The organism is Streptomyces sp. YGL11-2 (genome assembly GCF_050054615.1).
Lineage (GTDB): Bacteria > Actinomycetota > Actinomycetes > Streptomycetales > Streptomycetaceae > Streptomyces.
This window is the reverse complement of record NZ_JBNHIN010000026.1, coordinates 1-53636: the sequence shown is the minus strand read 5'-3', so window position 1 is coordinate 53636 and position 53636 is coordinate 1. Positions and strand designations below refer to the sequence as shown.

56 protein-coding genes and 4 pseudogenes are annotated in these 53636 nt (G+C 67.9%); 28 read left to right on the top strand and 32 right to left on the bottom strand.

Features of this window, described 5'->3' with window-relative positions; translation table 11 throughout:
* On the top strand, positions 1-1065 hold a 1065-nt coding region (locus ACO1BR_RS26645), incomplete at its 5' end, for a thioesterase domain-containing protein (protein ID WP_426797630.1).
* Between the two features lie 115 nt (positions 1066-1180).
* Here the strand turns inward: ACO1BR_RS26645 and ACO1BR_RS26640 are convergent.
* A complete protein-coding gene (locus tag ACO1BR_RS26640) occupies positions 1181-1714 on the bottom strand; it encodes a GNAT family N-acetyltransferase (RefSeq protein ID WP_426797629.1) in 534 nt (177 codons plus the stop codon).
* Between the two features lie 207 nt (positions 1715-1921).
* On the opposite strand from ACO1BR_RS26640, the gene bglX reads away from it, so the two are divergent.
* A complete protein-coding gene (gene bglX / locus ACO1BR_RS26635) occupies positions 1922-4228 on the top strand; it encodes a beta-glucosidase BglX (RefSeq protein ID WP_426797628.1) in 2307 nt (768 codons plus the stop codon).
* Between the two features lie 7 nt (positions 4229-4235).
* On the opposite strand, the gene ACO1BR_RS26630 is transcribed toward bglX, so the two are convergent.
* Positions 4236-4766 (bottom strand): DUF6624 domain-containing protein, encoded by a 531-nt coding sequence (locus ACO1BR_RS26630; protein WP_426797627.1) that lies wholly within the window; start codon positions 4764-4766, stop codon positions 4236-4238.
* 203 nt (positions 4767-4969) lie between these two features.
* Between ACO1BR_RS26630 and ACO1BR_RS26625 the strand changes: the two genes are divergently transcribed.
* On the top strand, positions 4970-5458 hold the full coding sequence (locus ACO1BR_RS26625) for an Lrp/AsnC family transcriptional regulator (RefSeq protein WP_426797626.1): 489 nt from the start codon (positions 4970-4972) through the stop codon (positions 5456-5458).
* Between the two features lie 111 nt (positions 5459-5569).
* Positions 5570-6262: an HAD family hydrolase gene (locus ACO1BR_RS26620; RefSeq protein ID WP_426797695.1), complete on the top strand. Its 693-nt coding sequence runs from the start codon at positions 5570-5572 to the stop codon at positions 6260-6262.
* An 11-nt stretch (positions 6263-6273) separates the two neighbouring features.
* Here the strand turns inward: ACO1BR_RS26620 and ACO1BR_RS26615 are convergent, their stop codons facing one another.
* Positions 6274-7347: a sugar ABC transporter substrate-binding protein gene (locus ACO1BR_RS26615; RefSeq protein ID WP_426797694.1), complete on the bottom strand. Its 1074-nt coding sequence runs from the start codon at positions 7345-7347 to the stop codon at positions 6274-6276.
* Positions 7348-7609: 262 nt separating this feature from the next.
* On the opposite strand from ACO1BR_RS26615, the gene ACO1BR_RS26610 reads away from it, so the two are divergent.
* Entirely contained in the window at positions 7610-8497 is an 888-nt protein-coding gene (locus ACO1BR_RS26610) for a phenylalanine 4-monooxygenase (protein WP_426797625.1), read from the top strand.
* 121 nt (positions 8498-8618) lie between these two features.
* On the opposite strand, the gene ACO1BR_RS26605 is transcribed toward ACO1BR_RS26610, so the two are convergent.
* Together ACO1BR_RS26605 and ACO1BR_RS26600 are read right to left on the bottom strand one after the other, a co-directional pair.
* Entirely contained in the window at positions 8619-9359 is a 741-nt protein-coding gene (locus tag ACO1BR_RS26605; protein WP_426797624.1) for a PP2C family protein-serine/threonine phosphatase, read from the bottom strand.
* 47 nt (positions 9360-9406) lie between these two features.
* Entirely contained in the window at positions 9407-10543 is a 1137-nt protein-coding gene (locus ACO1BR_RS26600; protein ID WP_426797623.1) for a site-2 protease family protein, read from the bottom strand.
* A 248-nt stretch (positions 10544-10791) separates the two neighbouring features.
* On the opposite strand from ACO1BR_RS26600, the gene ACO1BR_RS26595 reads away from it, so the two are divergent.
* Complete coding sequence (locus ACO1BR_RS26595) at positions 10792-11079, top strand: hypothetical protein (protein ID WP_426797622.1); 288 nt, start codon at positions 10792-10794, stop codon at positions 11077-11079.
* 94 nt (positions 11080-11173) lie between these two features.
* Here ACO1BR_RS26595 and ACO1BR_RS26590 read toward each other — a convergent pair whose 3' ends face one another.
* Positions 11174-11614 (bottom strand): SRPBCC family protein, encoded by a 441-nt coding sequence (locus ACO1BR_RS26590; protein ID WP_426797621.1) that lies wholly within the window; start codon positions 11612-11614, stop codon positions 11174-11176.
* A gap of 127 nt (positions 11615-11741) precedes the next feature.
* The gene (locus tag ACO1BR_RS26585; protein WP_426797620.1) at positions 11742-12911 is read right to left on the bottom strand and encodes a PP2C family protein-serine/threonine phosphatase; all 1170 of its coding nucleotides are present in this window, start codon (positions 12909-12911) and stop codon (positions 11742-11744) included.
* 413 nt (positions 12912-13324) lie between these two features.
* Between ACO1BR_RS26585 and ACO1BR_RS26580 the strand changes: the two genes are divergently transcribed.
* Positions 13325-14020 (top strand): TetR/AcrR family transcriptional regulator, encoded by a 696-nt coding sequence (locus ACO1BR_RS26580; protein ID WP_426797619.1) that lies wholly within the window; start codon positions 13325-13327, stop codon positions 14018-14020.
* Between the two features lie 32 nt (positions 14021-14052).
* Entirely contained in the window at positions 14053-15342 is a 1290-nt protein-coding gene (locus ACO1BR_RS26575) for a cytochrome P450 family protein (RefSeq protein WP_426797618.1), read from the top strand.
* 26 nt (positions 15343-15368) lie between these two features.
* Here ACO1BR_RS26575 and ACO1BR_RS26570 read toward each other — a convergent pair whose 3' ends face one another.
* Complete coding sequence (locus ACO1BR_RS26570; protein WP_426797617.1) at positions 15369-16424, bottom strand: Lrp/AsnC family transcriptional regulator; 1056 nt, start codon at positions 16422-16424, stop codon at positions 15369-15371.
* A gap of 144 nt (positions 16425-16568) precedes the next feature.
* Between ACO1BR_RS26570 and ACO1BR_RS26565 the strand changes: the two genes are divergently transcribed.
* The 3 genes from ACO1BR_RS26565 to ACO1BR_RS26555 all read left to right on the top strand — a co-directional run bounded on the left by ACO1BR_RS26565 (position 16569) and on the right by ACO1BR_RS26555 (position 19100).
* Positions 16569-17807, top strand: coding sequence for a M20 metallopeptidase family protein (locus ACO1BR_RS26565; RefSeq protein ID WP_426797616.1), 1239 nt, complete (start codon positions 16569-16571; stop codon positions 17805-17807).
* A 125-nt stretch (positions 17808-17932) separates the two neighbouring features.
* Complete coding sequence (locus ACO1BR_RS26560) at positions 17933-18499, top strand: GNAT family N-acetyltransferase (protein WP_426797615.1); 567 nt, start codon at positions 17933-17935, stop codon at positions 18497-18499.
* A gap of 160 nt (positions 18500-18659) precedes the next feature.
* On the top strand, positions 18660-19100 hold the full coding sequence (locus tag ACO1BR_RS26555; protein WP_426797614.1) for a thiol-disulfide oxidoreductase DCC family protein: 441 nt from the start codon (positions 18660-18662) through the stop codon (positions 19098-19100).
* A 47-nt stretch (positions 19101-19147) separates the two neighbouring features.
* Here ACO1BR_RS26555 and ACO1BR_RS26550 read toward each other — a convergent pair whose 3' ends face one another.
* On the bottom strand, positions 19148-19957 hold the full coding sequence (locus ACO1BR_RS26550; RefSeq protein ID WP_426797613.1) for a LysR family substrate-binding domain-containing protein: 810 nt from the start codon (positions 19955-19957) through the stop codon (positions 19148-19150).
* A 58-nt stretch (positions 19958-20015) separates the two neighbouring features.
* Here ACO1BR_RS26550 and ACO1BR_RS26545 point away from each other — a divergent pair, with 58 nt between their 5' ends.
* Positions 20016-20399 (top strand): DUF5997 family protein, encoded by a 384-nt coding sequence (locus ACO1BR_RS26545; RefSeq protein WP_426797612.1) that lies wholly within the window; start codon positions 20016-20018, stop codon positions 20397-20399.
* Positions 20400-20706: 307 nt separating this feature from the next.
* A complete protein-coding gene (locus tag ACO1BR_RS26540; protein WP_426797693.1) occupies positions 20707-21759 on the top strand; it encodes a chitinase in 1053 nt (350 codons plus the stop codon).
* Between the two features lie 405 nt (positions 21760-22164).
* On the opposite strand, the gene ACO1BR_RS26535 is transcribed toward ACO1BR_RS26540, so the two are convergent.
* The 21 genes and pseudogenes from ACO1BR_RS26535 to ACO1BR_RS26435 form a co-directional block, all read right to left on the bottom strand.
* Positions 22165-22455: a hypothetical protein gene (locus ACO1BR_RS26535; RefSeq protein WP_426797611.1), complete on the bottom strand. Its 291-nt coding sequence runs from the start codon at positions 22453-22455 to the stop codon at positions 22165-22167.
* Positions 22452-23297 (bottom strand): AAA family ATPase, encoded by an 846-nt coding sequence (locus ACO1BR_RS26530; RefSeq protein WP_426797610.1) that lies wholly within the window; start codon positions 23295-23297, stop codon positions 22452-22454. The genes ACO1BR_RS26535 and ACO1BR_RS26530 overlap by 4 nt, the downstream gene beginning before the upstream one ends.
* A gap of 337 nt (positions 23298-23634) precedes the next feature.
* On the bottom strand, positions 23635-23781 hold the full coding sequence (locus ACO1BR_RS26525) for a transposase (protein ID WP_426797692.1): 147 nt from the start codon (positions 23779-23781) through the stop codon (positions 23635-23637).
* Positions 23782-23919: 138 nt separating this feature from the next.
* Positions 23920-25344, bottom strand: coding sequence for an MFS transporter (locus ACO1BR_RS26520; RefSeq protein WP_426797609.1), 1425 nt, complete (start codon positions 25342-25344; stop codon positions 23920-23922).
* 23 nt (positions 25345-25367) lie between these two features.
* Complete coding sequence (locus ACO1BR_RS26515; protein WP_426797608.1) at positions 25368-25853, bottom strand: MerR family transcriptional regulator; 486 nt, start codon at positions 25851-25853, stop codon at positions 25368-25370.
* Between the two features lie 992 nt (positions 25854-26845).
* Entirely contained in the window at positions 26846-27061 is a 216-nt protein-coding gene (locus tag ACO1BR_RS26510) for a hypothetical protein (RefSeq protein WP_426797607.1), read from the bottom strand.
* 834 nt (positions 27062-27895) lie between these two features.
* Positions 27896-28100: pseudogene (locus ACO1BR_RS26505) on the bottom strand (IS5/IS1182 family transposase); the annotation flags it as partial.
* 249 nt (positions 28101-28349) lie between these two features.
* A complete protein-coding gene (locus ACO1BR_RS26500; RefSeq protein ID WP_426797606.1) occupies positions 28350-28838 on the bottom strand; it encodes a MaoC family dehydratase in 489 nt (162 codons plus the stop codon).
* Between the two features lie 29 nt (positions 28839-28867).
* Positions 28868-29879 (bottom strand): annotated as a pseudogene (locus ACO1BR_RS26495) (IS630 family transposase); the annotation flags it as partial.
* A gap of 68 nt (positions 29880-29947) precedes the next feature.
* Positions 29948-31135 (bottom strand): FAD-dependent oxidoreductase, encoded by a 1188-nt coding sequence (locus ACO1BR_RS26490; protein ID WP_426797605.1) that lies wholly within the window; start codon positions 31133-31135, stop codon positions 29948-29950.
* Positions 31135-31386, bottom strand: a complete 252-nt coding sequence (locus ACO1BR_RS26485; protein WP_426797604.1) for a hypothetical protein — start codon at positions 31384-31386, stop codon at positions 31135-31137. The genes ACO1BR_RS26490 and ACO1BR_RS26485 overlap by 1 nt, the downstream gene beginning before the upstream one ends.
* Positions 31364-32131 (bottom strand): methyltransferase domain-containing protein, encoded by a 768-nt coding sequence (locus ACO1BR_RS26480; protein ID WP_426797603.1) that lies wholly within the window; start codon positions 32129-32131, stop codon positions 31364-31366. Before ACO1BR_RS26480 ends, ACO1BR_RS26485 begins: the two co-directional genes overlap by 23 nt.
* A 278-nt stretch (positions 32132-32409) precedes the next feature.
* The gene (locus ACO1BR_RS26475; protein WP_426797602.1) at positions 32410-33849 is read right to left on the bottom strand and encodes an AMP-binding protein; all 1440 of its coding nucleotides are present in this window, start codon (positions 33847-33849) and stop codon (positions 32410-32412) included.
* A gap of 293 nt (positions 33850-34142) precedes the next feature.
* Positions 34143-34907 (bottom strand): arylamine N-acetyltransferase family protein, encoded by a 765-nt coding sequence (locus ACO1BR_RS26470; protein ID WP_426797601.1) that lies wholly within the window; start codon positions 34905-34907, stop codon positions 34143-34145.
* A 10-nt stretch (positions 34908-34917) separates the two neighbouring features.
* Entirely contained in the window at positions 34918-35436 is a 519-nt protein-coding gene (locus ACO1BR_RS26465) for a flavin reductase family protein (RefSeq protein ID WP_426797600.1), read from the bottom strand.
* Between the two features lie 400 nt (positions 35437-35836).
* On the bottom strand, positions 35837-36112 hold the full coding sequence (locus tag ACO1BR_RS26460) for a hypothetical protein (RefSeq protein WP_426797599.1): 276 nt from the start codon (positions 36110-36112) through the stop codon (positions 35837-35839).
* Between the two features lie 137 nt (positions 36113-36249).
* Complete coding sequence (locus ACO1BR_RS26455; protein ID WP_426797598.1) at positions 36250-37077, bottom strand: 2-amino-3,7-dideoxy-D-threo-hept-6-ulosonate synthase; 828 nt, start codon at positions 37075-37077, stop codon at positions 36250-36252.
* 709 nt (positions 37078-37786) lie between these two features.
* The gene (locus ACO1BR_RS26450; protein WP_426797597.1) at positions 37787-38143 is read right to left on the bottom strand and encodes a hypothetical protein; all 357 of its coding nucleotides are present in this window, start codon (positions 38141-38143) and stop codon (positions 37787-37789) included.
* Positions 38144-38172: 29 nt separating this feature from the next.
* A complete protein-coding gene (locus tag ACO1BR_RS26445; protein WP_426797596.1) occupies positions 38173-39279 on the bottom strand; it encodes a 3-dehydroquinate synthase II family protein in 1107 nt (368 codons plus the stop codon).
* A gap of 111 nt (positions 39280-39390) precedes the next feature.
* On the bottom strand, positions 39391-40638 hold the full coding sequence (locus ACO1BR_RS26440) for an aspartate kinase (RefSeq protein ID WP_426797595.1): 1248 nt from the start codon (positions 40636-40638) through the stop codon (positions 39391-39393).
* Between the two features lie 246 nt (positions 40639-40884).
* Positions 40885-41028 (bottom strand): annotated as a pseudogene (locus ACO1BR_RS26435) (IS256 family transposase); the annotation flags it as partial.
* Positions 41029-41545: 517 nt separating this feature from the next.
* Between ACO1BR_RS26435 and ACO1BR_RS26430 the strand changes: the two are divergent.
* The 9 genes and pseudogenes from ACO1BR_RS26430 (at position 41546) to ACO1BR_RS26390 (ending at position 45738) form a co-directional block, all read left to right on the top strand.
* Complete coding sequence (locus ACO1BR_RS26430; protein WP_426797594.1) at positions 41546-41746, top strand: hypothetical protein; 201 nt, start codon at positions 41546-41548, stop codon at positions 41744-41746.
* A gap of 409 nt (positions 41747-42155) precedes the next feature.
* Entirely contained in the window at positions 42156-42485 is a 330-nt protein-coding gene (locus tag ACO1BR_RS26425; protein ID WP_426797593.1) for a transposase, read from the top strand.
* 162 nt (positions 42486-42647) lie between these two features.
* A complete protein-coding gene (locus ACO1BR_RS26420; RefSeq protein ID WP_426797691.1) occupies positions 42648-42938 on the top strand; it encodes an IS3 family transposase in 291 nt (96 codons plus the stop codon).
* Positions 42896-43219 carry a hypothetical protein gene (locus ACO1BR_RS26415; protein WP_426797700.1) on the top strand — a complete coding sequence of 108 codons (324 nt, stop codon included), beginning with the start codon at positions 42896-42898 and terminating at the stop codon, positions 43217-43219. Before ACO1BR_RS26420 ends, ACO1BR_RS26415 begins: the two co-directional genes overlap by 43 nt.
* Before the next feature lie 157 nt (positions 43220-43376).
* Entirely contained in the window at positions 43377-43736 is a 360-nt protein-coding gene (locus ACO1BR_RS26410; protein WP_426797592.1) for a MerR family transcriptional regulator, read from the top strand.
* A gap of 197 nt (positions 43737-43933) precedes the next feature.
* Positions 43934-44335, top strand: a complete 402-nt coding sequence (locus ACO1BR_RS26405) for a hypothetical protein (protein WP_426797591.1) — start codon at positions 43934-43936, stop codon at positions 44333-44335.
* 58 nt (positions 44336-44393) lie between these two features.
* Positions 44394-44807: a PPOX class F420-dependent oxidoreductase gene (locus ACO1BR_RS26400; RefSeq protein ID WP_426797590.1), complete on the top strand. Its 414-nt coding sequence runs from the start codon at positions 44394-44396 to the stop codon at positions 44805-44807.
* A 253-nt stretch (positions 44808-45060) separates the two neighbouring features.
* A pseudogene (locus ACO1BR_RS26395) lies at positions 45061-45315 on the top strand (hypothetical protein); the annotation flags it as partial.
* Positions 45316-45435: 120 nt separating this feature from the next.
* Positions 45436-45738 (top strand): IS3 family transposase, encoded by a 303-nt coding sequence (locus ACO1BR_RS26390; RefSeq protein WP_426797589.1) that lies wholly within the window; start codon positions 45436-45438, stop codon positions 45736-45738.
* A gap of 646 nt (positions 45739-46384) precedes the next feature.
* Here ACO1BR_RS26390 and ACO1BR_RS26385 read toward each other — a convergent pair.
* Positions 46385-47476, bottom strand: coding sequence for a LuxR C-terminal-related transcriptional regulator (locus ACO1BR_RS26385; RefSeq protein ID WP_426797588.1), 1092 nt, complete (start codon positions 47474-47476; stop codon positions 46385-46387).
* A 135-nt stretch (positions 47477-47611) separates the two neighbouring features.
* Here ACO1BR_RS26385 and ACO1BR_RS26380 point away from each other — a divergent pair, with 135 nt between their 5' ends.
* The 6 genes from ACO1BR_RS26380 to ACO1BR_RS26355 all read left to right on the top strand — a co-directional run bounded on the left by ACO1BR_RS26380 (position 47612) and on the right by ACO1BR_RS26355 (position 53293).
* Entirely contained in the window at positions 47612-50389 is a 2778-nt protein-coding gene (locus ACO1BR_RS26380) for an IS1634 family transposase (RefSeq protein ID WP_426797690.1), read from the top strand.
* 73 nt (positions 50390-50462) lie between these two features.
* Positions 50463-50945, top strand: a complete 483-nt coding sequence (locus ACO1BR_RS26375; RefSeq protein WP_426797587.1) for a hypothetical protein — start codon at positions 50463-50465, stop codon at positions 50943-50945.
* 119 nt (positions 50946-51064) lie between these two features.
* On the top strand, positions 51065-51586 hold the full coding sequence (locus tag ACO1BR_RS26370) for a hypothetical protein (RefSeq protein ID WP_426797586.1): 522 nt from the start codon (positions 51065-51067) through the stop codon (positions 51584-51586).
* Positions 51576-52748, top strand: a complete 1173-nt coding sequence (locus ACO1BR_RS26365; RefSeq protein ID WP_426797585.1) for an MAB_1171c family putative transporter — start codon at positions 51576-51578, stop codon at positions 52746-52748. The genes ACO1BR_RS26370 and ACO1BR_RS26365 overlap by 11 nt, the downstream gene beginning before the upstream one ends.
* A gap of 6 nt (positions 52749-52754) precedes the next feature.
* Entirely contained in the window at positions 52755-52889 is a 135-nt protein-coding gene (locus tag ACO1BR_RS26360) for an SDR family NAD(P)-dependent oxidoreductase (RefSeq protein ID WP_426797584.1), read from the top strand.
* A gap of 206 nt (positions 52890-53095) precedes the next feature.
* Positions 53096-53293 carry an SDR family NAD(P)-dependent oxidoreductase gene (locus ACO1BR_RS26355; RefSeq protein ID WP_426797689.1) on the top strand — a complete coding sequence of 66 codons (198 nt, stop codon included), beginning with the start codon at positions 53096-53098 and terminating at the stop codon, positions 53291-53293.
* Positions 53294-53478: 185 nt separating this feature from the next.
* On the opposite strand, the gene ACO1BR_RS26350 is transcribed toward ACO1BR_RS26355, so the two are convergent.
* Positions 53479-53636: aldehyde dehydrogenase family protein (locus ACO1BR_RS26350; RefSeq protein WP_426797688.1), on the bottom strand; the 158-nt coding region annotated here is incomplete at its 5' end.

Sequence of the window (53636 nt, the reverse complement as noted above, 5' to 3'; positions counted from 1 at the left end):
CCCCCCACCACCCCGTACGTCGCCCCGGTCACACGGCAGGAGAAATGGCTCGCCGAGGCGTGGGGCAAGGCCCTGAAGTACGACAACGTCTCGGTCGAGGACGACTTCTTCGCCTGCGGCGGCGACTCGCTCACCGCCGTCGAGCTCATCCTGACGATCAACCGTGCGTTCGCCACGCGGCTGCCGCTGCAGGTCGTCTTCGAGCGCCCGAAACTGGCCGACCTCGCCGCCCGCATCGCCGACTGCGCCCCCTGCCCGTCCTCCCGGCTGGTGCCACTGCACGACGCGGGCTCCGGACGGCCCGTCTTCTGCTGGCCGGGGCTGGGCGGCTACCCGATGAACCTGCGCCTGCTCGCACGACGGGCAGCCATGGGCCGGCCCTTCCACGGCATCCAGGCACACGGCGTCAACCCCGGCGAAGAGCCCTACCGGACCCTCCAGGAGATGGCCGCCGCCGACCTCGCCGAGATCCGGCACGTGCAGAACGAGGGCCCCTACACCCTGTGGGGCTACTCCTTCGGCGCCCGGGTCGCCTTCGAGGCCGCATGGCAGCTTGAGCAGGCCGGTCAGGCGGTGGACCAGCTGATGCTGCTCTGCCCCGGCAACCCGAAGGTCCACCATGCCAACGCCGACCGCTACGGGCGTCAGGCGTCCTACGCCAACCCGGCGTACCTGACGATCCTGTTCTCCGTCTTCACCGGGTCCATCACCGGGCGCGACCTCGACCGGTGTTTGGCGACGGTCCGCGACGAGGACGGCTTCGTCGGCTTCATCCACCGTCTGCTCCCCGCACTGGACGAGCAGTTGATCCGCCGGATCACCCGGATCGTCGCGCGGACGTACGAGTTCCAGTACAACGGGCGCGAACTGTCCGAACGGCAGCTCCACGTACGCGTCGCGCTCTTCAAGTCCACTGGTGACGACGACTCGTTCATCGAAACCTGGTCCGGCCACTCCGCCGCACCCCCGGCCGTGGTCGAACTCGACGCCGATCACTACAGCGCGCTGAGGGCCACCGGCGTCGCCGAACTCGCCTCGGCCATCCACACCCGGCTGCGCGCGTGACGCCCGTGCGGGACACCGGGATGCCACATCACGGAGCGATTCCCGGCGCGTCTTCCCGAGGGCCCTCAACCGGTCCGGAGTCCGGTCTGAGCCGAAGGGCACCGTCCGTCCGGGGTCACATGGGCAGCGAGAGCAACCGGACCGGTCCCGCCGGCCAGTGGGCACCGTCGCAAAGGGGCGTCCACATGGTCCGCAGCGGCATGACCACGGGGCCGGCGGGCTGCTCCACCCGCACCTCCCCGGGCAGCGCCTGCCAGCCGAGCCGTTCGTAGAGGGCGACGAGGGGGGCGCGGCAGAAGAGGAGCCCGTAGCGCGGGCCCAGGGTGCGCGCGTGCTCCAGCGCGCCCGCCACCACCCGCCGGGCGAGCCCCTGCCCGCGTACCCCGGCCGCCACGGCCACACCGCCGACGCCCACCACCCGTGTCTCGGCCCCGCCGATCGCTGTCGGCAGCAGCCGCAGGCCGGCGTGCGCCACCAGCCGGCCGCCGAGCCGGATGCCGAAGTGCTCCTCCTTCGGCAGCCAGGTCAGGCCGTGCTCGGCGACGCCGAAGGCATCGTCTCCGTCGCCGAGGATCTCAGCCATGTCGACGGGTGTGTAGCGGGTGAGCCGCTCCACGGGTGGCAGCGCGGAAGGGGGGTTCTCGATCATCCCCGCATGATGCGACACCTGGCGGACGGCGGCCAACCGCGGCTTTCGGAAGGGCCCTGGCACACCCGGCCGCCCCTTCGCCTCTTGTACGCGTACGGCGCGGCCGGTTCGACGTCTTGACGCTCAACTTCCCTCCACCTACGTTCACTTCAGCTCTTGGCGCCCTGGGACGACCTTCACGCCGCGATGGAGGGAAAAGGTGCGGGTATGAGTGGGCTGCGACGTCGTTCCCTGCTGGCCGCGGGGGGTACTGCGGCTACCGCCGGGCTCCTGGGCACCGGAGCCGGCCCGGCGCGCGCGCTTCCCCGGACCGCGGGGTCCGCGGCCGGCGCGAGCGTCCCGGCGCACCGCCCGGGACCGTACGACGGCGAGGTCCGCGCGCTGCTGGCGCGTATGACTCTCGAAGAGAAGCTGGGCCAGCTCCAGCAGCTTCCCTGGACGTACGAGACCGGGCCGGGCGGGCCCGGCACGAAGGTGGCCGAACAGGCGGCGCGCCGGGGGCGGTTGGGCTCGGTGCTGAACATCTTCGGGGCGCGGGCGAGCAACGCGCTGCAGAAGATCGCCGTGGAGGAGTCCCGGCTCGGCATTCCGCTGCTGTTCGGGCTGGATGTCATCCACGGTTTCTGGACGACGTTTCCGATCCCGCTCGCCCAGGCCGCCAGTTTCGATCCGCGGGTCGCGGAGCGGGACGCCGAGGTCTCGGCGAAGGAGGCCCGCTCCAACGGCGTGCACTGGACGTTCGCGCCGATGATGGATGTGACGCACGAGCCGCGCTGGGGCCGGATCGCCGAGGGCAACGGCGAGGACCCGTATCTGACGGCCGCGTTCGCCGCGGCCAAGGTCCGTGCGTATCAGGGGGCGGACCTCTCCGCCACGGACCGGATCGCCGCCTGCGCCAAGCACTTCGTGGCGTACGGGGGTGCGGAGGGCGGGCGCGACTACAACACCGTGGATGTCTCCGAGGCCCGGCTGCGGAACCTGTACCTCCCGCCGTTCAAGGCCGCGGTCGACGCCGGGGTGGCCACGGTGATGGCCTCGTTCAACACCATCGGCGGCGTCCCCGCGCACGCCGATCCGCACACCCTCACCGACATCCTGAAACGGGAATGGTCCTTCGACGGCATGGTGGTCAGCGACTGGAACGGGGTCCAGGAGCTGATCCCGCACGGCGTCGCGGAGGACGGTGCGCAGGCCGCCCGACTCGCCCTGCATGCCGGTGTGGACATGGAGATGACCAGCACCACGATGGTCACGTACGGGAAGCGGTTGGTGCGGGAGGGGAAGATCAGCGAGCAGCGGGTGGACGACGCGGTCTCGCGGATCCTGCGGCTGAAGTTCGCACTCGGGCTCTTCGCGCGTCCGTATGCGGACGAGGGGGGCGAGATCGCGGCGCCGACACCGGACGCGCGGGCGGCGGCGCGCACGGCCGCCGCCCGCTCGATGGTGCTGCTGAAGAACGAGCAGGGGGTGCTCCCGGTCGGCCGGTCCGTGGGGTCGATCGCGGTGGTGGGGCCGTTCGGCGACTCCGGTGATCTGCTGGGGACCTGGGTGATGCCGCCCGCGGCGCAGAAGTTCCCCGCCGTGACGGTCCTCGACGCCGTCCGGAAGGCCGTGCCGGGCAGCACGGTGCGCTACGAGCGGGGTGTCGCGGCGCAGGGGGACGACACCAGCGGTATCGCGGCGGCCGTGGCGGCGGCCCGCTCCGCCGGGATGACCTTCGTGGTCGTCGGTGAGCCCGCGGCGCTCAGCGGTGAGGCCGCCGCGCGGAGCGACATCGGCCTGCCGGGCGCGCAGGAGAAGCTGATCGAGGCGATCGCGCGCACCGGGAAGCCGTTCGCGGTCGTCCTCGTCAACGGGCGTCCGCTGACCGTCGGCGGCTGGCTGGACGGCGCACCCGCGGTGCTGGAGGCGTGGCACCCCGGGATCGAGGCCGGCAACGCCATCGCCGATGTGCTGTTCGGCCGGGTCAACCCGGGTGGCAAGCTGCCCGTTTCGTTCCCGCGCACGGTCGGCCAGATCCCCATCCACTACAACCACGAGAACACCGGTCGCCCTTACGACCCCGACGACAAGTTCACCTCGAAATATCTCGACCTCCCCGACGGGCCCCGGTTCCCGTTCGGCCACGGCCTGAGCTATACGACGTTCCGTACGGGGCCGCCCGCGCTGAGCCGCGACCGGATCCCGGTGAGCGCCCTGCGTGCGGGGGACACCGTGGAGGTCGCGGCGACCGTCACCAACACCGGTTCCCGGCAGGGCGACGAGGTCGTCCAGCTCTTCGTCCACGACCGGGCCGCCGCCATCGCCCAGCCGGTCCGCCGGCTGCGCGGCTTCCGGCGGGTGACGCTGGCGCCGGGCGGCAGCCGGACGGTCCAGTTCCGGCTGGGTGCCGAGGACCTGGGGTTCTGGACCCACGACCCGCACGGCGAGTTCCTGCTGGAGCCCGGCGCCATCGACATCTACGTGGGGAACAGCTCGGCCGCCGAGGGCAGGTGCACGCTGTCCCTCACCTGAGGGCGCTTCAGGCGAACTGGGCCACGTACTCGGCGAAGGGCGGAACGCCCACCTCCGCCCGGCGCTCGTCCATCCGCTCCGGCTCCTCGCACGGCCACGGAACGGGCGCGCCGTCCCGTACGCCGGCGATCTGGGTGCCGTAGACCTGCCGTCGCCCCTCGTTCACCAGCGTGCGGTCGCGCAGGAACGCCAGCTCGCGGGCGCCGGCCGCGCCCTCCGCCACCGCACCCTCCATCAGCCGCAGGGCCCGGCGCTGCACTTCGAGCTGGCGGTCGGCGTGCTGGGCGAGCAGCCAGGCACTCCGCGCGGCCTCGGCGCCGACCAGCTCGGCCGTCGGCCAGCCGTACCGGTCCATGATCTCGCCGAGCCGGTCGCCGTGCCGGGCAGTCAGTCGGCGCCAGACCAACTGGTCGGCGAAGTCGTCGCTGTTGGCGCGGTGCGCGGTCCGGTTGTCCTCCGCGGCCATGCCGACCAGTTCCACGGCCAGTGCGGCGAGTTCGTCCTCGGTGGGGCGATGGGCGGGGTCGTCGTGTGTCATACGTCCTCCAGAGATTGCGGGATCGCATCGGGTGGTCGACACCACGCTAAGGGGGCAAATCCGGCCGAAGATCGTCCTTCCGGACGGTGCCCGGAGGGGTCTCGCGCAGGGATAATGGATCTATCCCCCGGAACGATCCGACCTCTGGCGGACCGCTCCGCCCGCTCACCGACCATCCGCCGACCCGAGGAGACCGTGGGGCCATGGCCGTGGACGCGCTGGACGCGAAGATCCTCCGGCTGCTGCTGGAGCAGCCGCGCACCAGCGTGCGGGAGTACGCCCGGGTGCTCGGGGTCGCCCGGGGGACGGTGCAGGCGCGGCTGGACCGGATGGAGCGGGAAGGTGTGATCACCGCGTACGGCCCCCGGCTCTCGCCCACCGCGCTCGGGCATCCGGTGCTGGCCTTCGTGCACATCGAGGTGACGCAGGGACGCCTTGAGGAGGTCGCCGATGCGCTGGCCGGCGTGCCGCAGATCATCGAGGCGTTCTCGACGACCGGCGGCGGGGATCTGCTGACCAGGGTGGTCGCCCGGGACGCGGCGCATCTGGAGGACGTGATCCAGCGGCTGATCAGCCTGCCGGGCGTGGTGCGTACGCGGACGGAGGTGGCGCTGCGCGAGCGGGTGCCGCACCGGATGCTGCCGCTGGTGGAGACGGTGGGCACGGCCGCCGGGAAGCCGGGGACGGCGTGACGCGGAGCGTCTGACCGGGGCGGGTGCGCGGGTCGTCCGGGCGGGCGGCTTGGCATGCTGGACGGTATGAGCGCCTCCAGCGACCCCCGGCCCCCCTCCGCCGCGTCCGCCATGTCGGCCCCGCCGACCCCGGTCATCTTCGATCTGGACGGCACGCTGGTGGACAGCGAGCCGAACTACTTCGAGGCGGGGCGCCGGCTGCTGGCCGGTTACGGCGTCACGGACTTCACCTGGGAGCGGCACGCCCGCTTCATCGGGATCGGCACCCGCGAGACGCTGGAGATCCTGGTGCGCGAGTACGGCATCGACGCACCGGTCGAGGAGTTGCTGGCCGGGAAGAACCGCGCCTATCTGGAGCTGGCCCGGGCGCATACCGAAGTGTTCCCGGAGATGCGGGAGTTGGTGGCGCTGCTGGCCGCGGGTGGGCATCCGATGGCGGTGGCGTCGGGTTCGTCACGGGCCGCGATCGAGGCGGTGCTGGCCGGAACGGGGCTGGATGCGCAGCTGACCACGCTGGTGTCGGCCGAGGAGGTGCCGCGCGGCAAGCCGGAGCCCGATGTGTTCCTCGAGGCCGCGCGCCGGATGGGTGTCGCGCCCGGCGCCTGTGTTGTGCTGGAGGACGCGGCGCCCGGTGCGCTGGCGGCGCACCGGGCAGGCATGCGGTGTATCGCGGTCCCGTATGTGGCCGCGACCGCCGGGGATCCGGCCTTCGCCGGTGCCGGCCTGCTCTTCGCGGGCGGCCAGGGGGAGTTCACGGCGCGGGCCGCGTACGCGTGGCTGGGGCGGACGGAACCGGCCGCCTAACCGGGGGCCGGTCACGCGATTCCGGCCGACTTGCACTCGGCGGCGAGGTCCGGGGTGCAGAGCAGGTCCGTACGGACGACGCCGTCGTTGACGACGGTGTCCTTGAGGTTCTGCTTGGTGACCAACTGGGCGTTGAAGAGCTTGGCGGGGATACCCGACGTGCTGCTGTTCTTGGCGGTGGTCGAGGTGAGCGAGGTGATGCGCTGGCCGCGCAGCAGGCGGAAGGCGATCTCGGCGGCGGTCTGCGCCTCCGGCCGGACCTGCTTGTAAACAGTGAACGACTGGGTTCCGTTCAACAGCCTCTGCAGCGCGGGGAGTTCGGCGTCCTGACCGCCCAGCGGAATGTTCTTGAGGCCGGCCGACCTGAGTGCTTCGGCGACGCTTGTGGCCATTCCGTCATTGGCCGAGTAGACCGCGTCGATGCCCTGCGCGCCGAGGGTGTTGATGGCGTTGGTCATCTCCTTCTTGGCTGTTTCCTCGGACCATTCGGGAATGTCCTTCTCGAAGGCGATTTTGCGGACCTTGCCGTCCAGGACGGCATGTGCACCCTTTTTGAAGGACGGGGCGTTCGGGTCGGTCGGCGAACCGTTCAGCATGACGACGTTCGCGCTGGAAGCCCGGGAACCGAGTGCGGTCAGAATTCCCTCGCCCTGGAGGCGGCCTATCTTCTCGTTGTCGTAGGAGACATACGCCTTGACGTTGCCCTCGGCGAGCCGGTCATAGGCAATGACCTGCACACCCTTCTGGGCTGCCGCGTCCACCCAACTCTTGGCGGCCTGCGCGTCGACCGGGTCCAGAAGGATGACCTTGACGCCCTTGTTCACCATCGCCTCGAACTGGGTTCTTTGGGTGTCCGGGCTGGATTCGGCGTTGTGGTAGTCCAACTTGCATTCGAGACACAGCGACGCGACTCTGCTCGAAATGATCCGGCGGTCAAAATTCTCGTAGCGCGTGGATTTGCTCTCCGGAAGCAGCAGACCGATCGTGTCCTTGCCCTGATCCGCGGCCGGATGATCACTTCCGCACGCCGCCAACGGTGCGGCGAGGGAAAGCGCCACCGCACTGATGGCGACCCGGCGGCGCATTGTTGCATTCGTCACATTCGCCGCACTCATCGCCTTCATCGCCTTCATGAAAGGTACCTCCGCAAGGGGCCGCCCTGACTCGGCCCAGAACGGCTGAGTGAACGTCACTCGGGCCCGGATCGTCAAGAATCGAAGTAATAACGATATGGAAGCGAGTTCTGCGTTGAGAGTCCGAAGACGTCAGGGGACGGGCGTCGACGGGCGGTTCCCGGCCCGCTACGCCAGGTGATCTTCGTGCTGCCGCGGGGCAGGTATGAGGGCCATGACCACGGTGTGGAAGCAGACCCCGATCTCCGCCGAGGGGCGGCTGGGCCTCCCCGACGAGCACCCCGGCCGCCACGACCAGGACTATCTGCGGCGCCGCGACGTGCTGGCCGCCCGCGCCAAGGGGCATCGGGTCGGCGCGCCGTACGAGGGCGTCGACTACACCGAGGCGGAGCACCGGACCTGGCGTACGGTGCACACCGCGCTCGGCCCGGCGCACCGCGCGCACGCCTGCCGGGAGGCTCAGGACGCCGCGGAGGAGGCGGACATCCCCGCCGAGCGGATCCCGCAGCACGCGGACATCTCGCCGGGCCTGCGGGCCCGGACCGGTTTCGGGTTCACGCTGGCCGGCGGTGTGGTGGCCAACGAGCGGTTCCTGGGCGCGATGGAGCACGGCTACTTCCACGCGGTGCAGTTCGTACGCCATCCGGCCGTGCCGCTCTACACCCCCGAACCCGATGTCATCCACGACGTGTTCGGGCACGGCATTCATCTGTCGGATCCGCGCGTCGCGGAGCTGTACCGGCTCTTCGGGCGGACCGCGAACCGGGTCCGTTCCAAGGAGGCGCTGGACATTCTCAGCCGGGTCTACTGGTTCACCCTGGAATACGGTCTGCTCACCGAATCCGGTGCTCCCAAGGCTTTCGGCGCTGCGCTGCTCTCCTCCTTCGGGGAGATCGGCGCGCATGCCGTCCGGGAAGTCCGGGCACTGGACATCCGCGCCGCGGCCTCACTCCCGTACCGCATTTCCGGCTATCAGCCGGTTTTGTTCGCCGCACGGTCTTTGGCGCACCTCGAAGACACCCTGGGTGCGTTCTGCGCGGAATTCGACGAGGACACCGGGCGCCGGCTGGGAATCCCGTCAATCCCCGGCAACCGGAGATGACACCGCCCGGCTCCACGGGGAAGTGCGGCCGCTTTCCGCGGGGTTCGGGCGGCCGGCACGGGCGCGGCGGAGCAGGCGCGAGCCGCCCGCGCGGGCTCTGCCCCTGAACGGCCCGCCCCGCTCACTCCAGCACGCCGATCAGCGCGAGCGTGATGTTGTCCGGCCCGCCCGCCTCGATGGCCGCCTTCCACAGCTCGAAGGCCGCCCGGCCGCCGTCGTACGCCCGCAGCAGGGCGCCGATCTCGTCGTCCAGGACGGGGTCGGTCAGCCCGTCCGTGCACACCACATACCGGCTGCCCGCGGCGAGCGGCGCGGTCGTCACATGCGGGGTGACGGCGCAGAACCGGGTCGCGCCGCCGATCGCCTGGGTCACGAGCGAGGTGGTGCGCTGCCCCTCCCGCAGCGGCGGGCTGTCGTCCACGCTCACCTGACGCACCCCGTCCCCGTCCGCCTCCAGCACCCTGCTGTCACCGACGTTGAAGACCAGCAGCGCGTCGGGCAGGACGACGGCGCCGGCGACCGTGGTGCCCATCGCGGTCAGCGCCGGATCCCGGTCGGCCGCCGCGTACACCGCGTGATTGCACCGGACCAGGGCGTCACGCACCGCGTCCTCGCTGTCCAGGGACGGCCCCAGGGACGCCAGGTGCCGGACGGTCAGCGCACTGGCCACCTCACCGGCCGGCTGCCCTCCGATTCCGTCCGCGACCGCCACCACCAGCGGCTTGCCGAGTGGGAACACCAGCGTCTGCGGATTCTCGGTCACCGTGCCGCACAGCGTCCACGGCCCCACCACCAGGCTGTCCTCGTTGTGTTCGCGGATCAGCCCGGTGTGACTGAGCGCCGTCACCGTGATGTACCGCATCGCCGTGTCCGCCTCTCCTCGGGGCGGGGCCCGGGGGTCGCCCGCGCTCACCCCGCCGTCTGCCGCCCGCTCAGCGTGTGCCGCTGCATCAGCCGGGAGATGTCCTTGCCGGTGACGATCCCCACCAGATGCCCCGTGTCGACGACCAGGATCCGCATCCCGGTCCGCAGATTGAGCTTGTCCAGCGCCTCGGTCAGCAGATCGTCCGGGGCGGCCACCGCGCACTGGGACAGCGGCGTCGCCACGTCCCGCACCCGCAGTTCCTCCCGCTGCGGCCCGGGGATCGCGGCAAGCCGGCGGAGTTCCACGATGCCGCTCGGCCGGCCCTCGAAGTCCAGCAGCGGCACGGCGGAGTGCCCGGCCGTCACCGCCACCTCGTCGATGAAGCGCCGCACGCTCAGCCAGTCCGCACCGGTCACCACCGGACTGGACATGGCATCCGCGGCCCGCACGCCCCGCAACGCCGTCTGGAGCGCGGCATTCCGCCGCTCCGCCCCGGCGACGACCATGATGAACAGCCCGATGAACGCCAGCCACAGCCCGCCCGTGACCCCGCGCAGCAGGGAAATCCAGCCGACCGCCACCATCAGCCCGCCCATGACCTGCCCGCCGCGGGACGCCGCCAGATCCGCCCGGTCCCGGTCGCCGGTACGCCACCACAGCAGCGCCTGGACCACCCGTCCCCCGTCGAGCGGCACGGCCGGCAGCAGGTTGAACACCCCCAGGAACAGATTCGCCCACCCCAGCCACACCAGCACCACCGCGGGTACCGCCCACAGCGGGGACAGCTCGTGCAGCCCGATTCCGGCCCCCAGCGCCACGCCCCCGATCATCAGGCTGGTCAGCGGCCCGCTCACCGCCACCGCGAAGGCCGCCGCCGCCGTCTTCGGCCGGCCCATCCGCGTCATCCCGCCCAGCGCCCAGAGGGTCACGTCCTCGACCGAGATCTGCTTGCGCCGCGCGATCGCGGCATGCGCCGTCTCGTGCAGCAGCAGACTGCCGGTGAGCAGCGCCGCCCCGACGACACCGGCGAGGGCGTAGACGACGGCGGACCGCCCCGGCGTCGTCGCCGGCAGCGTCTGCCGCCCCAGCCCATACGCGAAGAGCACCACCAGCAGCGGCACGCTCCAGTGCATGCGCAGCGGCACCCCGACCACACGTCCGATACGGACCGAGCCGTTCATCACCGTCTCCTGCCGGCCCGGCACCCGGTTCGCCCGGGCAGGGCCTCGACGCCCCGCACTCCGCGAACCGCCCGGCACGGCACTCACCACAATTGTCGCTCGCGACACCGCACACGTCGGGGCGGCGACCGCCGGTCCGGCGCACGCGGCCCGCGGGTGCGCTGCCCAGGGAGCCCGCGGGGTGCGGATCTAACCTGGAAGCACGGGCGCCGCCATGGGAGGCGCGCCATCACAGGAGGCGGATCGTCATGGGGCGAAGCCACCACTTCCATCTCGACCAGGGTCACCACTCGATCACCGTGAACGTCGGCCCCGGACGGGACGGCGAGATAGAACTCCTGGTCAACGGCAAGGTCATCGCCTACCAGAAGGAGCACGGCCCGGGCATGAACCTGCTCACCGGCGAACTGCCCGACGATCCCGCCCGCCTCTTCCGCGTCCGCATCCGTGAACCCCGCCTCGTACCCGCCGCCCCGCGCTGCACGCTCGAACTCGACGGCGTGGAACACCCCATGCCGGAGCGCCCCGACCTCTGAACCCCCCGGCCCCCTGAGGTCGCGCCCGCACATGCCGCCCCCGCCTCCGTCCTCCTCCCCGTTCTCCTCTCCCCTCCCCCGTCACCCGCGCCCGCTACCTGCGCGTGGCCTCGGTCTCCACCAGCTCCTTGAAATGCTCCAGGTCGCTGCGCACGCTCCGCTCGATGGCGACCGCCTGCGCGAACCCCTTCGGACCGCCGAAGGTCTCCTTGATCGTGCCCGGGTCGTACTCGAAACGGGCCTGGAGCCGGGTGTGCTCCCGGTCGATGGGCAGCAGCGAGAAGGAACCGGCGAGATCCGGCCCGCTCCTGGTCTGCCAGGTCATCACGTTCTCCATCTCGCGGTCGACGATCTCGACCTCCAGCTCCTGCGTCGGGCCGGCGGCGTCCAGGTCCAGGTGCGTCCGCCGCTCACCGGCCGAACGGGCCTCGCGCACACCGTTCACGAACCGCGGATAGACCTCCGCGCGATGGAGGCAGTCCCACGCCTTGTCGACCGGAACACTGATGTCGATGTGTTCTTCGAGAGTGCTCATCGCACACCTCACAGCTCGTTTCACGGCTCCCCCGCTACGTATCCAGAGTCCTCCGCGCGACGCCCGGAGGCGACCCGAGTGCGCTCCGGGGCGGGGCGCTGCCGAGCGGCGCGCCGATCCGCCGCCGCTATCCCCGCGGCGCGATCGCGAGGATCGCGACATCGTCGTGGAGCGCACGGGTATGGCGCGGCAGATCGGTGTCGAGGAAGTCGATGACATCGGCGGGACCGGGAGCGGGCCGCCCCGCGAACCGGTCACCGAGCCGTTCGAGCAGGGGATAGAAGTCCCCTGCCTGATCACGGGCCTCGACCAGCCCGTCGGTGCAGAGCAGCAGCACATCGCCCGGTGCGAAGCGGTGGGTGTACGCGGTCGGGAGCTCGGCGGCCAGCCGGCCCAGCCCCAGCGGAAGGGCGGGCGGCCCGGAGAGGACGGTCACCTCACCGCCGGAGATCAACACCGGCTCGACATGCCCGTGATTGATGATCGTCACCTGGTGGGCCCCGGCGTCGTACTCGATCAGCGCCGCGGTCACGAACAGCTCGTCGTCCGGGATCTCCGCCGCCTCGCGCACCAGCCGCCGCTCCATACGGGAGGCGACCTCCAGCAGATCCCCGGGGGCGTAGACCGCCTCGCGGAAGCAGCCGAGGACATCGGCGACGGTGCGTACCGCCTGGAGCCCCTTCCCCCGGACATCGCCGATGATGGCCCGCTCGCCCGCCGGAGTGTCGTGGATGTCGTACAGGTCTCCGCCGACCGTCGTACCGACCTCACCGGAGCGGTAGAGCCCGGCGGCCAGCACCGATCCGACCCGGTGCGGCACCGGCCGCAGCAGGGTCCGCATCAGCGCCTCGGCCACCGAGTTGGCCCGCACCAGCTGCCGCCGCTGGCGCTGCCGGTGCCCGGCCAGCGCCACGCCGAGCACCCCTACGACACCGGTGGAGATATAGGCGGCGACGTAGTTGTTCCCCCATAACTCGTGGATGTTGTGCCCCGTACAGCACGGGGTCCCCGCCAGTACGGCCTCCAACCCGACGGCGCATACCGTGACGACGGCGACGCCCACCGGTCCGAAGCCGAAGGCCGCCAGCACCGGCACCGCGATCAGCAGGAAGCTCACCGCCCACTGGGTGGGCGTGACGAATTCCAGCAGCAGCACGAAGACGAAATAGGCGGGCGGCAGCCAGCGCATCCACGTGGGCACCGTCGGAACCTCGAACCCGTTGCTGTCGACCAGCCCGGTGAGCCGGTTGGCCTCACGGCCGCGGCCCCGCCGACCCATCACAGCTCGAAGATCCACTCACGCGACCTGTTCACACGGACTCCTGTCACGGACTCCTGTCACGACCGTGCTCACGGCCCTCAAGCCTGACGCCCCTGAACAGCCAACCCGACGATTACGCCATCGGCGGCATGTCACACCCGCCGCCCCGCCGCCCTTCTCATCCCTGCCCTGCTCCTCCACCACCGCGCCCGCCCGCGGATGCTGCCGGAGGGCGTACGCCGGGTCGGCGGCGCGGCGGGCCGGGAAGTCGTCGAAGGCGGTCCGGCGGCGCGGGGGCGGCGAACGAAGGCCGTCAGCCCGGTGTCCTCCCTGGCTCGGCTGGCCGGAAACCGTCTTATCGCCGGGCACCGGCGGATCTAGCGTTGACCACATGACCGGATTCGAAATCCGGTCACGGACATCGGAACGGACGCGGAGGGAGACGGTCCGTGGAACGGTCGGAGCGCGGCGAGCGCATCCTGGAAGTGGCCGCGGAGCTGTTGCTCGCCTGGGGCTACGGGCGGGTGACGATCGACGAGATCGCCCGCCGGGCCAAGGTCGGCAAGGGGACGGTCTATCTGCACTGGAAGACCAAGGACGCACTGCTGCTGACCGTCGTGCTCAAGGCCAAGTCCCGTGCCCAGCAGCGGCATTTGGCGCGGATGCGCGCCGATCCGCTGGAGGTGCTGCCGAGCCGGATGATGGGCGCCTACTACGGCGACTTCCTGGCCGAACCGGTGTTGCGCGCCCTGTACACCGACGACGTCGACGTCCTCGGCCGGCTCAACGACTCGGCGAGGAAGGAGCTCGCCGACCTCGTGGCCCTGGGCGACCGCGTCCTGCGCCGCCATCTCGAAGTGCTGCGCGAGCACGGCCTGATGTACGCGGACACCGATGTGCGGCACCAGCAGTATGCGCTGATGGCCACGGCCACCGGCTTCTTCACGGCGGAGGCGCTGCTCTTCGACCGTGCGCCGGACACCCCGGAGATACGCGGCGGGATCTTCGCCGAGTCGGTCCGGAGAATGCTGGAGACGACACCCTCCCATGACGCGGCCGCGGCCGCCGCGCCCGAAGTCATCGCGCTCTACGAGGAGTTCGAGAGGCACAGCGCGGAGGAGATGCGCCGGCAGCTGCGCGACTGAGCGCCCCTTTCCCACCGAAGGAGAAAGAGACCATGACGCAATTAGACAAGTCGCCCTTCGCCGAGCACGTCGGCAAACACCCCGGCGAGCCGAACTCCATGGACCCCGGCCTGCTCCACGACCCGTTCACCGGCTACGGCGAGCTGCGGGAGCAGGGCCCGGTCATCCGCGCCCGCTTCCTGGACGACACACCGGTGTGGTTCGTGACCCGCTTCGAGGAGGTCCGGCAGGTCCTGCGCGATCAGCGGTTCGCCAACGATCCGGCCTGCGCGCGGGGCAGTTCGGGCGAGGGATCGCCCACGTCACGGCTCATGGACATGCTGGGACTGCCCGAGGATCTGCGCGTCTATCTCGCCCGCTCGATCCTCACCATGGACGCCCCCGATCACACCCGCCTCCGGCGGCTCGTCTCGCGAGCCTTCACGGCACGGAAGATCACCGGTCTGCGGACCCGCGTCGAGGAGATCGCGGACGACCTGCTGACCCGGCTCCCCGCGCACGCCGAGGACGGCGTCGTCGACCTCATCCGGCATTTCGCCTATCCCCTGCCGATCACGGTCATCTGCGAACTGGTCGGGATTCCCGAGGAGTACCGTCCGCAATGGCGGAAATGGGGAGCCGACCTCGTCTCGCGGGAGCCGGGACAGCTCGCCGAGGCGTTCCCCGCGATGATCGACCATATCCACGAACTGATTCGGGCCCGGCGCGAAGCCCTCACCGACGACCTGCTCAGCGAACTGATCCGTACGCATGACGACGACGGCAGCCGGCTCAGCGACGTCGAGATGGTCACCCTGGTCCTGACCCTCGTCCTGGCCGGTCACGAAACCACCGCCCACCTCATAGGCAACGGCACGGCGGCGCTGCTCACCCACCCCGACCAGCTGCGCCTGCTCAAGGCCGATCCGGCTCTTCTCCCGCGCGCCGTCCACGAGTTGCTGCGCTGGTGCGGTCCGGTGCAGATGACCCAGTTGCGGTACGCCACCGAGGACGTCGAGCTGGCCGGTACGCCGATCCGGAAGGGCGACGCCGTGCAGCTCATCCTGGTGTCGGCGAATCACGATCCCCGTCACTACGCCGATCCCACGCGGCTCGATCTGACCCGCCACCCCGCGGGCCACGCGGAGAACCACGTCGGTTTCGGCCATGGCATGCACTACTGCCTGGGCGCCACACTGGCCCGCCAGGAGGGGGAGGTCGCCTTCGGCAAGCTGCTCGCCCACTATCCGGAGGTGTCGCTCGCGGTGGCGCCGGAGGAGCTGGAGCGGGTGCCGGCGCCGGGCAACTGGCGGCTGGCGTCGCTGCCGTTGCGGCTGGGCTGAGCGCGCGGTCCCCTCGCACGAGCCGGTCAGCCGCTGCCGGGGGCGCCGGCCCGTCGCGTGCTCCAGCCGTCGATCGGGACCGTACCGAGCCGGTAGCCGTGCTCGTCCAGGAGATGGCCGCTCAGCTTCATCGGCCACAGGGCGACGGCGCGGTCGCCGATGACGATGCCCGGCACCTTCTCGGTGACCCGGGTCTCCAGCCGCTGGATGTCGTCGACCGACCGCACCCACCCGATGATCAGCAGGTTGTGCCGGCCGGTGATGCCGGCGCAGAGCCGGATGTCGCTCATGCCCGCGATACCGCGGGCCGCCCGCTCGACGGTGTCCGCCGGGACACCGGCCCACAGCACGGCGGCGACCGGGCGCTTCGACAACGGGCGGGCGATCTCACAGCGGGCGTGCACGGCACCCTCGTCGAGCAGGCGCCGGGTCCGTCTGCGCACGGTGTCGACGCTCGCGCCGCAGCGCTCGGCGAGCGCGGTGTAGGGGGCTCGTCCGTCCGCGGAGAGCGCGACGATGATCCGGCGGTCCAGATCGGTCAGGGTGAGGGGGCCGGGCCGGTGGTCGCGGGACGGCTGGTCCGCGGCGAGCCGGGCGACCTGGGCGGGACGCAGCGAGCGCAGGCGCCAGCGGCTGCCCTCGGCGTAGATGGCGCCGGCCAGGTGTATCCGGCGGGCCGTGACGCCGGGCAGGGCGCCCAGCACGGTCGTGGACCAGTGCGAGAGGGTGGCCAGGTCGGTGGTCATGACGGTGAGCAGCAGGTCGCGGTCGCCGGTGACATGCTCGACGGTCGAGACCACCGGCTGCCGCGTCAACTGCTCGGCCACCTCCAGCAGTCGGCCGTTGGCGCAGTCGACCTCGACGAACGCCAGGCAGCCGTGCCCGGACACGGCCAGCGCCAGCCCGGGATAGCAGCTGATCCACGCCGCGCCCTGTTCGGTGAGCCGGCTCCAGCGGCGGGCGAGGGTGACCGCGTCCAGTCCGAGGACCCCGGCGATCCGGGCCCAGCTGGCCCGGGGGCTGATCTGCAGAGCGTGGACGAGGGACGAGTCCACCTCGTCCAGTCCGCCGAAATCCTGCACCGGGGCGTCCTCTCTGCGTTTTTCCGGCGTTCTCTGGTCGCGACGCGCGCGGCAGCTTCAGCGTAGGGGCATGCGCAGGCGGACCGCGGACGGGTGCGCAGGCCGGACCGCAGCCGGGCCGGCAGGCCAGGATCGGAGAGACGGATGTCGATAACGGGAACAACGGGCACGGAGTCGCCACTGCTGGCGGACGCCGAAGAGATCCAGGAGGAGCTCGTCGCGCTGCGGCGGGCCCTGCACCGGGAGCCCGAGCTGGGGCTGGAGCTGCCCCGTACGCAGGAGCGGGTCCTCGCGGCGCTGGACGGCCTGCCGCTGGAGATCACCCTCGGCAAGGGGCTCAGCTCGGTGACCGCGGTGCTGCGCGGCGGCAAACCGGGAGGAGCGGTGCTGCTGCGGGCGGACATGGACGCGCTGCCGGTGCAGGAGGCGTCCGGTGTCGCATACGCCTCGCAGCTGGCCGGGCGGATGCACGCATGTGGCCACGACCTGCACACGGCCGGCCTGGTGGGGGCCGCCAGGCTGCTCTCCGAGCGGCGGGCGCAGCTCCGGGGCGATGTGGTGTTCATGTTCCAGCCCGGCGAGGAGGGGCACAACGGGGCCGCCGAGATGATCGCGGAGGGCGTGCTGGAGGCGGCCGGGAAGCCGCTGGACGCCGCGTACGCGCTCCATGTCGCCGCCAACCAGGTGCCGCAGGGCATGGTGGCCAGCCGCCCCGGCACGGTGATGACCGCGTCGGATGTGCTGAAGGTGACGGTACGGGGACGCGGCGGCCATGGTTCGGCCCCGCACTCCGCGCTCGACCCGGTGCCGGTGGCCTGCGAGATGGTGACAGCCATCCAGGGCTGGACCTCCCGCACCTTCGACATCTTCGACCCGGTGGTGGTCTCCGTGGGCAGTCTGCACGCCGGGGCGCAGCACAACGTCATTCCGGAGACCGCCGTCTTGGAGGCGACCGTCCGCAGCTACTCGGCGGCCAACCAGGAGCGGCTGGCCGAGGGGCTGCCGCGGCTGGTACGCGGGATCGCCGCGGCGCACGGCCTGGAGGCCGAGGTCGACTACCAGGTGATGTATCCGGTCACCGTCAACGAGCCGGCAGAGACCGCGTTCGCGCTGGAGGCGGCACGGGAGCTGCTCGGCGACGCACACGTCTGGCTCGCCCCGCGGCCGCACAGCGGCTCGGAGGACTTCTCGCTCGTACTGGCGCAGGTGCCCGGTGCGATGCTGCTGGTGGGCGCCGTCCCCGAGGGAACCGATCCCGCGACGGCTCCGATGAACCACTCCCCCGAGGCGGTGTTCGACGACGCCGTGCTGGCTCGGCAGGCCGCACTGCTGGCGACGTTGGCGGCACAACGCCTGGACCGCGGAACACTCGCCACGCAGTAGCGCCCACCCGGCACCGCGAGCCCACCGGACACCGCACGGAACGCACAGCGCCGGGCCGCGGCCCACCCGCGGCCCGTCCCGTAAATCGGCTGGCGCGGGCGCTCTCCGGTACCGAGGATCACCGCATGGCTATCAAGGACCCGTTCCTCACCACAGCCCGCCTCACCCTGCGCCCCTTCGCCGACACGGAGGCCGACCTGGACCTCGTCGTGGCACTCGACAGCGATCCGGAGGTGATGCGGTACATCACCGGAGGCCGGCCGATGACACGGGCCGAGATCCGCGCCGAGTCCTTCGCGCGGATGCTGCACGGCGGTTTCTGGGCGACCCATCTGCGGGAGACCGGCGAGTTCCTCGGCTGGCACTGCCTCCGCCCCGACACGGACGGCGGCCCGACGGCCTCCGCCGACCTCGGCTACCGGCTGCGGAAGGCGGCGTGGGGCAGGGGATTCGCCACGGAGGGGGCGCTCGCCCTGATAGCGAAGGGGTTCGGTGAGCTGGACCACGACCGGATCACCGCCAACACCATGTCCGTGAACACCGGCTCGCGCCGTGTCATGGAGAAGTGCGGCCTCACCTTCGCCCGCACCTACCACGAGGAGTGGCCCTACCCGGTCGCGGGCGATGAGCACGGGGACGTGGAGTACGTACTGACCCGCGAGGAGTGGTCGGCCCGCCGGCAGGCCGGGTAGGGCCTGTCCGATGGGTCGGGGTCGGACAGTCCTGGCCCTACGAGTCCCCCAGGGCAGCCCCTCGGCGGCCCCACTGCGCCGCTGACCACCGATCGCCACCGAATCACCACCCATCACCACCGGTTACGGTCGCAACACGCGCGCGCGACACCATGGAGGCATGAGGACGATGACGCCCACGACGGCCGCGCGGCCCCCGACGCCCGCGCGGAGCGACCCCGTCCTCGTCTACGACGGCGACTGCGGCTTCTGCACCACCGCGGTGGCCTTCGCCGAACGGCACCTCCGCCCCCGCTGCCGGGTCACGGCGTGGCAGTTCGCGGATCTGGCGGCGCTCGGGATCACCGAGCAGCGGTCGGAGTACGAAGTGCTCTGGGTCACTCCGACGGGAACCGTGTACGGCGGCGCCCAGGCCGTCGCCAGGCTTCTGCTGCGCACCGGCGGCCCATGGGCCGTCGTGGGCGCCGTACTCACCCTGCCTCCGGTGCGCTGGCTCGCCCACGGCACCTACCGGCTCATCGCCCGCAACCGCCACCGTATGCCCGGCGGCACACCGGCCTGCGCCCTGCCCTCCAACAACAGGCCCGCTCCCCCGAGTTGACCGCCCACGGCCCCGCCCCACCGACGCCCCGGACGACCGGCTACCGGCTACCGGCGAGGCTTCCCCCGCTTGCCGCCGCCTCCCTTGGAGCCACCGGCCCCCCGCCGCGCACCCCCGGCCGCCCTGCCCGCCGGCTTACCGACCGACTTGCCCGTCGCCTTCCCGGTCGACCTGCCGCCTGTGGGCTTGCGCCCCCCACCGCTCTTTTCGGGGCGCTTGTCCTTCTGCTCCGCCGGTGCGGCCGGGCGGCGGCCTCGGGTGCTGTTGACCGTCCGCCCGCGGACGATCCCGATGAAGTCCTCCACCAGATCGGTGGTCCCGTCCTCCCGCCACGACAGCGCGACCCGCGATTCCGGGGTACCCGTGACCGGCCGGTAGGTGAGGTCCCGCCGGTGGTGCAGGCGGGCGAGCGACTGCGGGACGACCAGCAGTCCCACCCCCGCCGCCACCAGCTCGATGGCGTCCGCCGTCGTGGCGGGCCGCTCGATCGCCGGCCGGCCCGGCGGACGCTCCCAGTCGAGCGTGTCGTCGAGGGGGTGCAGCACGATGTCGTCGGCGAGATCCTCGGCGGTTACCTCGGCTGCCGCGGCCACGAGGTGGTCCTTCGGGACCACGACCACCGTCGTCTCGGTGTAGAGGGGGATGGCGCTGAGGTCCGTCCGGTCGGTCGGCAACCGCAGCAGACCCGCGTCGGCACCCCCGTCCCGCAGCGCATCGGCCGCTTCGGCGGCGGACACCTGCACGAGATGCAGCGGGACGTCGGGCAGGCGCTCGTTCCAGATCCGCACCCACTTGGCGGGCGTCACTCCCGGGACATACGCGAGCCGGAACGAAGGGGATGCTTCCGAGCCTGTCACCCCGCCAGGTTACCGGCCGTGGTCAGCGACCGCGCACACGCTCGATACCCTGGGCAGCATGAAGTCGCACCAGACCGCCCAGACGATGAAGCCCGCCACCGCGGCGAAGAAGCTGGGTGTGTACCTCGAAGCCACCCCCGCCGAGTTCCGGGACGGCGTCGTCTCGCGTACCGAGCTCAACGCGCTCCAGGCGGATCCGCCCGAGTGGCTGCGGGAGCTGCGACGCAACGGCCCGCACCCCCGGCCGGTGGTCGCGGCGAAGCTGGGCGTCTCCATCTCCGGGCTCGCCCGCGGCGGGATCACCGAGGCCCTCACCACGGAGCAGATCGACGCCCTGAAGGCGGACGACCCCGAGTGGCTCCAGAAGGAGCGCGCCACCCAGGCCGAGGTCCGCAAGGAAGCCTCGCGCATCAAGGAGAAGAACAAGAAGAAGGACGCGTAACGAGCCGACGCGTCCCCCTGAGCCCGGCCGGGCCCCACCGACCGCACGGCCGGCCTCACCCGCTGTAACCAACCGCAACACCGAAGCCGACACCCCGCCCCACGCCAGCCCCCCCTCCCGTTTCCTCCCCCGCCTCCTCCCACCCACCCCCAATTGGTCCACACCTATTGACCATAGGTATGGACCAACTTACGGTGTGGCGCATCACCACCCGCTCCGGGACGAGGCCGGCCCCGGCCATCCGCCGAACTCCCGTATCTCACAACCCTCGTGACGTCCCGTCACGATGTGAAGGGAGCACCGCGTGATCGGTCGTCGGACAGCGCGCCTACTGAGGATCGGCCTGGCAGCGGCCTGCGTCCTGCCCCTGCTGGGCGTCGCGAGCCCGAGCGCTCCCCGGAACGACACCTGCGCCACGAAGGCGCGCCCTTCCGGCAAGGTCCTCCAAGGGTATTGGGAGAACTGGGACGGCGCGGCGAACGGCGTCCACCCGCCCTTCGGCTGGACCCCGATCACCGACGCCCGTATCCGCGATCACGGATACAACGTCCTCAACGCCGCGTTCCCCGTCATCCGCTCGGACGGCACGGCCCTGTGGGAGGACGGGATGGACGCCACGGTCAAGGTGCCGACCCCGGCCGAGATGTGCCAGGCCAAGAGCGACGGCAGCACGCTTCTGATGTCCATCGGCGGCGCCTCGGCCGGCATCGACCTCAACTCCACTGCCGTGGCCGACCGTTTCGTGGAAACCATCGTGCCGATCCTGAAGAAGTACAACTTCGACGGGATCGACATCGACATCGAAACCGGCCTCACCGGCAGCGGGAACATCAACCAGCCGTCCCCCTCCCAGACCAACCTCATACGCATCATCGACGGCGTCCTCGCCCAGATGCCCCCGGGCTTCGGCCTGACGATGGCCCCCGAGACGGCCTATGTCACCGGCGGCAGCGTCACCTACGGATCGATCTGGGGCGCATACCTGCCCATCATCAAGAAGTACGCGGACAACGGCCGCCTCTGGTGGCTGAACATGCAGTACTACAACGGCAGCATGTACGGCTGCTCGGGCGACTCGTACCAGGCCGGCACGGTCGAGGGCTTCACCGCGCAGACGACCTGCCTCGACAAGGGCCTGACCGTCCAGGGCACCACGATCAGGGTCCCCTACGACCAGCAGGTCCCAGGTCTCCCCGCCCAACCAGGCGCCGGCGGCGGCTACATGACCCCGAACCTGGTCACCCAGGCATGGAACACCTACAACAGCGGCTTGAAGGGCCTGATGACCTGGTCCCTCAACTGGGACGGCTCCAAGAACTGGACCTTCGGCGACAACGTCAAAGCTCTGCAGGGACGTTGAGCACTGGCGTTGAGCGCTCGCGGCGCGGTCGACCCCCGTCACCCGAGTGCGGCACCGCCGCAGCGCCCTAACCGCAGAAACGCAACCGCAACCGCCGAGGCGAGTTGTCGACGTTCGTGCCCGCGAAACCCCGTCAAGACAACCCCACCGTAGCTGACTGCGCACTTCCGGCTTCAGGGTCAGGACTGGCCGCCCTGCCCTGGACGGCAGTCGTGGTCTCGGCCCAGTTGTTCGGGTGAGCCTGGGATCACCAATGAGGTGTCCGGCAGTGGCGGGGCGCCCCAACGCTTCACCTGGTGGCGCCACCGCCGAAAGAGAGCCCCGCCGTTGTCCTGGCACGGCCGGGGGCCTTCGCTGCGTCACGGCTACCTCAGGCAGGGCCGCCCTGCCGTGCGAGCCACCTGGTCAGCGACCCGAATCCGGAACCTCACGCGGGGCGGACGCAGCCTGGTCTCCGGGCCGGGATACCCAGCCGACGGTGGCAGCCAGGGTACGCAGGACGGTCGCGCCGGCGAGCACGACCGAGGAGACCGGCCGTCCCATCCATCGCGTCAGATCGCCTCGCAGGTCGGGATCGAGCTCGACGGTCACCCGGATGTATCTGCTCTTCAGCCTGGCGACTTTGGCGGAGCGGGGTGCCGAGACATCCTGCTCGCGCAGCAATGCGGCGCGGTAGCTCTCCTTGCGCTGGCTCATGCCTCACCCTGACGCTTAATCAGTTCCTCCGCGAAATCCATGTACGCCGAACTCTTGGCCTGGACCGGGCTCCCGAAAGACTGGGAGTAGAGGTCGAGCCGCGCGATCTGGGTGTCCAGCACCTCGAAACCCCGCTCGGTGAGTGCCTCGCGAGCGTCCGCATCGGGCCCGGTGCGCGTGGCATCGGGACGGTTGGTGCGATTGAGCAGGACCGCCGAGCGGGCCGGCTCCGCACGCAGGGACTGCACGTCCGCCATCTCGCCACGGATGGGTGCCATCCGGTCCAGTTCGATGGGTGCGGGGGTCACGGGCACGATCCACTCGCCGGCGTACCTCATGATGCTGCGGGCGATGCGGGGATGGTCCTCCAGCTGGGGCGCGTCGAGCACGACGGCCTGCCGGTTGCCCAGGAAGTCGTTCACGCGACGGTGGACGTCCCCCACCGGCAGGGCGATCACCGGAAACGGAAAGCCACTGGCCAGCTCGCTCCAGCGCAGCGCGGAAGCGGCCGGGTCACCGTCGACCAGCAGCGGCGACATACCCGACTCATGAAGCGCGTGGGCCAGCCACACAGCACTCGTCGTCTTTCCGACGCCGGGCTTGAGGTTCACAAACGCACAGCTCAATGGCACGAGAACTGACAATAACGGGCGTGATCGTCCAGTTTCGGTCGGCACGAGGGCGCGGCCTCGTGGTTCACCCGCAAGCAGTGAGAAACGTCGGACACCCGGTTGTGGTCGCAGCCGACCGTGTGCACCGCCGGGTGCCCATTCTTGCCCCCTCACTGGATGGCATTCGGCCCCCGCCCATCTGTTTGCCTTCCAGCTGTCGCACGGCGTCATACCCCGCCTGGGCTGGACCGGCACGGACAACCCCGTGCTTTGCCACCGATGCGACTCCCACGGCTGCACCAACCCCGCTCACCTGAGGCTGGGCGTCTCGGCCGAGAACCGCACCGAGTGGGCACAACGACACCGCGACCCCGGCGGCCCGTCGCAGACCTCCGCGGAGCCGCCGGACGCGCCCGTGCGACCGCCGACGCGATCCCCGAAAGCTTCCGTCAGGGCGAATCCCCACAACAGATCGAACAGCGCATCCGAGACGCTGAACGCCAGGGCCTCCCGCTGACACCCTGGCAGGTGAAAGGCCAGAAGGCATCTCGACTCTCAGCCACGCCGATCACCACGCCGGCGCGGTCTGCGCAGGCCGATCGGAGGGCGGTGACCCCGTGCACCGGGCCCGCGAGACCCAGCTGTGCAGCGTCCCCGGATGCACTCCCAACTCCTCGGCCGCCTGCGGGATCGGCTTCCCGGTCTCCGTCACGATCCGTACCGCCCCTCGCGGAACCCAGGCAGCTCTGCCGAGAGGATGCAGTCGAAGTGGAGTATGACTCGCGTCCCTGCCCTCATCGGGGGGGCAGGGACACAGCCGCCGGGCATGTTCAGGTACGTTCGGCCTGCACTGTCACGGCCTCTCCTCGGAAGATGATGGCGCGGTGTCCACCTTGGGAAACCTGGTGAGCAAAACGGTCAGCCCACCCAGGAGCCCGATGGCGCCCGCCACCCAATATGCCGCGTGGAAACCTGACAGCTGATCGGCTCGATTTGTGGCACCACCGCTGACACCGGTCGAAACAGCAACCAAGATCGCCAAACCGACGCTGTTGCCGATCTGCTGTGCGGTCACATTGACCGCACCAGCGACTCCATGCTGGTGGAGCGGCAAGCCCTCCAGCGTGGCGGCCGTCATCGCGCCGAAACCCAAACCCTGGCCGGTGCTCATGACCACGATGCCGGGGAGCATGTGCACCCAGTACGAGCCGTGCTCAGGTGTGCCCACCCACAGAGTCACGCCGGTTCCGATGAGAAGCAAGCTGGCAGCCATCAGGGGCTTGTAAGCCGCTGGCGACATCAGACGTCCGGCGATCTGCGAGCTGACGATCACGACTACGCCCACGGGCAGGACGGCCAGTGCAGACTCGAACGGCGAGTATCCGAGTATCCCTTGCGCGTACAGCGGCGAGAAGAACAGCAGCCCACCGGCACCGGTGTAGAAGACAGCACCGGTGAGGGAGGCGGCCCTCACCGGGCGGCTGCGGAAGATACTCATCGGAAGCAGCGGCTCCGTACGCCCCTTCTCCCACACGACGAAGCCCGCCAGCCCGATCACGGCCAACACCAGTGAGATCAGGACCTGTGCGGACCCCCAGCCGACTTCACTGCCCTCGCTCACGCCGTACACGACCAGACCTATACCCAGGGTGACCAGGATCGCGCCCGGGATATCCAGGGGGCGCGGCTGGCGTCGGCCCGCAGGAAGCAGCGTCCGGACCCCTGCCAGGATCAGAACTCCGGCGAGGACACTGATGGCGAACACCGAGCGCCAGCCAAGGAAGTCGGTGAGAGCCCCACCAACAACCAGCCCCGCGCTGAAGCTGGACCCGCCAGTCGCCGCATAGACCGCCAGCGCCCGGTTCCGCTGCGGCCCTTCAGGAAAGATCTGGCTAAGCAGAGCAAGCGACGCAGGGCCGGACAGCGCTGCACCGATGCCCTGCAGTGCACGAGCCGCGACCAGCACCCCCACGGTCGGAGCGAGCGCGGCGCCCAGCGAGGCCGCGGCGAAGAGCGCGACGCCCACTGCGAAGATCTTCCTGCGGCCCAGGACGTCCGCGATCCTGCCCCCGAACAGGAGGAACCCGGCAAAGGCAATGGAATAGGCCGTCATCGTCCACTGCAGCGTGGAGCTGTCAATGTTGTACTCATCACCGATGGAGGGCAAGGCGGCATTGATGACCGCAACTCCACTGGTGTCCAGTGCCAGCGCTCCGGCAAGGAGAACGAGCGCCCACCGGCGTCGGCTTTCAGGGAGGCCGGTATCCGGCGCTGCCATCTGTGATTCCGTGTCATGAAGAGTCACTTCGTACTCCGATGGTTACCCAGGGAACTGTTGGAGTTTCGTCGGGGCCGGCCGCGAACGAGTCGAGAGCCAGGGGCAAGGCCCGGGTGATCGGCGTGGCGCCGGGGTTCCGGACCGCGGTGCGGCGCTCGCTTGGCCAGCCGTCCCCGGAGCTCGTGGAGCGCGGCGATCCGGTCATCGAGCGTGGCCAGCCGGTCGTTGGCCAGATTCAACTCCTCGGCACAGTAAGGAGATTGCCGCAGCGGCGCGTCCAGGCAGCCGTTCTCCAGGGCGGGGCGGACATCCTCCAGGGCGAGCCCCGCGTCCCGGAGCTCCGTGATGTTCGCGACCCGTACGGCATCCAACGGGTCGTACGCGCGGTAGCCGTTGTCGTCGCGCTGCGGGGCCAGCAGACCCTGTTGCTCGTAGTAGCGCAGGGATCGGGGGCTGACGCCGGTGAGGTCAGCCAGCTCTCCGATCCGCATCTCGATCTCCTTCAACATGGTGGCGACGCTAGAACCCTGACGCTAGCGTCAGGGTCAAGCCGACGAATACGCCGAGCGTCCGCTCCCGAGCGGGAACGGCCGCCGACTGGGACGGGAGCAATTAGCCACTGACACGTAGGGCGGCCGTCGGCGGCGCAATGCCGTCGGCGGATCATGCCGCTCTGGCACGCCTCGATCCCCGCAGCCGCCGGGCGAAACAGCTCACCCTGACCCCCTCCAGGGAAGAGTTGCGCAATGTTCGCCCTCCATCTGTCGCACGGCGTCATACCCCGCCTGGGCTGGACCGGCACGGACAACCCCGTGCTTTGGCACCGGTACGACTCACAGTTGCCCCAACCCGGCTCACCTGCGACTGGGAACCAGCGCCGAGAACCGCACCGAGTAGGCACAAGGACACCGCGACCCCAGCGGTCCCCTCGCAGACCTCCGCTGAGCCGCCGGACGCACCCACGCGATCGCCGACGCGATCGCGAACGCCTCCGCCACGGCGAATCCCCACAACAGATCGAACAGCCCATCCAAGACGCCGAACGTGAAGGCCTCCCGCTGACACTCTGGTGGCACCCCTGCGGGTGAAAGACCACAAGACACCCGGCTCTCAACGACGCCGATCACCCCGGCCCATACGCACCCTCGCCCCTGGGCCCCACAAGGCAAGGCGGTCCCATGAGAGTTCCGGGCTCTGGAGAATACGACCCACCACTCCCCGTCTCCCATGTGGCCGGTGCCATCGAAATCGATGGCGAGTTCTACGGCGTCCATGCCCACCAAGGGTGCATGCGCCCCCTGAGCGACGGCCGCGCCGAGTCGAAGATGCATTGTTCGGAGAGGCCCGGGCCGTGGAAGAAGCGGCGCATTGCCCGACGCCGCACATACAGCTCGGACATCGACTCCACGGCTCGTACAGTGGCCCTGTCTGCGCACCCCGGCGTTCCGCAGTGCGCGTGACTGCCCGGCAGCAGGTTTCCGCGGCCGCCGCACACGTCCAGTCACGTCGTCCGCGAGGCGGGACGGGGTTGGTAAGCGTGTAGGAACCACTCCTTGACCCACGGCTGACCGTGGGTGTTCTTGGCCGGGAAGCGGCGGATCAGGTCGGCGAGGTCGAGGTCGGATGCGATCGCCTTGTTGATCAGCAAACCGCGTAGATCCACGTAGTTCTTCTGCGCCTCCGCTTCGCGATCGGCATGGCGATCCGCAGTGGACATCAGCAAGTCGAAGGAGCGGTTCTCGACCAGCTCGGCCTCGGAGGCCTAGGCCAGGCCCAGCCGGGCAACCTCATCGGCAAACGCGGAGGGACGCCTCGCCTCCACAATGAGGGGTCCTCGGCCGCTCTCGGTGATCCCCAGGGCGATAGGCCAGTACCCAAGCGGTTGGGTACACCAAGCGAACACGTCTATGTGGGTGGGCAATTGATGCATGCCACTCTCCAACGCCCGCCACCACAGACGGCCACCCCGGCGTTCCACGCGGCCGACAAGCCCACCGTCTCAGTGCTGGGTGATGGGGTGCTCCACATCGCCCCGTGTTGTTCGATCTCAATACGCGCGAGGCCAGCGGCAAGCAGCTGTGCGGTCATGTCGTCATCCGACAGGTCGGGCAACACCTGCGCCAGGCGAGCAGAACGCAATGCGTCCACCACCACGTCTCCAACGAGCGCGGTTTGTCCTCTCGATGGCCTTTTACGGCGACGGATGGTAACCACACGTGATCAACTCTCCTGTGCCCCTGGCTGCAGGCGCCGAATTGCCGCATCCGGCCTGGAGAGCCCGTGATTTTCGCCCTTTCGCGACCGTGTCAGCGTAAGACTGAACCGGTCGCCCGTACGATGCTCCCCGTGCTCGCGCGGGGGTGACGCTGTTGTCGCGCACACGCATCGTCAATCCGCGCGGTCGCGGATCGTGAGCACGTCTCTGGACCTTCACGCCAACATGCTCTTGGCGGACAACGACACCGGATTCCCATCGATGCGCCTACTGCTCGCCCAATGCACCTTCAGTGGATACGAGATACCGACCGTTCGCCTGTCCGAGGAGCGTCGGTGCCGGCTGGTCTCGGCGTTCGGGGATGGCGTGCTTGATCTGTCGACGGAGCAGGTAACGGCGACTGCGGCGCGACGAAGACGCTTCGCCTCCGCTGAGATGGTCTGGCCAGGCGCGCGGACGACCGCTGGCCGGACGCAACGCGCATGCGTTCCAGGGTCGGGAGCATCTGCGGGGCGTCACCCCATTGTCCGGGCGTGACCAGGCCTGCCACCAACGTCGCAACGTGATCGACAGGGTAAGCCAGTTGTGGACTGCGCGGAGTGCCCAGGGCCAGCTGGGCGGTCGGAGCTGGCGGGGTGTGGGCGCCCCCCTCTCTGGCCGGTCGCTTCGGCGGTCGGCTGTGTCAGTGGACGCCTGGAATCCCCCTAGTAGCAGGAACCAGGCGTTTGGGGCCGTTCATATTGGCGATAAATACAGAAAGACATACTTAAACGATCGGCGTGAATCAACGTCAACCGCCCACTGAGTTCCCCTCGTGAGCGTTACTGTGCTCGGCGGTCGGCACCATCACCTTGCGGCGGAAGACGCAGACCAGGGTGCCGTCCTGCCTGTAGCCCCGGGTCTCGACGTGCACGACGCCGCGGTCGGGCTTGGACCTCGACAGGGTCTTTTCCAGGACAGTCGTCTCGCCGTAGATCGTGTCCCCGTGGAAGGTGGGGGCGACATGCTTCAGCGACTCCACCTCGAGGTTAGCGATCGCCTTGCCGGATACGTCCGGGACGGACATGCCCAGCAGCAGCGAGTAGATGTAGTTGCCAACGACGACGTTCTTCTGGAAGTCGGTGTTCCGTGCTGCGTAATGGGCGTCCATATGCAGCGGATGGTGATTCATCGTCAGCAGACAGAAGAGGCGGTCGTCGCACTCGGTGACCGTCTTTCCGGGCCAATGCTTGTAGATGTCACCGACGGTGAAATCTTCGTAACTGCGGCCGAATTGCACGGTGACTCCTGGTGTCCTGAGACGGAGGTTCTCTGGCAGTAGGACGAGACCTTCTCAAGGATCTCGTCGGCGGCTTTGGTCCAGGCAAATGGCTGTGGGCTGCTGTTCCAGTCGGCCAGCCAGGCACGAATGTCGCGTTCGAGGGCCTGGACCGATCGATGGACTCCGCGTCGCCGTTTCTTGGCGGTCGGCTCGGCGAACCACCGTTCCACCAGGTTCAGCCACGGTGATCCAGTAGGTGTGAAGTGCAGTGGAAGCGGGGACGGGCCAGCAGCCACTGCTTGATGGCCGGTGTCTTGTGGGTGGCGTAGTTGTCCAGGATCAGGTGCACCTCGCAGTCCGAGGGGCCCTCTTCGTCGAGCCTGGTGAGGATGCCGGTGGCCACCTCCAGGGCCGCGAGTAGCGTCGTGGTGCCGGCGCGGACGTAGTCGCGGGTGCGGCGTTCGGGAACCCCGGGCATCATCGGCAGTACCAGCTACGACCGGTCCAGCGCCTGGACCTGTGATTTCTCATCCACGCACAGAACCAGAACGTCCTCCGGTGGGTTGAGGTAGGGGCCGACAACGTCACGGACCTTGTCGATGAAAACGGGTCGGTGGACAGCTTGAAGATCTGGGAACGGTGTGGGGCCAGGGCGAACGCCCGCCAGATCCGCGAGATGGGCGACTGCGACATCCCGGTCGCCGCGGCCATCGACCGCGTCGCCCAATGGCGTTCGCAGGCTTCCCCTTAAGGGTTTTGACGACCACCCGCTCGACATCGGCATCGGTAATCTTCCGCGGGACCATCGGCCGAGGTTCGTCGCACAAGCCGTCCAGGCCCCGTTCCAGGAAACGCCGCCGCCAGGTGCGGAGTATCCGGGGCGATGCCCAGACGACGTGACACCTCCATGATCGAGTACCCCTCGGCGCACTCCAACACGATCCGCGACAGCTGAACCAGCGCCTGAGCCGTCGTACGCCGACACAATCAATCCTCAAGCACAGCCCGCTGGGCATCAGTTACCGACAACGGTGGAATCTTCGGACCCGGACGCCCCACACCCAACCAACGACGAATCTCTGACTCAGACCCCTAACGAAGCGCGCATAGTTTTAGCTGCGGATCAGTCATCCTGACAGTCCTCCAGCAGCCTCGAGCACGCTGCGCTGCCGGAAAGCCACCTGGGGTTGGCCATGCACCATGGCTTCGGCCACACCCTTGTAGATGGGTCGCGTACCGGCACCTGCCGTCGATGTCAGCTGGCGCACACTCATCTGGTAGCGCTGAAACTCCTCGACGTAGGGCCTGCGCAGCCGCTCGTAGGCGATCAGCGGCGCAGTGCTCGCTGCTGGCCCAGACTCGACTAGCAGCGAACTGAGCGCCACAGCATCCTGAATGCCCATATTGAGTCCCTGCCCACCGAGTGAGTGCACGCCGTGCGCGGCGTCGCCCAGGAGAACCACCCGGTCGCGTGACCACGCCTCGGGTCGCACGATGTGATGACGCACAATGAGGACCTGATTCCAGTCGGTGACACTGGCCAGCGGCTCGGTCAGCTCCGGGATCACCGTGGTGACGCGCTCGCACAATCCGGACACGTCTTGCGCGCGGACCGCGTCGAACTCGGCAGCATCGTCCAACCACTGCACGGCCAACTGGTTCTCGGCGACGGGCAGGGCCGCGACAAGTGCGCCAGAATCGGTGTGGTGCACGGCGATGCGTTCCGGCCATCCGTCGGGCCGGCCTGGCAACAGCATCATTACCATCGGACGGTCGAACTCGAACACATCAGCGGTGATGTCTATTAGCGCTCGCATCTCGGAAAACTTTCCGTCGCTGCAGACTACGAACCGGGCATTGAGCGTGCGATCGGTGAGCGCGACTTCTACCCCGCCCGGTCCGTTGACTAGCGACTGCACCGAGGAGTTGAGCAGCACAGTTGCCGCGTCCTGGCGTGCCAACTCTTCCCGTAGCAGGCGCGACAACGACCACAAGGGGACACTAAGAGCGTGTGCAGGACCGCCGTCGACGTGAGCAGCGTAGTCGAGCACAAATCGATTACCGTCTGTGAAGTGCTCAACTACCTCCCCCATTGGTTGGCCGAGTGCTGCCAACTCGTCAGCGAAGCCAAGGTCGGCGAACAGACGCAAGTTAGGTGGGGACACAAACGGGCCGACATTCACCGGGGGCGGTCCGCTTCCGTCTCCCCGTTCGACCACCGTCACCTGCCAGCCCGCGCGCGCCAATAGCAGCGCGAGGACGAGACCTGAAGGGCCGCCGCCGACGACAACGCAATCAGTCTGGTCGTCGCTCATCACGTATCTTTACCTTTCTGTGCGGTCTGTTCGGGCCAGTCATAGGGTTCCAGCAGTCCCACGGCTGCCGGGTATGCTTTCTCTTTGCATTCCGGTGCACCGAAACCAAAAACGTCGGCGGGGATAGCGATGGCATACGGAATTCTGCATGCGCTCATCGCTTGCGAACTCCCCATCTCGCCGAGCCGGCTACTGAAAGCCTGAGAAGGTTTTCCCAGGCGTTCGTCATCATTGGGCGCGGTGTCCGACAACGAATAGCATCCGGGTTGAAAAGCGCGTCGTACCATCCGTATGTTGCGGATACTCTTGCCGCAGCAATGGAGCGAACTCAGCGCGGAACGCCTCCCACTTCTCGTCGTCAAGCCTGGCCCGAATCGGACGCAGCGGCGCCGCCTCAAGGTCATTCAGCAGTGCGTCGTCTCCGTGCAGGCACCGCCAGTGCCGGGATTGCCACACTTCAGGCCGAAAACCCTTCTGCTCCAGTAGGTCGTAGTACTCGTCTGGCGGGCGCATGACTTCACCCAGTCGCAGCACGCAGTCTGAGATCAGCTCACGCCAATGTGGGCGATCCGCCACTTCTTCCACCAGCGAGTGGATCCCATCACCAGCGTCGTCCGGTGAGCACATGCCGAACCAGGAACCGTCGGGGAGATCGTTCAGCCAGGAGGAAATAAGCTTGGGATGCTCAGGCACCCAATGGATGGCTGTGTGGCACAGCAGAACGTCAGTATCTGCGCTAGGGCTCCATTCCCGGATGTCACCGAGTTCGGCTTGAACCCCGTGCTCACGCGCCTTCGCCACCATGGCAGGTGAGCTGTCGATCCCAGAGACGAGTGCCTGCGGCCATCGTCGCGAGAGCGCTGCGGTGAGGTCGCCGGGGCCGCATCCCAGGTCGACCACCCGACGTGGATCCCGAGCGTCAATCCGCGCGGATAGGTCCTCGAATGCTCTAGTTTGTGCGTCCGAGTACTGCAGGTATTTCTCGGAGTTCCACACTGCTCTTCCTCCATATGCTGCGAACTAGTGAGGACGCCGATCCCCGGACTTTATGGTGCGGGCGGATTCTGTGGCCATCGCTTCCGGTCAAGCCGTGGCGTGATCGTCCTCAGCGGTTTGTGGGATAGCAACTTCGCGGCTGATGGCGCAGTTCGTGTTCTGTCTGCTCGGCCGCTGGGTTAATTCCTTTTCGTTTCCGGCGGGCTACGTCTGAATAAGCCTGGCGCGCCTGGCGGCAGACCCCTGTGTGGTGGGATGCCGTGACAGCAGCCGGGCCATCACGGGGCCGCCGGGGACATTCGGACGGCTCGCAGCGCGGAACGGCGGACCTTGCCCGCGTCATCGCGCAGCGGGACGTCGGAACGTTCGAAGGTACGCGGAACTTTGTACGGTGCCAGGCGCTCACGAACGAACCGGTCGAGGGTGTTCTCCTCGATGGGTCCGTCAGTTTGCACGATCGCGTGGACCCGATTACCCAGGTCGTCATCCGGCAGCCCGATTACAGCTGCCGATAACACCGCCGGATGCGCCTCGAGGGCAGCCTCGACTTCCGCCGGGTACACGTTGGCGCCACCGACCAGGATCATGTCGCTGTGTCGGTCGGCCAAATACAGGTAGCCATCGGCGTCGAACCACCCCATGTCGCCGAGCGACTCCCAGTCGTCCCGCGCACGCGGGGTGGCGCCCACGTACTGGTACGTCCGCCGAGCCGTCGGCGGGCGCATCCACACCTCGCCCACCCCGCCCGGCGGCAGCGAGCGGAAATCCTCATCGGTGATCAGGATCTGGCCGTAGACCAGGCGGCCGACGGATCCAGGGTGCCGCAGCCAGTCCTCACCGTCGATAGCGGTCAGCGCGATTGCCTCGGTACCGGAGTAGTGCTCCAGCAGCACACGCGGTGGCACCCACTCCAGCCATCCACGTTTGACGTGTTCCGGGCAAGGAGCACCCACATGGAACAGGGTTCGAACGCTGGACAGGTCGGCGGCGGTGCGGGTTTCGGCGGGCAACCGCAGGATCCGCCCCATCATGGCGGGCACCAGATAGACCCACGTAGCCCGGTATCGCTCGATGTGCACCAACACGTCAGCCGCGTCGAAGCGCGGCATCACCACCACGTGCCCGGCATTGGCCAGCGCGACCAGAGAGAAGGTAAACGGTGCGTTGTGGTACAGCGGGGCGGTCACCAGAAAAGTACAGCCGGGATCAATGCGCAGGGAGCCGGCCCGCGCAAGCACAGCCTCAGACGTCCCGGCATCCGTAGCCAGGATGATCTTGGGGCGGCCCGTGCTACCGCCGGAAGTCGGTGCCTTCCAGCACGGCGGGACAACGGGTGGTAGCGGCTCGTCCGATAGCGCAGGGTCCGGCTCGAACCCGGGCGGCAGGCTCGGCCTGCCGTCCGGGCTGGGCAGCCCCACCACCACCGCCGGGTCTGCGACACCGATCACTGCCGCCAGCTCGGCCGCGGGCAAACGCGCAGACACCGGCTGCGGGGTCGCTCCGAGCTTCCAAGCGGCCACGGTGGCGACGTAGAACTCGATCCCATTAGGCAGCCCGATGGTGACCAAGTCCCCTACTGTCACCCCGAGCTGGGCCAGTGCCCGGGCGTAACGGTTGCTCGCCCCGGCCAGGTCGGCGCGGCTGAGCGTGACGCCGTCGCAGGTCACCGCCGGGGCATCGGGTGATTCCGCGGCCAGGCGATCCAGTTCGGCGCCCAATGGGGTCCCCCCACCGGCACCGGCGGGGACAGCTGCGGTGACGTCCACTCCTGCGACCGGGTCGCTAAGGGATCCGTGGACTGCTCGGCGGCCGTCCGGAGCGGGTTGGTACTGGCCTGTCATCGTGTCCTGCCTTTCCCAGAATCTGCTGTCATGGACGAAGCCCAGCAAAGTGGCTCACACCGCGGGCGTGGCGCGGTCACGGCGCGAGGCAGTTGTCTGGGAGACAGTGTCCCCCTATAGGGCGCACCGAATTCGGCACTCGGATACGGCAACGGGTATTCCTGCGCTTTCTACGGGATCGGTGGCAGCCGATCCAGGGTGATCCCGAAGTGCTCCCGGTACGCCTGCCGTATTTCAGAGTCGCAGTTGAGCAGACGCTTCTCACGGTGCGTCTTATCGGTTCGCGTCAGAAGGTTTCCCCGCAGCGTGATCCGCCCGTTTTCTGACTCGCGTGTGCAGAATAGGCTTTTCCTGAAAGGGGAGCTGGGAGAGTTCTCATACCACCACAACACGTGCCGGAAGTCGTCGATGGTACGGGGCTGATCCTCGATCCGCAGCACGGGGGTCCCGTCCCGCAGCAAATCGAGGTCGCCGTTGGGGCCCGGGACGAATTCGAAAATGCCGTTTGGGTCGGGCTGTGGAGCGCGGGAGTCCATCTGCAGTGGATACCGGGCGCCGTCCCGACCAAAGCCGACGTCGACCAGCCACGGTTGTGGGGTGTCCACTCGGATCACCGTATGCGCGAGGGGGAAGCTCGGGCGGTCACCGCGGAAGACTCGACTGCCCAGCAGGGTGACCTGGTAGCCCAACGCCCGCAGCAGCTCAGGGAAGACCGACCCGTTGAGCTCACGGCAGGTTCCGCCCCGGCCGCGACGGACAACCTTGTCCAGCGCGTGCTCGCCCAGTCGGATGGGTTCACCTAGGTGGAAGTCGATGTTTTCGAACGGGACCGCCATCAAGTGGCACTCCTGGAGCTCCCGGAGGAATTCCATATCGGAGCCACGTCCCGACACGCCCAGACGACCCAAATAGCTCTGGACCATCTGACTATTCATCGCAATGTCCTTATCTCACTGGGCAGGGGGTCGGGTGTGCCGCACTGAGCACTGTGGTTAGCCCGCCATAGTGGAAGACCTGCGGCAGGTAGTCCGCCGGGCCCGGCTCCGCGCTCACTACTAGGCCGATTACCAAGATGTGGTCGCCGACCGGCACTGTCCTCTCCACCATGCACTCAAGGACGCTCAGCGCCCCGGCGGGGACTGGGACACCATTGGCCCCGTTTGCACCGCCCATCGCCAACACCGCTGCCTCGCCGACTGGGCGGTCCGCCGACGCGAACTGCCACGTGAGATCGGCCTGGTCGGCGCTGAGGAAGCTCACCGCGAACTCCGTCCCCGGCACGAGGCGTCCGGTAATCCGGGCATGCCGGTGCACAGAGATCAGCAACGTCGGCGGGGACAGCGACACGCTGACCACGGAGTTGATGGTCAGACCCATCGCGCTCTCACCCTCGCCCGTCGTGAGCAGTGCGACGCCGGTGGGGAACGAGCGCATGCAGGCGCGGAGGTCATCGGCGGCGACCATCCGGGGTCCACTCTCGCTGAGAGTCACTGGCAACTCACCCCCCGGTTCCAGTGCTCTGGCTCGGCGGACAGAGTCCGTGGTTTGACGACCTCCGGGTCGCTGATGAGGACCGCCATCGGGACGATCGTTCCCGACGGCACGGCCCGTAGCCCCACCTCTTCTAGGTCCCTTCCCGATCTCATCTAGGCCCCCTTCTCGATTCGAAACGCTTCGGCGCGTTTCCTTGTTAATCGCCGTAATTTCGGAAGCAGATTCAAGAAGCACCGAGGTGCTTACTCATCGGCAAGCGCGCCCTAGGCAGACCCAATCGCCGGTACGGCTATCCTGCTCTTGTCAGGCTCTGATTCCTTCCATCTGGATTAGGATCAGGGAAAGGTTCCGGCGCGCAGCGCCACGGAAGTTACTTTTCGAGGCAGAATTCGTTGATGGGGTAGCCGACGTGGCGGTCTTCGCTCAAGGACAGGTCGTCGGAGACGATCGCGTCGACCCGCTGGTGAACGACTTCTTCGATGTCAGCTTGTTGCAGATCATTGTCACGGGACCGGGTGTCGAGCCAGCTCAGTCTCATACGGGAACTCGTTGGTGGTTGTTCTGATTTATTCGGATAGGGATGGTGCGGTGCGGCCCCCGCCCCCTTGTTCGGCTGGCTGTCCAGATTGATTTGCTGGTGCAGCACCTCGCGTACATCCCGTGCTCCTTACAAGGGGGCCGAAGTAGTAACTGCCGGGGCACTACCGGTAGTTCAACCGAGTCCACACGGGGCTGCGTGCCCCGGGCGGGCGGGCCTTCACTCGACTCAAGCAATGACGGATCTCAACTCGGCGTCAGGAGCACTGACCCAGCGGTGTTGAATTCCGTGTCGAAACTGAGCGATGGATGGACCACTTCGGCTACTCGGCGGGCGGCCTTCCCCGGCTCAGAAGCCTGGAATATGTTCCGGCCCATTGCCACACCCGCGGTTCCACCGTCCAGCATTCGCGATACGTGCGCCAGCATTCCGGAGGGATCCTGTTCGGCAGGGCCCCCTGCGGTGATCACCGGGATGGAACTCTGCCGCACCACATCGCTCATCTCCTCGGCGCTGTGTGCCCAGGGGAGCTTGACGATGTCCGCGCCGAGGTCCGTGGCGAGGGAGGCGGCGTGCGCCAGCAGGGTGGGGTCACGCGGATCGGTGATGCGCGGACCGCGCGGATACATCATGGCCAGGAGCGGGATGTTCCAGGCAGCGCAGGCGTCGGCGACCGCGCCCAGGTCCGCGATCTGTGTGCTCTCGTCGTCCGAGCCCAGGTTCACATGGACGCTCACCGCGTCGGCGGCCAGCCTCACGGCGGTCTCCACACTCGCGACCAAGTACTTCGCGTCGGGATCCCGCGCGTGCATGGTGCTGGCGCTCAGGTGGACGATGAGTCCGATATCGGTAAAGCGGCGGGGATCCACGAACGGCACTCGCCCTTTGTGCAGCACGACCGCATCAACGCCGTTTTCGGCGAGCGCCCCGATAAGCGGGTCCAATTGATCCACCGGGAGAATCGGACCGTCGGCTACCGAGTGGTCCAGCGGAACGATGAACAGCCGGTCGTCGCCGTAACGATGGAGTCGGCACATACGTATGTGAGCGGCAGTAGCGCGGTGGTTGCGCATCTCTTCGCATCCTTCCTGTGATTAGTTTATCTTTCGCGAGTCTCACTCATTCCCGTCGGTGGGAGCCATCCCGCGTTTATGCGATTTTCGGGAGAGTCGGCGTGCACAGTGGCCGACGCCGTTCAGACGCCCTGGTCGGTTCGCGAGAGGTCGCTCCACTGCCGTCGTAGGCCGGGAGCGGGCCCGTCCAAACGGCGGAGCCCCGCTCCAGTCGGGTGGCGTAGCCGCCCGGCTCGACGAGCGTCACGTGAATGCCGAACTCGGCGATTTCCTGGGCCATGGACTCGCTGAAACCCTCCAACGCCCAACGAGAGGAACGTGCCGTTGCCCCCCCACGTCGACCACCGTGTCGTACCACGAGAAATCAAACGCCTGGTAGACCTCGGCGAAAGGAGCACTGCCCACGCGCACGGCGCCCGCCATGCGCTCCAGGAGCGGCGGGTCGCTGCGAAGACGCCGATCTCCTGCGGCTCCAGGACGAATACAGCCTGCTCCACCAGGTGGTCGGCGTAGCGCGCCGCCTCGTCGGTGCGGCCTGCGGCGAGGCACTGCTTCACCCAGCGCGAGTCCAAGTCGACGGTAAAGGCGACCCCGTCCCCCAGCTGGCCCTACGGCCATACCAGTTCGCCGAACAGGTGCGGTCCGGTGGGGACGAGCGCGAGCCAGCCACCCCCTGAGGGCCTCCCCGCAGGTCCATGTTCCATGCGGTTCAGGCCTCAATCCGGTAGGCCCAGTCCGCGAGAAGCGGTACGCGCTTGGAGAGGGCCGGTGGTCCGCCGCTCCCGTAGAACCCCACAACGTCCGGGCGGTCCCCGTAGCCCCGGGGTATGAGGTCGCCCGCGCGAACATCGCGGAGTTCGTTGGTGACGTTGGGGAAGAGGGCCAGGCCATCGAAGCTGCGTACGTCCTGCCTGGGGCCGAAGTCGAGACTCTTGGCCCGCTTCAGCCGGAACGGGGACCCCGTGGCCGGGCTGAAGTGCCAGTCCATGGCCGCTGCGACGAACTCTTCCGCGTCGGGGACCTCGCCGACGGGAAGCTCGAGGACAGACTCGCGTTCGGTGGACATGACGCTCCTTGTCTAAGGGAGGGCCCTGCTCAGCGCTCTATGCAGAACTCGTCGATGGGGTATCCGACGTGCCGGTCCTCACGAGGCAGGTAGCCGAGCACTTTGTCGCCGGGCTTGAGCTCAGTGCTGTTCAGGACGACTCCCTTCGGGCCGAGGACCCTGACGTGCCAGTCGTCCTGAAGGATGAGGTTGACCTCGACCCCGGAGGCGCTCTTCGCGGTCACGGAGATCAGCGGGCGCGACTCGATCTTGACCCGGCCTACGGTAACGAGGCGCGTCTGTCCCCTGACATCGACTGCCAGGACCTTGCTGCCCGCCTTCAACTCGCTGAGGTAGTTGGTGCGGGCGTCCTTGGAGAGCGTGTAGGAGTGGATCGCTCCGGCGTTCACGCGGAAGGGGCGGGTTGGCATGTACGGCAGCGGATGGGTCTCACTGACGCACAGGATCATCCCCTTCGAGTGTGAGCCCACGAGGATGCCCTCGTCCTTGTTGAAGTGGGTGCAGGTATCGACGCAGGCCCGCTCGCCCATGCCGACATGCTCGGTGCGTACGACCTCCAGCTCGACCAGGTCGAGCTCCGGCGGCTGTTCGGTGGCGGCGGCTCGGAGTTCGGTGACGTCGCCGACCTTGCCCGGTGCGAACAGGACGCCGTCCGAGCCGTGTTCGAGGACGCCGAAGATAATCTTGGCCTCCTCCACGTCTTTGGCCTCGGTGATGATGCTACCGCTGGCAGCCGCAGCGGCCGCGATCACGATCTCCAGCGGGATCTTCGTCGGGTCGCGGAACTGGAGCAGGCTGGTGCTCCGGGAACTCGCGGCCTTGCACGCTTGCTCCAGGGAGGGGGCGTCCACGATCTCAACGAACTCGCCGAACTCGGTGCCGGAATGGTCAAGCACGTAGGTCTCGACCGCGCCGTGCACCCTCGGGTCCACGATCACGACGTCCACCGCGGCGATCTCCTCGGGGCTCGGCCGCCCGACCGGGAAGAGGACCTTCTTGACGGTGGGCGGCAGTTCGGCCAAATCCGCCGGGTCAGCCGCGAGGACGGCTTCAACCCGCTGGTGGATCGCCTCTTGGAGGATCGCGGCCTTCGCGTCGCCCGCCGTCCGGATGTCCAGCCAACTGATCTTGCTCATGGAGATGTCTCCTGGTCCGTCTGTGTGTGCGGAATTCTTCGACCACTTGGGTGTGCGGCGCTCTGCGCCCATTTCTGCGCAGGGTTCTGCGTCCACGCACCCGGCGCGCAGTCAGGCGCTCATCAGTTCCAGGCCGCTCTCGTCGAGATCGAGCAGGAACTCCTCGTAAAGCGCCGCCACGGCGTCGTCCACGCGGGCCCGGGGCACCAGGAAAGTGGTCCTGGCCTGGGTCGCGGAGACACACTGGGCTCCGATCTCGCGGTCCCCCAGGGCGGTCAGCGCGCCGATCGTCGTACCTGGCCTGCTCAGCAGTCCGACGCCGACCAACGACACCTTGGCGAGCGAGCGCCTCGTCTCGACGGAACCGCCTTCGGCACGCACCACGCCTGCCACTGCGGCGAGGACTTCCTCAAGTGCCGCGTCGGGCATGCAGAAGGCCATGTGCAGTTCGTCGGAGGGGTCCGATGGCCAGATAACGGAGTCGACGGGGATATGCATGCTCGCCACGGTGTTGAGTGCCGCCACGCCGGCGCCACCCCTGACGACGACCTGGGTGACTGCCCGGTCGTGCGTCACGGCGACCACGCCGGCCCGCCCTTCGATCCCTCCTGATTCCGGCACGTCTGCGTCCCTTCCCACGATGGTGGTCTGCCTGGTCCAATCGGCCGAATTGCGTACCACGACGTCGATGCCGTGTACGGCGGCGAGTTCCACGGCCCTTGCATGCATGACCCCGGCTCCCGAGAAAGCCATCTCGGACATGGTTTCGGCATCGATCCGGGTGAGAAGCGGTGCTCCGGCAATCACTCGTGGGTCTGCCCGGTGCACGCCGTCGACATCCGTGTAGATTTCACAGACCCGCGTTCCGTGTCCGGCGGCCAGCGCGACTGCCGAGATGTCCGAGCCGCCCCGGCCCAAAGTGATGGTTTCTCCTTCGGGATTCAGTGCTTGGAATCCGGAAACCACTGCGACCCGGCCCGCATTCAGCCTACTGCGCAGCGGCTCCGGATCTACTTCCGACACGAATCCCGAACCGTAGCGGCCGACCGCACACAATCCGGCCTGTGCACCGGAGAGTGATTCTGCGGGAACTCCTAGATTCCGTAGGGCGATTGCGAACAGGGCAGCCGAGTCCATTTCACCGGTCGCGAGTAGTTTATCCATTTCAAGAGAGTCGGGAACACGGCTCAAACCCGCTGCGGACTGCACCAGTTCGTCCGTCTTCTTCCCTCGTGCAGACACAACGACAACGAGCGACTTCCCTTGGCCGTGTGCCTGTGCCACCTGTTCCGCGGCGGAGGCGACTTGCTGGTCGGTGGCCAGCGAGCTTCCTCCATACTTCCGAATGGCGATATCCATTCTGCTCCGTCCGAGGTGTTCGAGGTCATCCGGCGCTCGTTTCCCGCGCTCTTGCACGCTATGGGAGGCAGCGCCCCTCGCGGATCACACAAATGCGCGATATCGGGGAGCGGGCTCGATAAGCACAAGGTCCGCCGCATGCGGCCGAGCCGTCCGACCGCCCTTGGGGCGGCCTGGAGGGGAGTCTTCGTAGGGCAGGTCTGCCAAGTTGTCAGCGTTGTGGATAGTTGGGCGGGAGGTCCAGATTCGGGCTACTGAGAGGCGGCCGTCGAAGGCGATGCCGAAGGCTTGGAGAACTCGCTTCCAGCGGGTGGTCCAGCGCTTTTGGCCAGTGCCGCTGGGGTCGAGGCTCATCACCGCCAGGTAGACGCACTCGAGGGCAGCTGCCGCGGTGGGGTGCCGCCATGGCGCCTCCAGCGCCACCACCCCGCACCCTGAGTCCCTGGCAACACCTACCTGCGCGAGGGTCGCCCCCTGCCCCACCTGCCCGCGCTCCTGGTCCGCGCCGCCGGCACGCCACCGCCCCGTGCGACCGTGGCGAGCGCGCTTGCCTGGCCCCGCGTCACCTCCACAGCGATGATCTACGACACCACCGATCACGCCCTGACCGCCACCACCCGAGCCGAGAGAGGATCTACATCGGCTGACCTTGCCCACCATCACCAGCGTCTCGGGACGGGGGCGCAAACAGCGCACCGGCCCGCTCGACGGCCCCTTCCAGAACCTGATGCCTTCCTGGCTCAACGAGCGCGCCGGAAGGAGCAGCGACCCGCTGTTCTGCATCCGCACCCCGCCTGACCCGAGACGCCGTCGCCCAGCGCCTGAGCACCGCGTCTGCGGCCGTGAAGGTCTGTCCGTCCCTGCTGGAGGAGTGAGTCCATCCGCACGTCCTGCACACGGTGGCGCAATGTCGTTGCTGCAGGCCGAAGTTGACATGACAGTTATGGCGCTCCGGCTCGGTCACGCCGGTGTTCGGTCCACCGACGCCTACGTCCACGCCGACATGACCATCAAGGAACAAGCCCTCCCTCGCACCACGCCGGTGACTGCCCGGCCAGGCCGATACCAACCCACCGACATGGCCCTCGTGTTCCTCGAACGCCACTGACGTCGCACCGCCTCAACTATGCCGAGCAACACGGGCTTCAGGCCAGTCGTCCCAAGGCAGCAAACGCACCACTCGGTATAGTCGCGAGCTCGACATAGGCCCAGGAAAAACAGGTCCCGGTCTCCGGTGTCGCCTTCCTGTCGCAAGGCCGCAAGTCCTACAGCTGAGCCCGGGCGGCTTACTGGAAGACGGGGTCAGCCGTGTGCCGCACACTGTCGCGGGTGCGTTTCCAGCGGAAGCCCTCGCGGCGCAGCCTGGCCCGCCAGTCCGGGGAGATCTCCACCCCGCGCTGCTCGCGCAGCCAGCCGCATAGGGCAGGAGTGTCCAGCAGCTCGGCCAGCGCGGCCCCGTCCTCGGCCCAAAGCGCCTTGGCCGGGCGACCGGGCGCGGAGCATCGGGCAGCCCGGCAATGGTACGTAAGTCCCCGTATCCGGCGGAGTTCAGAAATGATGCGGTGGCGTTGTACCGCGCGGCGGGTGGGAAGCGTACGTATGCGGCGGTCGCTGCGGATGTCGGGGTGACCGGCGAGACGCTGCGCAGGTGGGTGCGGCAGGCCGACGAGCTGGCGGGCCGCGGCAGCAGCGGCGAGCAGGCCGCTGAGAGCAGGGACGAGGAACTGGCCCTGCTGCGTGCGAAGAACTGCCGGCTGCGCAGGGCCGAGAAGGAGAAGGAGTGGGAACCTGAGCGGGAGATCCTGCGCCGGGCGGCCCAATATTTCGCGAAGGAGATGAGGGCATGAGGCGCCGTTGGGGCTTTATCTCCACAGGGCCGACCTCGGCATCCAGCGGATATGCCGGGTCTTGAGGTCTCGTCCTCTGGCTTCTACCGGTGGGTCGCCGGCGCGGAGGCCCGTGAGGTCCGGCAGGACGCCGACGAGGCCCGGGTTGCGGGGATCCGCGAGATCCACATCGGCCACAAGGGCAGGTACGGAGTGCAGCGCGTGCACGCGGAGCTCCGAGGCTTCGGACACACCGTGAACCGCAAACGCGTCGAGCGCCTCCTGCGCAAGCACGGCCTTCAGGGCCTGCATCTGCGGCGTCGCAAGCGCACCACGATCCCCGACCCGCTCGCACCACCGGCCCCGGACCTCGTCAAGCGCCGTTCTCCGCCAGGCACCTGGACGAGAAGTGGTGCGGCAACATCACGTATGTGCAGCTCGGCGGCACGTGGCTGTATCTCGCGTGCGTCCTGAACATCCGCTCGCGCCGGGTCCTCGGCTGGTCGATGGCCACCGACGGCCTCATCCACAAGATCGGCCCCGGCCTCTACACCGCAAGAACATGGTCGCCAACTCCCTTGCAAGGCCCGCAAGAAGGCGAACTACCCGGCCTTGGGACGAGGCCCGTGGACGGCGGCGCGGACCGTGACCGGATGGCGCTCCAGCAGGTTGGCAACTTCCGTGCCGGTCTAGCCGCGATCCAGCAGGCGCATGCACTCCGCGCACTGCCGGGTGTAATGGGTCTGGTCCCATGACATCAACAGGGCATGTAGGTGCCGGTGCTGATCATCGGTCAGATCGACGTGAGCTCTTCGGCACGACGCCCCTCCCGCACGACACCTACTCCGTCCACAGCCAACTTCTTCCGACCCACTTAGCCGTCTGCTGGCGCGCATCATTTAGGGTGCCCGTATGAGGATCGGTGAGCTGGCGCAACGGTGTGGGACGACTGTGCGTGCGATCCGCTACTACGAGTCGCTGGGTTTGCTGGAGTCTCGTCGAGGGCCGAATGGATACCGGGTCTTCGACGATGCCTCCGTGGCTCGTGTGCGGAACATCCGTACGTTGCTGGACTCAGGGTTGGATGGGGCGAGTGTTGCCGAGGTTGGGCATTGCTTAGACGACGATCTGCAGGGATCTGAGCCTTGTTCGGCTGCCGTTGCCTTGTACGAGCGTCGTCTCGCTGTGGTGGATGAGCGAGTGCGCAGTTTGACTGAAGTGCGCAACCAGTTGGCGCGACGGTTGGCGGAACTGGTCGGGACCAGACGGTAAAACCTGCTCCAACCCTTGACCTTGACGCTAGCGTCAGGGTTCGACAATCGGTCCATGAGCCTTCCGATCACACAGTCACTCACCGGCAACACAGCAGGCACGGTGGGGGCGTTCATTCTTGTCATGGGCCCTCCGGCGTACTTGGCAGCTTCCTCGCAGGACGACTCACCGACCGCTGGCGCATTGACCGAACCTTGATGGCCACATTCGGTGGTGTTCTGCTGTCTACCGCTGGTCTCGTGGTGACCGGATATTTCGCCGGCGGTGATGCTCCGCCATGGCTGGTGGCAGTGTTCCTCGCGCTGTGGTGCGTGTCCGCCTGGGGCAACAACCCACCGATGAACTCCCGCATCCTACGGATGGACGGGGATGCGGGCACTGAAGCAGTCGCTCTCAACTCCCGTGGCCAATATGTTGGCGTCTCTCTCGCCGGCGCCTTCGGCGGTGCCGCGCTGGCCTTCAGCGGCGGCACCACGGTGCTTCTCGCGGGTGCTGTAATCGGTCTCGTCACCATCGCCATTATGACTTTCGCCGTGCTGCACTATCCCGCCACGGCTGCCGCAAGCTTGGACGCCTCTGAGATGGTCACGACATCTTGAATCTCATTGAAGGGGCTGAGCGGGCCGAACTACTCAACACTGGAGGAACAGCGCCAGCATGACCATGCACATTCCCGAGACCCACCGCGATATCTTGCGGTCCACTGGCCTAGCGTTCGTAGCCACCATGCGCCACGGTGGTTCGCGCATCGCCCCAAACGTCAGTCCGACCTGGTTCGAGTGGGATGACGAGGCGAACCAACTACTCATCAGCCTCACCGACCACAGGCAAAAGTACCGCAATTTGCTATGCGACCCGGCAGTCGCTGTATGCCTGACTGATCCCGGCAACCCGTACCGCTACATCGAGCTACGCGGTGTCGTGGACGCCGTTCACGAGGACGTCGACCATCGCTTAATCGATCGACTGGCCCGTGACTATGTCGGGATGTCGAAGTTCGCTCACGATCCGACCGACGGGCGCCGCCTCATTGTCCGGATCACTCCCGACTACCTCCGTTGCTTCGGGTAGCCCCTCACCTGGGCGTTTGCAAGTTCCGTGGTGAGGCGGGTTGTTGGGGAGTGAAGCAGGCACGGGACCTGTGATCACCGTGGTGCCGAAGACAGGTGATCACGAAGGGAGTCCCGTGCCTGCCCGTTCGCCATCTCCCACCCCGCTGGTGCTTCAGAGGGGGGTGTCAGGGGGAACCTTCCCCCTGATCGTGGACACCTGGAGACTGAAGCACCAAGTGGGAAACACATACGCGAATTGATACACCACGGAGTTCAAGCGGGAGGCGATCGCGCTCGTCAGCTCCACGAGGGAAGACGCGGCTACTTGGGAGCTCGGCATCAGTGCGGAGTCCTTGCGCGGTTGGTACCGCCAGGCCAAGGCCGACCGGGGCGAGGGCACCCCTGGCGAGCTCACCACCGAACGCGAGGGGCTCAAGCGACTGCGTAAGCTCGCCGCCGAACAGGCCAAGACGATCGAGGAACTGAGAAAAGCCGCGGTCTTCTTCGCGAAGGAAAGTGACCGGTAAACGACACGTACGCGTTCACGAGGCAGAGAAGACCACCCACGGTGTCGCTTTCCTGCGCAGGCTGCTGCGGGGGCCCGGTCCTCCTTCTATGCCTGGCTCGCCGCGGCGAAGACCTGGGCCATGCGGCAGGCTGCCGACGAGGCCCTGGCCCACGAGATCACGGTCATCCACGTCGCCTCCCGCCAGACCTACGGCGTTCCGCGCGTCCATGCCGAACTGCGGCGCCTGGGACTTGAACCGCAAACGCATCGCCAGCATCACGCGCGAGCGGGGCATACGCGGAGCCAGTCGCCGCAAACGGCGCTTGCTGACAGGGCCGGACAAGAAGGCCCAGTCGGCCCCGGACCTGATCGGCCGCGACTTGCACGCCGGCCTGCCAGGAACCAAGCTGGACGGCGACATCACCGCCCTGCCCACCGGTGAGGGCTGGCTCTATCTCGCCTGCTGGCTAGACCTGGCCACCCGCGAGGTGGTCGGCAACTCGATGGCCGACCACCATCGCGCCGCCCTCGTCGTCGACGCGCCGGAGATGGCCGCCGGCGGCGGCCATCTCCGGCCCGGGCTGCATAGTGCATTCGGACCTCGGCAGCGAATACACCAGCAGCCAATTCCTGTATGTAATACGCGAGTTTGGCCACCGGCAAAGCTGCGGACGCACCGGATCACGCNCCCCCCCCCCCGGCCCGGGCTGCATAGTGCATTCGGACCTCGGCAGCGAATACACCAGCAGCCAATTCCTGTATGTAATACGCGAGTTTGGCCACCGGCAAAGCTGCGGACGCACCGGATCACGCTTCGACAATGCCGCCGCGGAAAGCTTCTGGGCCCTGCTCAAGGAAGAGACCGGCACCCGCGTATGGACTGATCGAGCCACCGCCCGCGCCGAGGCCTTCAACTTCATCGAAACGTTCTACAACCGTCGCCGCCTGCACAAGCACAAGGTCTTCGGCTACCTCACCCCGGCCGGAACCCGGCAACGGCACCGACACGACCTCGCGGCATACAGTTCGAGTGCCCAATTCTCGGGGAAGCTTCAAGGACAAGGCCGGGGCGTTCCGGCTGTGAGGCGTCACGAGAGGCCGATCGCAGATTGCTGGGCACAGTCGTGGAGGATGATCTCTCGGGCCAGTGCCACACGATTGGTCACGTTGAGCTTGGTGAAGCTACTGCGGACGTGCGTCCCCACAGTGTGCACCGACAGCACGAGGAGGTCCGCTATCTCTTTGTTGGTCATCCCCTCTGCAACCAGCCGGGCCACGACCGTCTCGGCCCGAGTCAGGTCGCATATCTTCGCCGGCACAGTAGCGTAGGGCGGCACGATCGCCCGGTCTTCCAGCTGGGCGTCGGTCTCGTCCGAGACGGGTACCAGTACGGGGGTGCGGCGCGGGCTCTGCAGCAGGGCCGACGGAGAGTGCGTAGGGAACGTCGGGCCCTGGCTCCGGGGGGCGGAGATGGGGCCCGCCAACTGCCCTAGGTTCACCGGGGTGGCCATATGCCCGCCCTCCAGGTGCCGCACACGGCTCTTGGGGTCGACGGCCCCAGCCGGGGCGGCACGTTCGATGTGCTGGGAGCAGCTGACCGAGTCGACGACATTCACATGCGGGAGCCGGACGGCCCGGGGTGCGTCCGAGCGCGGCGAGCGCCGGTCCGCCTCGCGCCCGTGCTCTTCCGAGGCCGAGCATGCCGGTGTATATTCGGACGACTCCAGTGTAACGCCCTTGTTCAACAGCAAGGTCTTGGGATGTCCGCTCGTCACCAGTTCACCGATCCACAAGATGATGGTGACATAGCGCGCGGGGACGCTGATTCCCGCCTTAAGGACGCCGAGCAGGTCCAATAACTTGCCCATGCTGGATTCGTTCGCTAAGGAAACCCACTCACTCGCCCTCCCCCGCTTGGCACGGAGAGCATCGGCGATGCCGTCGGATATTCGGTCGACTTCCGCATAGGAAAGGAAAGTTCCTGAGTCCTCGTCGACCACGGCGGCGATGTGAGGTGTGCGAGCAGCCTGTTCGGCGAAGAGTTCACCGAGGGAAGCGTCGCATCTGGGCAGCATCTCCCCATCACCACTTCCCGGGTAAGAGTTTCCGAGTCCACCTGAGAGGGTATTCATTACTGCTTCACCCTTAACGTGCTTGCAGTTCGCACCGAAATCACTCATGACAGCATTCCTTTCGTTGGGTGTGGCGTCTTGCGGCAGGCCAGCGCACCCGCAATCCGCGGGGCTCGCCACCGGCAGAACGCAAGCTTTCCCGGCACCGCCGCACGGTGCTGACGTGCGGCGGCGCTCGCAAGGCTGAGCAGAGCACCGTTCTCCAGGTCCGGCCGGTCAGGTCCGGCAGGAGCCGCCGAGGTCGCCCAGGTCACCGCGGCCATGACCGCACTCAAAGGCATCGCTGCCGAACGGGACTTCTTGCTGGTCGGCGACTCCAAACTGATGTCGCACGGCAACGTGGCCGCGATGACCGCAGCAGGGGTGTCCTTCGTTGCGCCGCTGGCCAAGAGGCTGTGCCCCACCGAGCTGTTCGTCTCCATGGACCCGGCACAGGCCGACCCGGTGGACTACACCGCCGACCGCGACACCGGCAAACCACCCCAAGAGCGCGGCACCTATCGCGTGTGGGAAGACACCATGACCTTGGCCGGCCGCCGCAAGAGCGATCCGGCCCTGCCCGTGCGCCGGATGCTGGTCCACTCCACCGCCAACGCCGCCGACCAGCAGGCCGCCCGCACCCGCAGACTCGCCAAAGCGGCCGAGGACCTCAACGCCCTGGCCCGCGCCGCCGGCGCCCAGCACCGTCCCGCCACCGAGGCGGTGGCCAAACGCGCCGCCGAGATCCTGCGCGCCCGCAAAGTCCACGCCATCGTCCACACCCGGATCACCGCCGACCCAGACCCCGGCAAGTCTGCCTTCGCCTGGCACTTCGACCAGCGGGTCCTGGAGACAGAGGCCGCAGCCAACGGCTGGTACGCACTGCTGGCCAACCTCGATCCGGCCCAGGCCGATGCCCCTGAGGGCCTGATCCGCTATAAGGGCCAGCAGGTCGTCGAGCGCCACTACAGCGACTTCAAAGGCCCACTCGCGGTTGCACCCGTGTTCCTCGAACGCAACTGGCGCATCGCCTCTCTGGTCACCGTGATCCGCCTGGCTCTGCTGATCTTTTGCCTGGTCGAACAGCCGGTCCGCTATGCCCTGGGACCTGATCGCAAGCTCCGCGGCTTCCGCACCGACAACCGCGCCAGCCGCCCCACCGGCCGACTGATCTTCACCGCTCTCGGTCGGCTCCAGCTCATCCCCGGCAACAGCACTGACCCACCGCAGGTCCCGCTCGCAAGGCATCCAAGCACGACTACTCCAACTATTGAACGTGGATTCGACCAGACCTCGGCACTTAGCTTCATCCATCCCCACCTGCGAAGAACGGGACTAGTGGACCGTGTGCTGACACGTCGGTGCTCCCGCGCCCGTACGCGGTGCGGCAACGGGTGCAATACACGGGGGGGTCGTGCGACCCGAGACAGCCCCGGACGCTACCGAGCGGACGATATACCGTCAAGTCATCCGCTGAGAAAGACAGTTCGCGATCAGGCCAGGTGCTACCCGCCGCTCCGTTGCACTAGTCGCCGCGTCCGCATGCTGCTGATGAGTTACCCCGTTACGAACAACCCTCCCCTCACAGTGATCCCTTGGAGCATGATGCGCCGGACCCCGCGCACACCTACTGGACGCCCCTGGCTGTCCCCCGCCCACAAGGCGGGACTCGCCGGCCTGGTGGGAACCACGGTCGAGTGGTACGACTTCTTCGTCTTCTCCACGGCATCCAGCCTGGTCTTTCCAGAGTTGTTCTTTCCCGGAGCGCCGCAAGCCACCGGCCTGCTGGCATCGTTCGCGACGTTCTGGGTTGGCTTTCTGGGCCGCCCTGTCGGTGCAGCGCTATTCGGCCATTTCGGGGACCGGTTAGGACGAAAACGCAGTCTGGTGGGGACACTTCTGCTGATGGGGGCGTCTACCGCGGGCATCGGACTGCTGCCTCGTTACGACGAGGCGGGGATCACCGCTCCGGTGCTGCTGTGCGTCCTGCGGCTCGTCCAAGGGATCGCAGTGGGCGGCGAGTGGGGCGGCGCGGTGCTGCTGGCCGGTGAGCACGCGCCGCAGGGACGCCGGGTGATCCTGACGGCCATGGTGCAGCAAGGGACCCCGCTGGCCTCAATCCTGACCAGCGCGGTCTTCATCCCGTTCTCGCGACTGGGCGACGGCGCATTCCTGGCCTGGGGCTGGCGGGTCCCCTTCCTGCTCTCCACCGCCCTCATGGCCGTCGGCCTGGTGATACGGCTGAAGGTGCCCGAATCCCCGGAGTTCGAGGGACTGTCGGCGCAGGGGCGGGTGGCGCCCGCCCCGTTGCGCGACACCTTGCAGCGGCACTTCCCGAAGATGGCGGTGTGCGTCGGGGCCTGCGCTGTTCCGGTTGCCGGGACGTATCTGGCCGGCACCTTCGTGCTGTCCTGGGCGACCGTGCACATCGGCTTTCCCCGGGAGAAAGTGCTGGGCATGGTGCTGTGCGCGGCAGTTACCCGGTTCCTGGTCCAGCCCGTCGCCGCGGTCACCGCCCAGCGCTTGGGGGCCGCACGGATCTGCGCCCTGGGGCTGGCTCTGTACTTGCTCGCGGTGCCGCTCACCGTGCTGGCCCTGGGGAGCGGTTCGCTGGTCCGGATCGCGGTGGGGGTGTGCGCGTTGGAGTCCGCCAGCGCCGTCGTCTACGCGGTGGTCGCGGCCCTGCTCGTCGATGCCTTCCCGGTCCGGGTGCGCTACACCGCGATCTCCTTGGCCCAGCAGTTGGCTGGTGTGGTGTTCGGGGGCACGGCGCCGGCCCTGGCCCAGACCCTGGTCACGGTGGGGCACGGCTCGCTGTGGCCGGTGGCGCTCTACCAGGCGTTCCTGGCCGTCCTGTCAGCCTGCTGCCTGCCCGCTCTGACGTCCGCCCGCCGCACTGCCCCAGCAGGGGGCACACCCCCGCCGCGAGGTGGCCGATGCGCCAGGGTAGCTTCCCTGAGGCAACGCCATTGGCAGGGCTAGACTCTTTCCCTCTTGGCAGACGCCGGGTTGGCTCCTGCCTCCGTTGGGAGACCTCTGTTGAGAAGGGCGAGAGATGCGCAGTAACGGATCGGAACGCGGCGAGGACGACCGTCCGCTGCTGCTGCAACTCGAGCAGCGCCTCAACAAGCTGATCGAGACGCTCTATCCCGACGAACGCACCCGCCCCGGTTACGCGCGACTCGCCAAGGAGATCCGCGAGACAACCGGAGGCACCATCTCTGCCACCTATCTCTGGGAACTGGCCACCGGAAAGAAACGCAACATCACGCTGGAACAGCTGGACATTCTTGCGCAGTTCTTCGGGGTACCACCCGAATACTTCCTCAACGACGAGGTGTCGGAACGGATCAATGCCCAACTGAAGCTGGCCACCGCACTGCGCGACACCAAGATTCGCAGCCTGGCGCTGCGCGCCGAAGGGCTCTCACCTGCCAGTCTGGACGCCCTGCTCACTATGGTCGAGGAGGCCCGCAAACTGCAAAACCTCTCGGCGATGAACCACCCGAATCCCCCCACAGCCGGATCCCATGAGTGAGGCAGCGTTCCCTACGGAATGCCCGGGCGGGCCGGGTCCGTTGTTATGTCACTGACGTTCCGGATCGCACGCGCCCCGACAGCGACCGGTCTTCCCCACAGCAGGCTATTGGGAGACGCATGCTGAAAAAGTACGCTCGATTACATCAGCGTTGCCAGTCGGCTCTGAGCCAACTCAGTCTGCCACGCCCCTTCACCATCGATGCTTTGCGCCAGGAGCTGTCCGCACAGCGCAGACGTCCGTTGCATCTGCATCCGCTGCCAGAACAGGCCGCCCGGAACAGCATCTGCGGCATGTGGCTCGCCACCGAGACTGACGACCACATCTTTTTCGAGCAGCGCACCAGCCGAGTGCACCAAGAGCACATCCTGCTGCATGAGATCGGGCACATGCTGTTCGACCACCGCGGCACGGACCTGGTCCAAGGCGCGGCTCCTCAGGCCCTGCTCCCCGATCTGAGCCCGCAGTTGGTGCAACGGCTGCTTGGCCGCGCCAGCTACACCAACCGTCAGGAGCAGGAGGCGGAGATGCTTGCCAGTCTGCTGAGCATCCGCGCTTCACAGTCCGCCGCCAGAGCTCCGCACGGTGTGCTGGGCCGGTTGGAAGCCGCGCTGGGGGCGCGTGCCGCGGATGAACGCTGAACCCTCCAACGCGCTGGGCTGGTTCGACTACATCTGCGTGGGCTGCCTGTGGCTGGCTCTGACCCTACGTGCCTCCGCCGCCCTGCGCACCCCTGAGCAGCGCGGACTGTGGTTGGCCGTGGTCACCGCTGCGGTGGCCATGACGCTCACGCTCCCCGCCGCGACCCAGCTCGCCCTCCAGGCCACTGGAGGGGTCCACGCCATCGCTCTGGCACGGAACATGAGCGGAGTGCTCTCGTCGGGCGCAGTGCTGTACTTCGTCTCGACGGCCGCCGGCGGCCGCCGATTACGTCTGGGCGTGTGCTTCGTGACGAGCCTGGCAATGGTGTCCCTGCTGGTCCTGGATTCCCTCGTTCCACCGCACCAGGAACACGCCGTAACAGGCGGTGCGCCTACTCCCTCCACTGCCTATTGGATCGTATTGGTTGTGGACCATCTCGCCGCGGACATCTCCTGCACCTCCCTGTGTCGCCAGTACAGCAGACGCACAGCCAACCCCGTCCTGAAGGCGAGCTTACGGATGTTCGGAATCGGCACCGCGCTCTCCTGCTTATGCTGGTTCTGCCAGCTCATCAACCTGCTGTTCCACACCGATAGGCTGCTGCCGTACCTCCCATACGTCATGGACTTGCACGGGCTGCTACGCGCGATCGCCCTCCTGGCGCCCTCGCTGTGGGCCATGCAGGGCGCCGTCGCGGAGATCTGCACCATCTGGCACCTGTGGCCACTGTGGCGCGACCTGGTACAGGCCGTGCCGAACGTCGCGTTCATCAAACCCCGCCACCGACTGTTGGAGATCGTGTGGCCGCAGGCATCCTGGCGGCTGCTGGCTTACCGCAAAATCATCGAGACCCGGGATGCCATCCTCGATCTCAACGACTATGTGCCCGCCTGTGCGTGGGCCCGCGCACGTCGGCGTGTGGCCGCTGTGGGGGTCGCTCACGACAAGGTCGATGCGACGGTGCTCGCGTGTGTCATGAGGGGGGCGCGCAGCGCCAAGCTCGCCGGCCGGCCTCACCAGCAGTCCGCCAGCGGTCTCGTCAGCTTCGACAACGGCGACCTCGAAAGCGAGAAGGCGTTCCTTCTCGACATGGCGCGAGCTTACGCCTCGGCTCCAGCCCGGAACTTCGCCATCCATCCGAACGCATCCGACAGGAAGTGAGCAGCGATGACCACCATCTTGACCACTGGAGCGACCGCGGGCATTGGTGCCGCCTTCGCCCGACGGTTGGGGGGCAGGGGGTGCGACCTCGTGCTGGTCGCACGAGACAAGGGCCGCTTGGAATGCATCGCAGACGAATGACGAACGCGGGTCAGCATCACTGTGGAAGTCCTGCCGGCAGACCTCCTCGACCCGGCGCAGTGCCGCACGGTCGAGGAGCGCTTGGCGTTGTCGGCACGTCCCATCAACGTGCTCGTGAACAACGCCGGCTTCGGACTCCCGGCTCCATTCCCCCGCAACCCGGTCGATGACGAGGAACGGATGCCGGACCTCCTGGCCGCGTTCCCCTGCGCCTCACCCACGCGGCCGTTCCGGGCATGACCAGCCGGAAGCGAGGTGCCATCCTCAATGTTTCCTCCGTGGCCGGTCTGCTGCCCACCGGTACATACGGTGCCGCGAAGGCATGGATCACCAGCTTCGTCGAGCCTGGAGATGTGCTCAACCGGCTCGTACGGGACATCGAGCGTGGCAGGGCAAGGAACTGACGAAGCCCCTTGGAGGCTGTGTGCCGAGTGGAATCACCACACCAACAACAAGGGGCTTCGCCACGTCACCCCACCTGACCTGTTCCTTTCACCCTTCCGCCCCTTCCGTCATGGGATGAAAAGGGAGGGTTCAGTGAGAGTTCGGGGCAGGCCCGCCAGCGGCGTCATCAGGTACATCATCACTGTCAGAGTTGCAGCGACTTTGTCTGGAGAAATTCCCTGAGCCCGTACTTGCCGAGTTCTCGCCCGACACCTGATTGCTTATGGCCACCGAAGGGGGCGAGCGGGTTGTACGCCCCGCCGTTAACCGTCACCTGGCCGCACTCCATCGATCGCGCAAAGG

Bases quoted from the DNA above. Each gene is read 5' to 3' on its own strand.
- ACO1BR_RS26640 (WP_426797629.1), bottom strand. From the start codon at position 1,714: ATGATCGAGAACCCCCCTTCCGCGCTGCCACCCGTGGAGCGGCTCACC.
- bglX (WP_426797628.1), top strand. From the start codon at position 1,922: ATGAGTGGGCTGCGACGTCGTTCCCTGCTGGCCGCGGGGGGTACTGCG.
- ACO1BR_RS26630 (WP_426797627.1), bottom strand. From the start codon at position 4,766: ATGACACACGACGACCCCGCCCATCGCCCCACCGAGGACGAACTCGCC.
- ACO1BR_RS26625 (WP_426797626.1), top strand. From the start codon at position 4,970: ATGGCCGTGGACGCGCTGGACGCGAAGATCCTCCGGCTGCTGCTGGAG.
- ACO1BR_RS26620 (WP_426797695.1), top strand. From the start codon at position 5,570: ATGTCGGCCCCGCCGACCCCGGTCATCTTCGATCTGGACGGCACGCTG.
- ACO1BR_RS26615 (WP_426797694.1), bottom strand. From the start codon at position 7,347: ATGCGCCGCCGGGTCGCCATCAGTGCGGTGGCGCTTTCCCTCGCCGCA.
- ACO1BR_RS26610 (WP_426797625.1), top strand. From the start codon at position 7,610: ATGACCACGGTGTGGAAGCAGACCCCGATCTCCGCCGAGGGGCGGCTG.
- ACO1BR_RS26605 (WP_426797624.1), bottom strand. From the start codon at position 9,359: ATGCGGTACATCACGGTGACGGCGCTCAGTCACACCGGGCTGATCCGC.
- ACO1BR_RS26600 (WP_426797623.1), bottom strand. From the start codon at position 10,543: ATGAACGGCTCGGTCCGTATCGGACGTGTGGTCGGGGTGCCGCTGCGC.
- ACO1BR_RS26595 (WP_426797622.1), top strand. From the start codon at position 10,792: ATGGGGCGAAGCCACCACTTCCATCTCGACCAGGGTCACCACTCGATC.
- ACO1BR_RS26590 (WP_426797621.1), bottom strand. From the start codon at position 11,614: ATGAGCACTCTCGAAGAACACATCGACATCAGTGTTCCGGTCGACAAG.
- ACO1BR_RS26575 (WP_426797618.1), top strand. From the start codon at position 14,053: ATGACGCAATTAGACAAGTCGCCCTTCGCCGAGCACGTCGGCAAACAC.
- ACO1BR_RS26565 (WP_426797616.1), top strand. From the start codon at position 16,569: ATGTCGATAACGGGAACAACGGGCACGGAGTCGCCACTGCTGGCGGAC.
- ACO1BR_RS26560 (WP_426797615.1), top strand. From the start codon at position 17,933: ATGGCTATCAAGGACCCGTTCCTCACCACAGCCCGCCTCACCCTGCGC.
- ACO1BR_RS26555 (WP_426797614.1), top strand. From the start codon at position 18,660: ATGAGGACGATGACGCCCACGACGGCCGCGCGGCCCCCGACGCCCGCG.
- ACO1BR_RS26545 (WP_426797612.1), top strand. From the start codon at position 20,016: ATGAAGTCGCACCAGACCGCCCAGACGATGAAGCCCGCCACCGCGGCG.
- ACO1BR_RS26535 (WP_426797611.1), bottom strand. From the start codon at position 22,455: ATGAGCCAGCGCAAGGAGAGCTACCGCGCCGCATTGCTGCGCGAGCAG.
- ACO1BR_RS26530 (WP_426797610.1), bottom strand. From the start codon at position 23,297: ATGACGCCGTGCGACAGCTGGAAGGCAAACAGATGGGCGGGGGCCGAA.
- ACO1BR_RS26520 (WP_426797609.1), bottom strand. From the start codon at position 25,344: ATGGCAGCGCCGGATACCGGCCTCCCTGAAAGCCGACGCCGGTGGGCG.
- ACO1BR_RS26515 (WP_426797608.1), bottom strand. From the start codon at position 25,853: ATGTTGAAGGAGATCGAGATGCGGATCGGAGAGCTGGCTGACCTCACC.
- ACO1BR_RS26510 (WP_426797607.1), bottom strand. From the start codon at position 27,061: ATGTCCACTGCGGATCGCCATGCCGATCGCGAAGCGGAGGCGCAGAAG.
- ACO1BR_RS26490 (WP_426797605.1), bottom strand. From the start codon at position 31,135: ATGAGCGACGACCAGACTGATTGCGTTGTCGTCGGCGGCGGCCCTTCA.
- ACO1BR_RS26470 (WP_426797601.1), bottom strand. From the start codon at position 34,907: ATGAATAGTCAGATGGTCCAGAGCTATTTGGGTCGTCTGGGCGTGTCG.
- ACO1BR_RS26465 (WP_426797600.1), bottom strand. From the start codon at position 35,436: ATGGTCGCCGCCGATGACCTCCGCGCCTGCATGCGCTCGTTCCCCACC.
- ACO1BR_RS26455 (WP_426797598.1), bottom strand. From the start codon at position 37,077: ATGCGCAACCACCGCGCTACTGCCGCTCACATACGTATGTGCCGACTC.
- ACO1BR_RS26450 (WP_426797597.1), bottom strand. From the start codon at position 38,143: ATGTCCACCGAACGCGAGTCTGTCCTCGAGCTTCCCGTCGGCGAGGTC.
- ACO1BR_RS26445 (WP_426797596.1), bottom strand. From the start codon at position 39,279: ATGAGCAAGATCAGTTGGCTGGACATCCGGACGGCGGGCGACGCGAAG.
- ACO1BR_RS26440 (WP_426797595.1), bottom strand. From the start codon at position 40,638: ATGGATATCGCCATTCGGAAGTATGGAGGAAGCTCGCTGGCCACCGAC.
- ACO1BR_RS26430 (WP_426797594.1), top strand. From the start codon at position 41,546: ATGTCGTTGCTGCAGGCCGAAGTTGACATGACAGTTATGGCGCTCCGG.
- ACO1BR_RS26425 (WP_426797593.1), top strand. From the start codon at position 42,156: ATGGTACGTAAGTCCCCGTATCCGGCGGAGTTCAGAAATGATGCGGTG.
- ACO1BR_RS26410 (WP_426797592.1), top strand. From the start codon at position 43,377: ATGAGGATCGGTGAGCTGGCGCAACGGTGTGGGACGACTGTGCGTGCG.
- ACO1BR_RS26405 (WP_426797591.1), top strand. From the start codon at position 43,934: ATGGCCACATTCGGTGGTGTTCTGCTGTCTACCGCTGGTCTCGTGGTG.
- ACO1BR_RS26400 (WP_426797590.1), top strand. From the start codon at position 44,394: ATGACCATGCACATTCCCGAGACCCACCGCGATATCTTGCGGTCCACT.
- ACO1BR_RS26390 (WP_426797589.1), top strand. From the start codon at position 45,436: ATGCGGCAGGCTGCCGACGAGGCCCTGGCCCACGAGATCACGGTCATC.
- ACO1BR_RS26385 (WP_426797588.1), bottom strand. From the start codon at position 47,476: ATGAGTGATTTCGGTGCGAACTGCAAGCACGTTAAGGGTGAAGCAGTA.
- ACO1BR_RS26375 (WP_426797587.1), top strand. From the start codon at position 50,463: ATGCGCAGTAACGGATCGGAACGCGGCGAGGACGACCGTCCGCTGCTG.
- ACO1BR_RS26370 (WP_426797586.1), top strand. From the start codon at position 51,065: ATGCTGAAAAAGTACGCTCGATTACATCAGCGTTGCCAGTCGGCTCTG.
- ACO1BR_RS26365 (WP_426797585.1), top strand. From the start codon at position 51,576: ATGAACGCTGAACCCTCCAACGCGCTGGGCTGGTTCGACTACATCTGC.
- ACO1BR_RS26360 (WP_426797584.1), top strand. From the start codon at position 52,755: ATGACCACCATCTTGACCACTGGAGCGACCGCGGGCATTGGTGCCGCC.